This is a genomic window from Archangium minus (genome assembly GCF_044360475.1).
Classification (GTDB): domain Bacteria; phylum Myxococcota; class Myxococcia; order Myxococcales; family Myxococcaceae; genus Archangium; species Archangium minus.
This window is the reverse complement of record NZ_CP043494.1, coordinates 1,143,137-1,200,807: the sequence shown is the minus strand read 5'-3', so window position 1 is coordinate 1,200,807 and position 57,671 is coordinate 1,143,137. Positions and strand designations below refer to the sequence as shown.

43 protein-coding genes (2 of these 43 running past the window's edge) are annotated in these 57,671 nt (G+C 67.8%); 21 read left to right on the top strand and 22 right to left on the bottom strand.

The features are described from left to right. From F0U60_RS05080 to F0U60_RS05065, 4 genes are all read right to left on the bottom strand, one after another. Positions 1-328 carry the 5' portion of a hypothetical protein gene (locus tag F0U60_RS05080; protein WP_395804454.1) on the bottom strand. Its footprint begins 179 nt before the window's first position, so 328 of the gene's 507 nt are visible here — the first part of the coding sequence; it begins with the start codon at positions 326-328; its stop codon lies off the left edge, out of view. After that, on the bottom strand, positions 310-1,242 hold the full coding sequence (locus F0U60_RS05075) for a hypothetical protein (protein WP_395814710.1): 933 nt from the start codon (positions 1,240-1,242) through the stop codon (positions 310-312). Before F0U60_RS05075 ends, F0U60_RS05080 begins: the two co-directional genes overlap by 19 nt. A 160-nt stretch (positions 1,243-1,402) precedes the next feature. Then, positions 1,403-3,082: an energy-dependent translational throttle protein EttA gene (gene ettA, locus F0U60_RS05070; RefSeq protein WP_395814707.1), complete on the bottom strand. Its 1,680-nt coding sequence runs from the start codon at positions 3,080-3,082 to the stop codon at positions 1,403-1,405. A gap of 858 nt (positions 3,083-3,940) precedes the next feature. After that, positions 3,941-5,074 carry an AAA family ATPase gene (locus F0U60_RS05065; protein ID WP_395814703.1) on the bottom strand — a complete coding sequence of 378 codons (1,134 nt, stop codon included), beginning with the start codon at positions 5,072-5,074 and terminating at the stop codon, positions 3,941-3,943. A 361-nt stretch (positions 5,075-5,435) separates the two neighbouring features. Here F0U60_RS05065 and F0U60_RS05060 point away from each other — a divergent pair, with 361 nt between their 5' ends. The 4 genes from F0U60_RS05060 (at position 5,436) to F0U60_RS05045 (ending at position 10,049) form a co-directional block, all read left to right on the top strand. Next, entirely contained in the window at positions 5,436-6,380 is a 945-nt protein-coding gene (locus F0U60_RS05060; RefSeq protein WP_395814701.1) for an ABC transporter ATP-binding protein, read from the top strand. A gap of 44 nt (positions 6,381-6,424) precedes the next feature. After that, positions 6,425-7,171: an ABC transporter permease gene (locus tag F0U60_RS05055; RefSeq protein ID WP_395814698.1), complete on the top strand. Its 747-nt coding sequence runs from the start codon at positions 6,425-6,427 to the stop codon at positions 7,169-7,171. A gap of 93 nt (positions 7,172-7,264) precedes the next feature. Then, entirely contained in the window at positions 7,265-8,854 is a 1,590-nt protein-coding gene (locus F0U60_RS05050) for a serine/threonine protein kinase (RefSeq protein ID WP_395814696.1), read from the top strand. A gap of 25 nt (positions 8,855-8,879) precedes the next feature. Beyond that, positions 8,880-10,049: a serine hydrolase domain-containing protein gene (locus F0U60_RS05045; RefSeq protein WP_395814693.1), complete on the top strand. Its 1,170-nt coding sequence runs from the start codon at positions 8,880-8,882 to the stop codon at positions 10,047-10,049. Between the two features lie 105 nt (positions 10,050-10,154). Here the strand turns inward: F0U60_RS05045 and F0U60_RS05040 are convergent, their stop codons facing one another. The 3 genes from F0U60_RS05040 to F0U60_RS05030 form a co-directional block, all read right to left on the bottom strand. Further along, on the bottom strand, positions 10,155-10,553 hold the full coding sequence (locus F0U60_RS05040) for a hypothetical protein (protein WP_395814690.1): 399 nt from the start codon (positions 10,551-10,553) through the stop codon (positions 10,155-10,157). Between the two features lie 135 nt (positions 10,554-10,688). Beyond that, entirely contained in the window at positions 10,689-11,504 is an 816-nt protein-coding gene (locus F0U60_RS05035; RefSeq protein ID WP_395814687.1) for a TIGR02452 family protein, read from the bottom strand. Between the two features lie 117 nt (positions 11,505-11,621). After that, complete coding sequence (locus F0U60_RS05030) at positions 11,622-12,929, bottom strand: NCS2 family permease (RefSeq protein ID WP_395814684.1); 1,308 nt, start codon at positions 12,927-12,929, stop codon at positions 11,622-11,624. A gap of 171 nt (positions 12,930-13,100) precedes the next feature. Here F0U60_RS05030 and F0U60_RS05025 point away from each other — a divergent pair, with 171 nt between their 5' ends. Beyond that, positions 13,101-13,709 (top strand): outer membrane beta-barrel protein, encoded by a 609-nt coding sequence (locus F0U60_RS05025; protein WP_395814681.1) that lies wholly within the window; start codon positions 13,101-13,103, stop codon positions 13,707-13,709. A gap of 24 nt (positions 13,710-13,733) precedes the next feature. Here F0U60_RS05025 and treZ read toward each other — a convergent pair whose 3' ends face one another. Continuing rightward, positions 13,734-15,578 carry a malto-oligosyltrehalose trehalohydrolase gene (treZ, locus tag F0U60_RS05020; RefSeq protein ID WP_395814678.1) on the bottom strand — a complete coding sequence of 615 codons (1,845 nt, stop codon included), beginning with the start codon at positions 15,576-15,578 and terminating at the stop codon, positions 13,734-13,736. Positions 15,579-15,764: 186 nt separating this feature from the next. Here treZ and F0U60_RS05015 point away from each other — a divergent pair, with 186 nt between their 5' ends. The 3 genes from F0U60_RS05015 to F0U60_RS05005 all read left to right on the top strand — a co-directional run bounded on the left by F0U60_RS05015 (position 15,765) and on the right by F0U60_RS05005 (position 19,259). Then, a complete protein-coding gene (locus F0U60_RS05015; protein WP_395814675.1) occupies positions 15,765-16,907 on the top strand; it encodes an AAA family ATPase in 1,143 nt (380 codons plus the stop codon). A gap of 196 nt (positions 16,908-17,103) precedes the next feature. Continuing rightward, entirely contained in the window at positions 17,104-18,441 is a 1,338-nt protein-coding gene (locus tag F0U60_RS05010) for an AAA family ATPase (RefSeq protein WP_395814672.1), read from the top strand. Further along, positions 18,438-19,259, top strand: a complete 822-nt coding sequence (locus F0U60_RS05005) for an HNH endonuclease (protein ID WP_395814669.1) — start codon at positions 18,438-18,440, stop codon at positions 19,257-19,259. Before F0U60_RS05010 ends, F0U60_RS05005 begins: the two co-directional genes overlap by 4 nt. Positions 19,260-19,281: 22 nt before the next feature. On the opposite strand, the gene F0U60_RS05000 is transcribed toward F0U60_RS05005, so the two are convergent. Then, positions 19,282-20,430, bottom strand: coding sequence for a pyridoxal phosphate-dependent aminotransferase (locus tag F0U60_RS05000; protein ID WP_395814666.1), 1,149 nt, complete (start codon positions 20,428-20,430; stop codon positions 19,282-19,284). A 161-nt stretch (positions 20,431-20,591) separates the two neighbouring features. Here F0U60_RS05000 and F0U60_RS04995 point away from each other — a divergent pair, with 161 nt between their 5' ends. Both F0U60_RS04995 and F0U60_RS04990 read left to right on the top strand, forming a co-directional pair. After that, positions 20,592-21,047: a hypothetical protein gene (locus F0U60_RS04995; protein ID WP_395814663.1), complete on the top strand. Its 456-nt coding sequence runs from the start codon at positions 20,592-20,594 to the stop codon at positions 21,045-21,047. Between the two features lie 27 nt (positions 21,048-21,074). Beyond that, a complete protein-coding gene (locus F0U60_RS04990) occupies positions 21,075-21,455 on the top strand; it encodes a DUF5335 family protein (RefSeq protein WP_395814659.1) in 381 nt (126 codons plus the stop codon). 95 nt (positions 21,456-21,550) lie between these two features. Here the strand turns inward: F0U60_RS04990 and F0U60_RS04985 are convergent, their stop codons facing one another. The 3 genes from F0U60_RS04985 to F0U60_RS04975 all read right to left on the bottom strand — a co-directional run bounded on the left by F0U60_RS04985 (position 21,551) and on the right by F0U60_RS04975 (position 24,965). After that, positions 21,551-22,357, bottom strand: a complete 807-nt coding sequence (locus F0U60_RS04985) for a M57 family metalloprotease (RefSeq protein ID WP_395814656.1) — start codon at positions 22,355-22,357, stop codon at positions 21,551-21,553. Positions 22,358-22,800: 443 nt separating this feature from the next. Continuing rightward, positions 22,801-23,604, bottom strand: coding sequence for a M57 family metalloprotease (locus tag F0U60_RS04980; RefSeq protein WP_395814653.1), 804 nt, complete (start codon positions 23,602-23,604; stop codon positions 22,801-22,803). 320 nt (positions 23,605-23,924) lie between these two features. After that, positions 23,925-24,965, bottom strand: coding sequence for a Rieske 2Fe-2S domain-containing protein (locus F0U60_RS04975; RefSeq protein ID WP_395814650.1), 1,041 nt, complete (start codon positions 24,963-24,965; stop codon positions 23,925-23,927). A gap of 113 nt (positions 24,966-25,078) precedes the next feature. Here F0U60_RS04975 and F0U60_RS04970 point away from each other — a divergent pair, with 113 nt between their 5' ends. Continuing rightward, positions 25,079-26,536 (top strand): phospholipase D-like domain-containing protein, encoded by a 1,458-nt coding sequence (locus tag F0U60_RS04970; protein WP_395814647.1) that lies wholly within the window; start codon positions 25,079-25,081, stop codon positions 26,534-26,536. Positions 26,537-26,548: 12 nt separating this feature from the next. Here the strand turns inward: F0U60_RS04970 and F0U60_RS04965 are convergent, their stop codons facing one another. Both F0U60_RS04965 and F0U60_RS04960 read right to left on the bottom strand, forming a co-directional pair. Next, complete coding sequence (locus tag F0U60_RS04965) at positions 26,549-27,124, bottom strand: DUF2378 family protein (RefSeq protein WP_395814644.1); 576 nt, start codon at positions 27,122-27,124, stop codon at positions 26,549-26,551. Between the two features lie 156 nt (positions 27,125-27,280). Then, the gene (locus F0U60_RS04960; protein WP_395814641.1) at positions 27,281-31,699 is read right to left on the bottom strand and encodes a DNA topoisomerase 3; all 4,419 of its coding nucleotides are present in this window, start codon (positions 31,697-31,699) and stop codon (positions 27,281-27,283) included. 393 nt (positions 31,700-32,092) lie between these two features. On the opposite strand from F0U60_RS04960, the gene F0U60_RS04955 reads away from it, so the two are divergent. Then, positions 32,093-32,440, top strand: coding sequence for a hypothetical protein (locus F0U60_RS04955; RefSeq protein WP_395814638.1), 348 nt, complete (start codon positions 32,093-32,095; stop codon positions 32,438-32,440). 182 nt (positions 32,441-32,622) lie between these two features. On the opposite strand, the gene F0U60_RS04950 is transcribed toward F0U60_RS04955, so the two are convergent. From F0U60_RS04950 to F0U60_RS04940, 3 genes are all read right to left on the bottom strand, one after another. Further along, positions 32,623-33,786, bottom strand: coding sequence for an SDR family oxidoreductase (locus F0U60_RS04950; protein WP_395814634.1), 1,164 nt, complete (start codon positions 33,784-33,786; stop codon positions 32,623-32,625). A 61-nt stretch (positions 33,787-33,847) separates the two neighbouring features. After that, positions 33,848-35,134, bottom strand: coding sequence for an NTP/NDP exchange transporter (locus F0U60_RS04945; RefSeq protein WP_395814631.1), 1,287 nt, complete (start codon positions 35,132-35,134; stop codon positions 33,848-33,850). 147 nt (positions 35,135-35,281) lie between these two features. Continuing rightward, positions 35,282-36,574, bottom strand: a complete 1,293-nt coding sequence (locus F0U60_RS04940) for a pyridoxal phosphate-dependent aminotransferase (RefSeq protein WP_395814628.1) — start codon at positions 36,572-36,574, stop codon at positions 35,282-35,284. 305 nt (positions 36,575-36,879) lie between these two features. Between F0U60_RS04940 and F0U60_RS04935 the strand changes: the two genes are divergently transcribed. Beyond that, entirely contained in the window at positions 36,880-37,332 is a 453-nt protein-coding gene (locus F0U60_RS04935) for a CHRD domain-containing protein (protein ID WP_395814625.1), read from the top strand. 139 nt (positions 37,333-37,471) lie between these two features. Then, on the top strand, positions 37,472-38,155 hold the full coding sequence (locus F0U60_RS04930; protein ID WP_395814621.1) for a hypothetical protein: 684 nt from the start codon (positions 37,472-37,474) through the stop codon (positions 38,153-38,155). Between the two features lie 9 nt (positions 38,156-38,164). Here F0U60_RS04930 and F0U60_RS04925 read toward each other — a convergent pair whose 3' ends face one another. Then, positions 38,165-40,132, bottom strand: a complete 1,968-nt coding sequence (locus F0U60_RS04925; RefSeq protein WP_395814618.1) for a 4-alpha-glucanotransferase — start codon at positions 40,130-40,132, stop codon at positions 38,165-38,167. 554 nt (positions 40,133-40,686) lie between these two features. On the opposite strand from F0U60_RS04925, the gene F0U60_RS04920 reads away from it, so the two are divergent. From F0U60_RS04920 to F0U60_RS04895, 6 genes are all read left to right on the top strand, one after another. Next, a complete protein-coding gene (locus tag F0U60_RS04920) occupies positions 40,687-42,837 on the top strand; it encodes an ATP-binding protein (RefSeq protein ID WP_395814614.1) in 2,151 nt (716 codons plus the stop codon). Between the two features lie 145 nt (positions 42,838-42,982). After that, positions 42,983-45,703, top strand: a complete 2,721-nt coding sequence (locus F0U60_RS04915) for a hypothetical protein (protein ID WP_395814611.1) — start codon at positions 42,983-42,985, stop codon at positions 45,701-45,703. A 74-nt stretch (positions 45,704-45,777) separates the two neighbouring features. Then, entirely contained in the window at positions 45,778-46,344 is a 567-nt protein-coding gene (locus F0U60_RS04910) for a hypothetical protein (RefSeq protein ID WP_395814608.1), read from the top strand. Positions 46,345-46,525: 181 nt separating this feature from the next. Beyond that, positions 46,526-48,214: a hypothetical protein gene (locus tag F0U60_RS04905; protein WP_395814605.1), complete on the top strand. Its 1,689-nt coding sequence runs from the start codon at positions 46,526-46,528 to the stop codon at positions 48,212-48,214. A gap of 10 nt (positions 48,215-48,224) precedes the next feature. After that, a complete protein-coding gene (locus F0U60_RS04900; RefSeq protein WP_395814602.1) occupies positions 48,225-48,854 on the top strand; it encodes a hypothetical protein in 630 nt (209 codons plus the stop codon). A gap of 78 nt (positions 48,855-48,932) precedes the next feature. After that, on the top strand, positions 48,933-49,565 hold the full coding sequence (locus F0U60_RS04895; protein WP_395814599.1) for a hypothetical protein: 633 nt from the start codon (positions 48,933-48,935) through the stop codon (positions 49,563-49,565). A 47-nt stretch (positions 49,566-49,612) separates the two neighbouring features. Here the strand turns inward: F0U60_RS04895 and F0U60_RS04890 are convergent, their stop codons facing one another. The 4 genes from F0U60_RS04890 to F0U60_RS04875 all read right to left on the bottom strand — a co-directional run bounded on the left by F0U60_RS04890 (position 49,613) and on the right by F0U60_RS04875 (position 57,064). Continuing rightward, a complete protein-coding gene (locus F0U60_RS04890) occupies positions 49,613-50,752 on the bottom strand; it encodes an oxygenase MpaB family protein (RefSeq protein WP_395814596.1) in 1,140 nt (379 codons plus the stop codon). A 105-nt stretch (positions 50,753-50,857) separates the two neighbouring features. After that, the gene (locus F0U60_RS04885) at positions 50,858-52,582 is read right to left on the bottom strand and encodes an ATP-binding protein (RefSeq protein ID WP_395814593.1); all 1,725 of its coding nucleotides are present in this window, start codon (positions 52,580-52,582) and stop codon (positions 50,858-50,860) included. Between the two features lie 48 nt (positions 52,583-52,630). Next, entirely contained in the window at positions 52,631-55,801 is a 3,171-nt protein-coding gene (locus F0U60_RS04880; RefSeq protein WP_395814590.1) for an efflux RND transporter permease subunit, read from the bottom strand. A 15-nt stretch (positions 55,802-55,816) separates the two neighbouring features. Next, positions 55,817-57,064: an efflux RND transporter periplasmic adaptor subunit gene (locus tag F0U60_RS04875; RefSeq protein ID WP_395814587.1), complete on the bottom strand. Its 1,248-nt coding sequence runs from the start codon at positions 57,062-57,064 to the stop codon at positions 55,817-55,819. Positions 57,065-57,274: 210 nt separating this feature from the next. Between F0U60_RS04875 and F0U60_RS04870 the strand changes: the two genes are divergently transcribed. Then, positions 57,275-57,671, top strand: the 5' portion of a protein-coding gene (locus F0U60_RS04870; protein ID WP_395814584.1) for a response regulator transcription factor. It continues 275 nt past the right edge of the window; the window shows 397 of its 672 coding nt (coding positions 1-397); the start codon lies at positions 57,275-57,277; its stop codon lies beyond the right edge, outside the window.

The following is a 57,671-nucleotide window of genomic DNA, read 5'->3' as shown; positions in this document are numbered from 1 at the left end:
CTTGCAAGGGCATGCGTGGAGAGAGTTGGGGTGCCATGGCTTGGAGCACTTGCACCTCGGCCGGAGCCAGCACTGCGTCGGCGGGCTCATCCGGGAGGGTACGGCTCAGGGTGCGCAGGCGCAGCAACTTGACGGAGGTCAGCAGGGTGAGGGCGAGCAGGTTCTCCAGGTGCTCGCGTGCCTCGTGCTGACGCCCCTCCAGTCGGCAGCCCGTCTTCAGGGCCTTGTGCAATTCCTCAATGCCCCACCTCTTCTGGTAGGCCGTCACTGCGCCCCAGGCCGCCTCCTCACTTTCAATGGGCGCGTTGCTCAGCAGCAGCCACTCCACGGCTTTCTGTCCCTGTGGCGGCGCCTCTTCGCGCACCAGTACGCCCACACCCGCACCGGCTGCCCACCCTGGCGCCCGGGGGGCAGCAGCGTGAGGGGGGCATAGCGCAGCGACAGCGTGGCGTCGCGTGCCGTGCGCGCCACCCTGTCGGCCCGGGCTGGCTGGGCCGACACGTGCAACGGCCGGCTGCCCACCACGGGTAACCCTTCCAGGGTGGCCCACAGCTTCCCCCCTTCCCCCTCCACTCGCCTGTCCTGGCCGGCGCGCACCAGCAGCTGAAAGCCCTCGCCGGTCGCGCGGGAGAGCAACTCGAAAATGTCTCCTTCGGCGTCGATGATGTGCAGCAGCCGCCCTGGCTCTCCCACGCGCTCTTCGGCCTCCACCAGGGCCCGCCACCACAAGACGCTCTCCTTCTGCTCGAAGGGCCGCTGCTTTCTGCTCTTGGCCTTGCCCCTTTGCGCGGCCGGGCGCTCCCAGGTGCACGCTCCCAGCACTCCAAAGGCGGCGCCGTCCGTCTGCACCACCAACGCCGTCTGCACGAAGAAGCCCTGACAGACGGGGTTGCCCACCTGTCCTACCCCGCTCATGGACAGGTGACTGAGTTCCACCTCGGTCCGGTCGTGCACGCACAGCGCCACTTCTCCCGCCAGCCCTTGTGCCACCGCCTTGCCCACTGTCTGGGCCGCCGGCTCCAGCAGCCTCTGGAAGCTGACGTCTTCATTCTCCACCATCCGGTAGGCCCCCATTCGCTCCGCCCGGCTGGTGCCCAATCGATTGAGGGTGACCCCAGGCTGCCCCTCCATCAGGTGAAGGGTGTGCAGCAGCCTGTCCCTCAGCCACACCTCGTCCTGGGGACCGAAACTCCCGGCCGGATAGAGAACCTCGTACGTCAGATACAATGCGGCAGCGTCCATGGGCTGCCTCCCTATCGGACCCTACCGCTCAAGTCATGCGCCTTCCTGCTTGCCCACCCCTTGCTCCCTCTCTCCCTCTGCGTGTGCATTCTTCAGCCCGGAGGGAGAGGGAGGGGTTCTCGGGTTTACCGCTTCACTGCTACTGCGTCACTGCTCCGCCTCAGCTCTTCGTGAGCGGACGGTAGCGGATGCGGTGCGGCTCCAAGGCCTCGGGGCCCAGCCGCTTCTTCTTGTCCGCCTCGTAGTCCTGGAAGTTGCCCTCGAAGAAGAACGCTCGGCTGTCTCCCTCGAACGCCAGGATGTGCGTCGCGATGCGATCCAGGAACCAGCGATCGTGGCTGATCACCACCGCGCACCCCGCGAAGTTCAGCAGCGCCTCCTCCAGGCTCCGCAGCGTCTCCACGTCCAGGTCGTTCGTCGGCTCGTCCAGCAGCAGCAGGTTGCCGCCGCTGCGCAGCATCTTCGCCAGGTGCACCCGGTTGCGCTCGCCTCCCGACAGGTCCTTCACCCGCTTCTGCTGGTCCTGTCCCTTGAACGCGAAGCCCGCCAGGTAGGCGCGGCTCGGCATCTGCCCCGCTCGGCCCAGGTCGATGTAGTCCAGTCCGTCGCTCACCTCCTGGAAGACGGTCTTCTCGCCATCCAGCGCGTCACGGCTCTGGTCCACGTACGCCATCTTCACCGACTCGCCAATGCGCAGCTCGCCCGCGTCCGGCTTCTCCTGGCCCGTCAGCATCCGGAACAGCGTCGTCTTACCTGCACCGTTGGGGCCAATCACTCCCACGATGCCACCCGGCGGCAGCTTGAAGTTCAGGTCGTCGATGAGCAGCCGCTCCCCGTACGCCTTGCGCAGGCCCTTGGCCTCCACCACCAGCCCCCGGAGCTGAGGCCCAGGCGGAATCGTCACCTCGCCCGTCGGGTCTCGCTTCTCCTGCGTCTGGTTGAGCAGCTCCTCGTACGCCGTGATGCGGGCCTTGCTCTTGGCCTGGCGCGCCTTCGGCGACGCGCGCACCCACTCCAGCTCGCGCTTGAGCGTCTTCTGCCGCGCGCTCTCCGCCTTCTCCTCCAACTCCAGCCGCTTCTGCTTCTGCTCCAGCCAGCTCGAGTAGTTGCCCTTCCAGGGCACCCCCTCGCCGCGGTCCAGCTCCAGAATCCACTCCGCCGCGTTGTCCAGGAAGTAGCGGTCGTGGGTGATGCAGACGATGGTGCCCTTGTACTCCTTGAGCGCCTGCTCCAGCCACGCCACGCTCTCGGCGTCCAGGTGGTTGGTGGGCTCGTCGAGCAGCAGCAGGTCCGGCTTCTCCAGGAGGATCCGGCACAGCGCCACGCGGCGCTTCTCACCGCCCGACAGCTTCGTCACATCCGCGTCCCCCGGCGGCAGGCGCAGCGCGTCCATCGCCATCTCCAGGGTCCGGTCCAGCTCCCAGCCGTTGCACGCGTCGATGGCGTCCTGCAGCTTGCCCTGCTCGGCCAGCAGCTTCTCCATGGCCGCGTCATCCATGGGCTCGGCGAACTTCGCGCTCACCTCATTGAAGCGGTCCAGCAGCGTGCGGATGGGCTTGAGGCCCAGCTCCACGTTGCCCCTCACGTCCAGCGAGGAATCAAGCTGCGGCTCCTGTGCCAGGTAGCCCACGCGCGCGCCCGGGTCCGGCTTGGCCACGCCGAAGAACTCGGTGTCCACGCCCGCCATGATGCGCAGCAGCGTCGACTTACCCGACCCGTTCGGGCCGATGACGCCAATCTTCGCGCCCGGGAAGAAGGACAGGTAGATGCCCTTGAGGATCTCCTTGCCTCCCTTGACCTTGCGCAGGTCCTGCATGGTGAAGATGAAGTTCTGGGCCATCGTGCTCTTTCTGCCTCCGACTCGGTGACGTGGACGCAGGCGGATACCAAGGAGCGCAAGCCGGCTCAAGGCGCTCGGCTGCTCGCTCGCGCTTCCCGGACACAGGTGTTCCGGGCTTCCGCCTCTTCCGGCAGAGAACAGTGCGTGTCCTACGCCACGTCCACCCCCCTGCGCACATTTCCTCGGAGCCCTGCCGCTCCCCTGCTCCCCAGGCGGACTCCGCATCCCCGCCTCCCCATCCCGCCCAAAGAGGAACCGCGCTCCCTCAACTCCACCGCTGCAGTGCCCGCATGCACCGCTCCAAACTCTCGCTCCGCTTCGCTGCCAGTAGGGGTTGCCACTGAGTACCGGCGAATTCGATGATGCGGCCCGTGTAACCTGGACCCACATGAGCTCCTGAACCCAGCGCAGGAACCATGTCTTGCCGGATAGCACGCGACCGGGAATGCTTCGCGAGTTCGATTAAGAATTGCTTTGGGTGGGGCAATGTCTCCGGCTCAGCCGGAACGCGTGAAGGAGTCACCTGAAGGAAGCGGCTCATTCCGTCTCGGTCCGCCATCAGCCACGACTCTATTGAACGTACGACCACCCTCATGCACATTTGTGCGGCAGGCTCTGGAATGAGCCGCTCCACCAACTTTGGAGCGCAGGGAGCGTCATGGTCCAGATCCCGCAGAATGAGCCATGGCCCATGTTTGGCGGCATGATTGTAGCCAGGCAGGGCCTTGTCCAAGGCACCTTTCCCTCGTGCCCCATAGACCGCCCCCATTCCGAGACCCACGGATTCCAGCAGGCGCCGAGCCACAACGGCATCATGATCCCCCTCCACCGCCACCGTGACGATCTTCGCCCGCATTCTCACTCCCCAAAAAGGGCAAGCTGGTCAGCATCGCGTGGAGCCGTGTGAGGCAGAACCACCTCACCCATAGGCAGTCCACCTTCGAGGAGAGGGCGAATTTCCTTTACCTTCCTCGCCTCCCGTATCTTCGTCCCCTCCTTCATCGGGAAGAGCAACAAGACTTCGTTCATTCCGATCCCCGGATCCATCAGCAGATCTGCCGAGTGAGTACTCACGAGCATCTGACGACCCTGCTTACGGTTGATACGGGCCATGATGCGCGGCAGATAGCGAGCTACAGAGACATGGAGCGACAGTTCAGGCTCTTCAAGCAACAGCGGTCCGGACCCATCCAGCATCGCCCACAACAGTCCCAGCAGACGCAGCGTCCCGTCGGAGAATTGGTCCTCCGTCTGCCAACCTGCATTGGGTCTCCAATGCCTGTAGAGCCCCTTCAAGTGGGGTACCCCCTTCTGGTCCCGCTCCATCTTCAAATCCTCGAGCTGAGGGACCGCCACTTTAAGAGCGTCTTTGATACGCCGGAGACGGGAATCCAGTGTCTTCTGCGGTGTCGTCGCAAGCTGCTCGAGGAAATCCCCTCCGTAAGGATCGCGCTTGTGCCCTACGGAGCGCTCCGGCTCTCGCACCAATTGCGGAACGATGTGCAAGTAACGTATCTGCGAAAAGAACTCCGCGAGCGCGCGGAAACGTTTATTGGCATTCACCTGCTCCAGGTGGGTCTGGGTCAGGCGACTCCGATCCGAACGATCCTCCTTGTCCGGTCTCTCGAGCACGACCTCATCCCCTCGCCGGACAATTTCCCTGCGGACAATGGGTCGTCGCTGTGTGTCCTGGTTGAATTCCAACAGATAGGACCACGACTCCCCCTCTGCCGAGAGCATGTCGACCTCAATGAGGACGTTGGGGTCGACACGCGCGGCAAGTGAGCGGATTCGCGATACCCCCTGCCGCTCCGAAACGGCCCGCTGGAAGCCGCCTTGAGACTCGGCAATGTCGCGCAAGAAGCGGAAGGCATCGAGAAAATTCGACTTACCCGAGGCGTTCGGCCCGACGAGGAACATGCGCTCCTGCAAGTCGACGTCCACGTCCACGAAGTTCCGCCAGTTCTTGAGCCGGATACGGGTGAACCGCATGCAAGGACTCCTCCGCTCACCCATCGCCATGAACAGCGTATCGCGAGGGCTCGTGCCACCTGGGTGTCGTGTAGCTCAAGCCGGATACTAAGGACCCATGGCTGGCGCAAGGCGCTCGATTGCCTGTCCGTACTGAAGGGACGACCGCTCAGCCACACAACGGGGCCGCCGCGCAGCAGCTAGGCGTGGAGCGGCTTCGCCGGGACAGTTCCCCTTCCCGCGCGGATGCCAGCAGCTGGTCATCAAGGAAAGTGCCGAGGCGAGACTGCGAGTGCGCTGGCTTCACCCCCAGCATTCCAGCTCCATTGGAATGCTCTCGGGCCTTTTCGGGAGCCGTGGTGGTGGTAAAGGCCTCCCCACTATGTCCTCCCCCCCCGCGCTCGAGCTGCAGGGTCTCACGAAGTCCTACGGCGGCAAGCTCACGGCCCTCTCCGACGTCAACCTCAGCATCCGTCCCGGGGAGATCTTCGCCCTGCTCGGCCCCAACGGCGCCGGCAAGACGACGCTGATCGGCTCGGTGTGCGGGCTGGTGAAGAAGACGAGCGGGAAGATCCTCGTCTTCGGGCACGACCTGGACGTGGACCCGGTGCGCCCGCGCTACGAGGTGGGGCTGGTGCCGCAGGAGATCAACTTCGATCCCTTCTTCACGGTGGCCGAGTCGCTCTACATCCAGCAGGGCTACTACGGGCAGCGCCGGGACGAGGCGCGGGTGATGGAGGTGCTCACCGCGCTCAACCTGCAGAACAAGGCGGACTCCATCACCCGGGCCTTGTCGGGCGGAATGAAGCGCCGGCTGCTCATCGCCAAGGCGCTGGTGCACAAGCCGCGGCTCGTCTTCCTGGACGAGCCCACCGCGGGCGTGGACGTGGAGCTGCGGCGCGACTTGTGGAACTACGTGCGCAAGCTGGCCGCGGAGGGCACCACCATCGTCCTCACCACGCACTACCTGGAAGAGGCCGAGGAGCTGGCTGACCGCGTGGGCGTCATCAACGAGGGCAAGCTGCTGCTGGTGGAGGAGAAGAAGGCCCTGCTGCGACGGCTGGGCGAAAAGCGCCTCATCGTCGCCTTCACCGAGCCGGTGAGCACGCTGCCCGAGTTCGTGCGCAAGGCCGGCGCCACGCTGTCCGCGGACGGCCGCACCCTCACCTATCCCGAGCGCGAGGGCTGCGCTCCCGCAGGCGACATCCTGCGCACCCTCTACACCCAAGGCCTCCCGGTGAGTGACGTGGAGACGCGACACTCGCGCCTGGAAGACATCCTCATCGACATCCTGCGCGGCAAGCCCGCCGCCACGCCCGCAGCCTGAGCGTCCCACTCCCTCCCCCGACACCCACCATGAACACCCTTGGGATGAAGACCCTGCTGGTGAAGGAGGTCCGGCGCTTCATGCGCGTGCCGGGCCAGACGGTCCTCTCACCGCTCATCAGCACCTCGCTCTACTTCCTCGTCTTCGGCTACTCCCTGTCCGGCCGCGTCCATCAGGTGGAGGGCGTGTCCTATCTGGAGTTCATTGTCCCGGGCCTCGTCTTCCTGGGCCTGGCCAACAACGCCTTCCTCAACAGCAGCTCCTCGCTGTTCATCAACAAGATGCAGGGCACCATCGTGGACCTGCTGGTGGTGCCGCTGGGGCCCCTGGAGCTGATGGCCGGCTTCATCGGTGGGGCCATGGTGCGCGGGCTCATGGTGGGCTTGCTCACCTGGGGGGTAGCCACCCTCTTCACCGGCTTCCGCCTGGAGCACGCGCCCGTCACGCTCCTCTTCCTGCTGCTGTCCTCGTACACCTTCAGCGTGCTGGGAATCCTGGCGGCGGTGTGGGCCGAGAAGTTCGAGCAGATCAACTTCTTCCCCACCTTCGTCATGCTGCCGCTCACCTTCCTGGGCGGCATTTTCTACTCAGTGCGTGAGCTGCCCTCGCCGTGGAATCACATCAGTCTCTTCAACCCCATGGTGTACATGGTGGAAGGACTGAGATACGGAATGCTGGGCCGTAGCGGCTTCCCGCCACTGTTGGGCTCTAGTATCCTGGTGGCGTTAGCACTGGTTGCAACCATCGTGGCGTGGGCCGCGTTGCGTTCTGGCTACAAACTGAAAGCCTGAGTGTGCGTCCCCCTGCTTGCCTGCCTGCCCAGCAAGGGATGTAGGGGACAGGACATTCGCGGATTCTTGGAAGCCGGGGTATTGTGACGCATCATGGCCGTCCCCTTTGGCAAGTACCTGTTGTTACGCAAGATTGCCTCCGGCGGGATGGGCCAGGTGTTCCTTGCGCTCGAGCGGGGCGCGGGTTTTGAGCGACTTGTTGTCCTCAAACTAATCCTGCCACACCTGGCCGAGGACGAAGAGTTCCTCACGATGTTCCTCGATGAGGCCCGGCTGGTGGCGCGGCTGGCGCACCCCAACCTCATCACCATCCTGGACCTCACGGAGATCAACGGCCGGCACTGCCTGGCCATGGAGTACGTGCAGGGCGATGACGTGCGACGGCTGGAGAAGTTCGCGCGCACGGAAGGCAAATCGCTGCCGGAGGGGCTGGGGCTGCGCATCATCGCTGAGGCGGCGGCGGGGTTGCACTACGCGCACCAGGCGAGGGATCAGCAGGGCCGGCCGCTGCAGCTGGTGCACCGAGACGTGTCGCCGCAGAACATCCTGGTGGGCTTCGACGGAGGCGTGAAGGTCATCGACTTCGGAGTGGCCAAGGCGGCGGGGAGTGTGTCGTACACGGCCACCGGGGTACTCAAGGGGAAGTACCCGTACATGTCGCCGGAGCAGGCCAATGGCCTCCCGGTGGACCCGCGCAGCGATCTGTTCTCCCTGGGTGTGGTGCTGTGGGAGCTGCTGACAGGCCGTCGCCTCTTCAAGGGCGAGTCGGATTTGATGACGCTGCGGCTGGTGCGCGACTGCCAGGTGCCGCTGCCTTCGCAGCTCAACCCGAAGCTGCCACCGGGGGTGGACGCGCTGGTACTCAGGGCGCTGGCGCCCACGCCCGAGGGCCGCTACCCGGACTGCAGCGCCTTCCGGCTGGCCATCGAGGACTACATCCTCCAGCACCAGCTCCCGGCCAGCAACGCGCACCTGTCCGCCTGGCTGCGAGAGGCGTACGCGGAGCGCATCGCTCGCGAGGCAGATCCGGCCAACCTGGATCAGCTGCCCGAGGACGCGGACCTGGACGCGAAGTCCAACCCGTCGCGCAGCAGCGTGCGCTCGCAGTCGCAGAAGCTTGAGCCCCCGGCCGCCGCGCTCGAGGGAACGCTGGTCGTCCCGCCTCCGAAGCCGCTGGAGGAGGTGAAGACGCGCCATACGCAGACGCTCCTGCCGGCGGTCACCGTGTCGCGGCGGCGCATCCCCTGGGTGCCGGTGGTGGCCTCCGTGGGCGCGCTGCTGGTCGCCGCGGGGGGCGCCATCATCTACCTGCGCCAGCACCCGACCGACAACCCGCCGGTAACCGTCCCCCAGCAGGGCCCGCAGCAGCAGGCACAGGCCGAGCCGCCCAAGCCCGAGCGTCCGGAGCCTCAGCCCGTGAAGTTGAAGGTGCTCTCGGAGCCGGCGGGCGCGCTGGTGGTCGTGGATGGGAAGCATTTCGGTGAGACGCCCATGGACCTGCCCCTCGCTCCGGATGCGCCTCCTGTGACGCTGGCGCTGAAGCTGGATGGCTACGAGCCGGTGTCGCAACGGGTGTCCGCCGGCAATGCGCCCGAGGTCTCGGTGAAGCTCACGCCGAAGCCCACGACCCAGAAGCCGCCACGCCGCACGGGCCCGCTGCTCGACATCAAGAAGGGCCGCTGAGCTCCCACGGCGTATCCTCGCCGTCATGCCGTGGCCCTTCCTTCCTCACCGCCCCCTCGCGACCGCCGCCCTCTTCGCCACCCTCGCCCTGCTCACGGGGTGTACGTCGGCGACGTGGAGCACCCGAAAGCACCCGGCCGTGGACGCGCTCTTCTCCGCCTATGACAACCCGGAGGTCCCCGGCGCCAGCGTCGTCGTGATCCACGAGGGACACGTCGTGCTCAGCCGAGCCTACGGACTGGCGGAGCTCGACTCGCGCACCCGCGCAACGCCGGAGAGCCAGTACCGCCTCGCCTCGCTCACCAAGCAGTTCACAGCCACGGCCGTCATGCGCCTGGTCGAGGAGGGCAAGCTCCGTTACGACGATCGCGTGGTCGACGTGCTCCCCGGCTTCCCCGCGTACCTGCGCGAGGTCCGCATCCGACACCTGCTCCACCACACGTCGGGCATCTGGGACTACGAGGCCTTCGTCCCCAAGCACCAGACCGTGCAGGTGAAGGATCGCGACGTCCTCGAGCTCCTCGCGCGCTCGGACCGCACGCACTTCCCGCCCGGGAGCGCGGTGCGCTACAGCAACTCCGGGTACGCAGTGCTTGCCCTCATCGTGGAGCACGTCGGAGGGATGCCCTTCGCGAGGTTTCTGCGCGAGCGCGTCTTCGCTCCGATCGGCATGAACTCGGCGGTCGCGTATGAGGCGGGCATCTCCACGGTGCCACGGCGGGCCTACGGCTATGTGGCCGAGGCTCAGGGCTTCCGCCCGCGCGACCAGAGCCCCACCAGCGCCGTGCTGGGAGATGGTGGCATCTACGCGTCCGTGGCGGAGCTGGTCGCGTGGGATGCGGCGCTGGACGCGAACACGCTCGTGGGTGCGGACACCCAGAAGCTCGCGTGGACCCCCGCGGTGCTGCCAGATGGCTCGTCCGCACGTTATGGGTTCGGGTGGTTCATCGACGAGGATGAGGGCCGGGTGCGCCTCTCGCACCATGGCGAGACGTGTGGCTTCACCAACGCCATTGTGAAGTACCCGGAGCAGCGGATCACGGTCATCGTCCTGACGAATCGCGCTGGCGGAGAGCCGTGGAGGCTCGCGCAACGGCTCGCGGACTTGTGGCTCCCACCTGCCTCGGCGGACGGACGACATGCACCTGTCGAGACGCGCGCGTGGCCCTTCGAGACAATGCCCAACGCGCGGTGAGCACAGGTGTACTCCAGGGGGGAAATACCCTCACCCTAGCCCTCTCCCAAAGGGAGAGGGGACATCCACGGGCTCTCGGATTCTGTCCAAGAACTTCGTGGACACTTAGCGCCGCTGGCCGTTGTCGGGCTCGAGCACTTCGATGGAGGTTACGACGCGGACGCCTCCCTCGTTGCGGAAGTGCGTGCGGATGGGCGTGCCCTCTCGCAGTTGGTCGAGCGCGAGCGGTTGTCGCCCCTCCTGACGGATGGGAACCCGGTCCTCGTCCTTCACGACGACCTGCACCAGGGGTTCCTTCCGGCCCACCTCGAGCGTGATGACGTTGCCAGTGGCGCCCCTCACCGTGCCGTTGATGAAGCCAGAGTCCTGCTCGGTGAAGTGGTCCCCGGGCGTGGCCTCCTCCTCGACAGCCTGAAGCTCCGGGGGCGTAGGGTCCTCGGCCGCCCACGCACCGAAGGCGAGCGTGGCCACGGTGAGCCCGGCGAGTACGGTCCGTGAGCGCATGACAGACCTCCTTGCGGCAAGGGTGCGTCTGGCATCAGGCCCCGCCAACTCGCGCCTGCCCTCCAGGACACCGGGCGACCCTCATGACTGCTTGGGCTTCGATGGTCAAACTTGACCATGCCCGAGTGGGCAAGCTCAGCCGAAGTGCTCGCGAAACGCGCGCAGGTTGGGGCCCTCTCCGTTGCGCTCGTACACGGCGAACACCACCCGCTCGAAGGCGCCCGGGAGCGCGGCCAGCCCCCTCGCGAAAGCCTCTGCCACCTCCCGTGGGTCGTTCCGGAAGACACCACAGCCCCACGCCCCGAGGACCAGGGTCCGGTGACCGTGATGTGCCGCGACCCGAAGGACATTCAAGGCCCGCGCCTCGAGCACCTCGCGGATGCGCGGGCGCGACCCGGGGTCACGCTTGAGCGCCTCGCCCGCATTGGGCGCCGGTGCGGTGATGATGGACACCCGGAACGGTCGCTCCAGCAACTCCAACTGCTCATCCCTGAAGAAGGGCACGTCCGGCGAGTAGATGAGGTGGTCCGTGTAGAGCATCGAGGGCTCTTCACGGTTGAGGGTGTAGTAGTCCGGCTGGGTGAGAAGGCAGTTGTAGAGCGCCGAGCAACGCGCGAGGTCCTCCTCCTGGGCCTTCGCCCCACCCAGAAAGCCGCCCCCCGGGTTCTTCGCCGAGGCGAAGTTGAGCGCGAGGACACGCGCTACGCCCTCCGCCTCGATGAGCCGGCGTGACGCCGCTCCCGTCTTCTCGGGCGTCACCTCGATGCGCGGAGCGCCTCCTCCCGAGGGAGTTGACGCCAGCGCCTCGAAGTCCCCAGGCCGATAGAGCACCGTGCCCCGCGCAGCCTGCGCCACCTCTTCCCGAAGGGAGACGGTCCGCCCCGAGGGCGTCACGTACTCCCCTTGCTCCACAATCCGAACCGTCTCCTTCGCAACTCCCGTGAGCGACATGACCCCGAGCTCCTCTTCCAGGTAACACCCCGCGAGGGATTCGTACGGGGTTCGTGTTCTCTACACACGAACATTACCGCGCAAGCCTGACAGGGATGGAGCCCCCACCCGCCCCGGTCAGGCTCCGCCGCCCGTGGCGTAGTGCAGCGCCAACAGCACCGCCAACACATACACCACCGGGTGCGCCTCGCGCGGGCGCCCCGACAGCAGCTTCAGCGCCGCGAACGACACGATGCCCGCGCTGATGCCATTCGCGATGGAGTACGTGAAGGGCATCAGGGCAATCGTCAGGAAGCCCGGCAGCGCCTCATCCATCCGGCTCCACTCCAGCTCGCGCGCCCCACCCATCATCAACGCGCCCACCACCACCAGCACCGGCGCCGTCGCCACCGGAGGAATCGCCGCCAGCGTCGGCACGAAGAAGAGCGACAGCAGGAAGAGCACCGACACCACCACCGCCGTCAGCCCCGTGCGCCCACCCTCCTCGACTCCTGCCGCCGACTCGATGTAGCAGGTCACCGTGCTGGTACCGAACGCCGCTCCGGCCACTGTGCCCACCGCGTCCGCCATGAAGCCCCGGCCTGCTCCCGGCAACTCCCCGTTCGGCTTCAGGAAACCACCCACACGCCCTACGCCCAGCAGCGTGCCCGCCGTGTCGAACACGTCCACGAAGAGGAACGCCAGCATCACCGTCAGGAACTTCCCCGTCAGCACCTGCGAGAAGTCGAACGCCCAGAACGTCTCCCGCGGGAGGCTCGGCACGCTCACCCACGCCTCCGGCGCCTTCGCCAGCCCCGTCACCCACGCCGCCACCGCTACCGTCGCAATGCCAATCAGCAGCGCGCCCTTCACCTTGCGCGACGACAGCACGCCGATGATGACCAGGCCCACCAGCGCCAGCAGCGGCACCGGCGCGTGCAACACCCCGAGCTGCACCAGCGTGGCCGGGCTGTCCACCACCAGCCCCGCGTTCCTCAACCCGATGAGCGCCAGGAACAGGCCAATGCCCGTGGTGGTCGCCAGCTTGATGGGCGCCGGAATGGCTCGGAGGATGAGGGTGCGGATGCCGCCGTAGGACAGCACGATGAACAGCAGGCCCTCGACGAACACCGCCGTCAGCGCGAAGCGCCAGTCCACGCCCAAGCCCTTCACCACGCCATAGGTGAAGTAGGCGTTGAGCCCCATGCCCGGCGCCAACGCGAAGGGGAAGTTGGCGTACACCCCCATGAGCAACGTGCCGAATGCCGCGCCCAGGGCCGTGGCCACCGTCACATCCGAGACCGGCATCCCCGCCTCGGAGAGAATCTGCGGGTTGACCAGCAGGATGTAGGCCATGGTCAAGAAGGTCACCAGGCCCGCGCGCAGCTCCGTCCCAATGGACGAGCCCCGCTCACGGATGAGGAAGAAACGCTCGAGAGCTTCCATGGGCGCCATATAGACGCCCGCCCGCTCGCCCCCAACCTTTATGTGGCTGGCTGCCTGGGGGGGTGCAGTGGCGGGGAGGGGCTTGGGCGCGTGCGCTTCCAGTCCCTGTTGCCCGCGCCCAGTTTTCGACAGACCCCCCGAACTAGCGGGGGGCTACAGGGAGGCAACATCATGAGCTTCAAGAAGAGCTGGGGTCTCGGCGCCATCGCCGCGGCCTCACTGCTGGCGGTGCCCGCGCTCGCCCAGGATCGCGACGAGCGCATCTTCGACGCGGATGAAGCGCGCCGGAGCCTCACCCAGGATCTGAACGTCAGCGTGAGTGGCGGCTTGAGCGCCTTCACGGGAGACCTGGGGGCGGAGACGGTCGCAGGTGGCTTCCTCGGTGTGCAGGCCAGCTCCCGCCCGCTGCCCCTGCTGGGCGTCGAGCTCGGCTACGAGGGCTCACGCAACGCGTTCGAGGACATCGACGGCGGCCTGTGGCGTCACAACGTCGGCGCGCTCGCCAAGGTGGGCCCGGAGCTCGGCGTCAACCGCAACCTGCGGCCCTTCGTCGGCGCGGGCGTCGGCGTGAGCTTGCTCAACCCGAGCGAAACCGGTGAGGTGCCCTTCGACAATGACGTCATCACCGAGGTGCCGTTCGCCGCGGGCGTCGAGTACGACCTCGGCGGCATCACGGCCGGTGCGCGCGCCTCCTACCGGTTGCTCGGTGGCGAGAACCTGGGCGCGGCCGAGAGCGGCAACATCGTCAACCTCGGCATCCAGGTGGGCGGCGCTTTCTAGGCACCGCCCTGGCTGCCTGGCGACCTAGCCCTTGATGCGGAACACCACGGCCGAGGGACCCTCGAGCCTCACCACCCCGCTTCGCAGCGGCTCCTGCGTCACGGTGCCGCCGAAGCGGGGCGACTCGGACCACAGCACCAGCTCGGCGTTGGCGGGCACCCGGTGCTCCAGCGTCCCCTTCACGTTGACGACGACGTGGAGAGCGTCCCCAGGGCCGCGGCGCTCCAGTACCAGCGAGTGCGTGCCCGTGGGCCGCGCGTCGAAGTGTCCCCGACGGTGCTCCTTCAGGGAGGGCTCGGTGGCGCGCAGTCGCAACAGCTCGCGATAGAGGGCGAGCACTCCAGCGTGCTCCGGCCGCCCGGCCTCGCTCCAGTCGAGCTTCGAGCGCGTGAAGGTCTCCACCGCCTGCGGATCCGGCACCGTGTCACCCGAGAAGCGCGCGAAGCCGGCGAACTCCTTGCGCCGGCCCTCCGTCACCAGCCTGCCCAGCTCCTCGTTGTGGTCGGTGAAGTACAGGAAGGGCGTGCTCGCGTTCCATTCCTGCCCCATGAAGAGCAGCGGCGTGTACGGCGCCAGCAGCAGCAGTGTGCTCATGGCCCGGAAGGCCGCTGGGGACACATCCGCCCCCAACCTCTCTCCATGAGCCCGGTTGCCCACCTGGTCATGGTTCTGGATGCAGAGCACGAGCTGCCAGGGCTCCGCGCCGCTCGCGGGTGTGCCCCGGACGCGGCCGTGCACCTGGGACTCCTGGCCCTCGTAGAACCAACCCTGACGCAATGTGCGCGCGATGTCCTCCGCGCTCCCGGTGTAGTCGCGGTAGTAGCCCTCGCTGTCCCCCGCGAAGGCCCGGCGCATCTGGTGGTGGAAGTCGTCCGCCCAGACGCCGTCCAACCCATGGCCGCCCTGGGCCCGCGGACGCACCAGGCGCGTGTCGTTGCGCTCGTCCTCGGCGATGACCACCACCCGCCGGCCGGGAGCCGCGGCGCGGGCCCGCTCGGCGATCTCCGTGAGCAGGTGCGGCGTGCCGTCGTCGAGGATGGCGTGCGCCGCGTCCAGGCGCAGCCCGTCCGCGTGGTAGTCGCGGATCCACATCTCCACATTGGAGAGCACCAGCGAGCGCACCACCGCGGAGCCCTCACCGTCGTAGTTCACGGCCTCGCCCCAGGGCGTGTGGTGGCGGCCGGTGAAGTAGTAGGGCGAGTAGCAGCGCAGGTAGTTCCCGTCCGGCCCATAGTGGTTGTAGACGGCGTCGATGAGCACCGCGAGCCCCTCGGCGTGGGCCGCGTTGATGAGGCGCCGCAGTCCCTCGGGGCCGCCATAGGCCGCGAGCGGGGCGAAGAGATCCACTCCGTCGTAGCCCCAGTTGCGCACACCCGGGAAGCTGGCCAGCGGCATCAGCTCCACCGTGGTGATGCCCAGCTCCTTGAGCGCGCGCAGACGGGGAATGAACGCCTCGAAGGTGCCCTCGGGCGTGGCCGTGCCCACGTGCACCTCGTAGATGACCTGCGCCTCCGGATCTGGCCCCTTCCACCCGGCGTCCGTCCAGGCGAAGTCCGGCACCACGACCTCGGAGGGGCCGTGCACACCGTCCGGTTGTGAACGGCTCCAGGGATCTGGGAAGGGGCCCTCTCCGTCCACCCGCAGCTTGTAGCGCACGCCCGCGCCTTCGCCGGCAAGCGTCGTGGAGAAGAAGCCTCCCCCTTCGTCCTGCATGGGCAGCGAGGTGCCCGGGCGGCCGTCCTTCCCGTGGAGCACCACCTCGACCTTCTTGTGCCCCGGAGCCCAGACCCGCCAGCGCACGCCCTCGCCCGGCTCCACCCAGGCCCCCAGGCGAGCCACCTGACTCCGCGTATCCTCTGCTCGTTCCATGACCACCTACTTATCCACCCTCACGCCATCCGCAGGTGTCCTTCAGGCCAACGAGGCGGGAAGATGTTCACTGGTGGCCCTGTCTCGCATGGTGGATGCCCCCTCCGAGAGCGGGCGGGCACTGGCGGTGTCGGCAGGCAACGCTTGTCGCGTGACCTTTCCCAACGGAAAGATGGCGCCCACTTCATGAGCCCACGTCCCGATCACCTGCAGGCCGTCTCCTTCGCACGCGGCGACTCCGTTCGCGAGCGCGTCGCAGCGTTGGAAGTGCTCTCACCCCGTGAGATTGACCAACGCCTCACCGAGCTCGGCTACAGGGGCCAGACGGAGGCCCGGCGTGCGGCGTCGGTGCTCGCCTACCGTCACGTGCGGCGGCTGCGGCGCATCCACCTGGAGGGCATCCTCCCCGAGCCCGGCACGCGCGAGAACTGTCTCTTCCTGGGCCCTACTGGCAGCGGGAAGACCTTCCTCGTGGAGCTGCTCTTCAAGGAGATTCTCGGTGTCCCCACCGTGCTCGTGGACGCCACCCAGTTCTCCGAGACGGGCTACGTGGGCGACGACGTGACCACCATGCTCTCGCGGCTGTACGAGGCGGCGGGTGGGGACGTGGCGTGGGCGGCCTGTGGGGCCATCTGCATGGACGAGTTCGACAAGCTCGCCACCAGCCGCTCTGATGCCCGCTTCGCCGGACAGCAGACCACCAAGGACGTGAGCGGCTTCGGTGTGCAGCGCAGCCTGCTCAACCTGCTGAGCGCGGCGAAGGCGGACTTCCCGCCGGACTTCGGCTTCACCAGCCGCACGCCGCCCATGCCGCTGGAGCTGTCCGCCATCACCTTCATCGCTTGTGGGGCCTTCAGCGGACTGAAGAGCACGGCGGAGGAGCTGGGCGGACAGAAGGAGCGGATGGGCTTCGGTCGCGACACGCGCAAGCGCGAGGCGGCCATCGCGGAGAAGGTGTCGGAGGATCAGATCGAACAGACGACGGCCTTCGCGCGCTACGGCTTCATCCCGGAGCTGATTGGCCGCTTCAGCCGCATCGTCTCCTTCTCGCCGCTGGACGCGGTCACGCTGGGCAACATCCTCGAGGACAACGTGCTGCGCACCTACGAGCGCGAGTTCGCCCACGAGGGGCTGAACCTGGAGGTGGATACAGCAGTGCGCGAGTGGGTGGTGCAGCGAGCCCTCAAGCGCGAGACGGGAGCGCGTGGTCTGCGCGCCGCCCTGGTGCCCCAGCTGGAGCGCGCCGCCTACGATCACTTCGGCGAGCCGGAGGTCTCCACCGTGCGCCTGGTGCTCGAGGGAGATCAGGTGAGCGTCGTCACCCGCTGAGCAGGCACGGGGTCGGACGAGCAAGGCGGAGGGGCAGGCGTCCCCTCTCCCTCTGGGAGAGGGAAAGGGTGAGGGTCGTCCCGACTCCATCCGTTCGTCCCATGTCTCGCCCGCGTCAGATATCGGCGCTCCGTGAGGAGGCCGTGGCTATGATGGGCCGAGAGCGTGCGGCCCTTCCAGCCCGACGCGGGATACCATGTACCTCCTCGACATCGACATCTCCGGACTCAAGTTGCTACGCGATTTCCGCCTTTCGCTGCGGGACGCGCAGGGACAGCCGAGGATGTGGACGGTCCTCATTGGTGAAAACGGGCTCTGCAAGACGAGCATCCTGCAGGCCATCGCGATGGCGGCGAGCGGCTACCTCCGCGCGAATCAGCTCGCGGATGTGCCCTCGTTACCGGACCGAAGGCTTACTGGAAGAGCCATGACTATCGACGCCGAATTCACCTTCGGCGCGAACCAACACACGCAGCGGAAATACCCTGGAATCCATCCGCGCCCGGAGTTTCCGCCGGTCATCTACTCGAATCTCTGGCTCTCGCTGGGGCATAGCGTCTTCGATGGAAAGTCGGACTACGGCGACCACCGCGAGAGCGTGAACGAACCTTCGTTGGATCCCATCGAGGAAGCCAGGGCGCTCAACCTTCCCCAATGGTTCGTGGCAGGTTACGGAACCACGCGTCTGTTACCGCGCCCCTTCGCGAGTGACAAAGTAGAAGATCCCATCCTGAGCAGGCTCAACTCCCTGTTCGACCGTGGTCGGATCATCGGAACAGGATTCGCGGACCTGCTCGAAGACTCTCTAGAGTTTGCTCAAGCACTACATCAAGCACTCGTGAGCAGCCAACTGCTGCCACGAACCACCAACGTCGAGTTGCAAGGACGAGGCGGAACGAAGACCCCGAGCGATCTCGTCGCAAAGCATAGCTTCGAGCTCAAGGTTGGCACCGAAACGTTGAAGCTTCCCGCGACCTGGCTCTCGCAGGGTTACCAGAGCACCATTGCCTGGATCGCCGACATCATCGGTCAGATGTTCTGGGAGAACGGTGGGCCCATCCCTCTTTCCGAGATGGAGGGTCTGATTCTCGTGGATGAGATCGACCTGCACCTCCACCCCAAGTGGCAGCTTGGCCTCATCCCCACCCTCAAGCGCGTCTTCCCGAAGCTCCAGTTCGTCGTGACGACGCACTCGCCCATGATCCTGCCAGGACTGTCTCGCGAGGAGGTCGTCATCCTGGGCACCGATGACAAGGGCAACGTCATCCCGCAGGAGAGCTCGGAGTCCCCGGCGCTACTCACGGGCAGCGAAATCTACCGAACCTTCTTTGGCATCGACCGGCTCCACCCGTCCGATCTCGGCAAGGATCTCCAGCGCTATAGCTTCCTCATCGCCGACCCGCTCCGAAGCGATGAGGAAGACAAGGAGATGCACGACATCTCGAAGCGCCTCGCCGAAGCTGGCGTCGATCCCGGCTGGGAGCCCGTCCCGCGCATCCAGGAGCCACCGGCCGGGAGCGAAAAGCCGTCATGATCCGTATCCATCGCGGTGCGGAACCCGCGGAACTCGCCGCCGCGAGGGCGACCGAACTCCCCAGAATCCAGGCCCTCGCCACCACACGTCGGCCAACCCAGGACGACCTCGGCAGGAAGTACGAGGTCGCCCGGGAAGCTCTCTGGAAGGCCCAGAGTTACAAGTGCTGCTACTGCGAGAGCCGGGAACAGTCGAAGCGCAACGATGTCGAGCACTTCCGGCCCAAGACACAGGCAGACCGGAGACCCGGCGCGCGCGAGGACCACGGCTATTGGTGGCTCGCCTGGAGTTGGGAGAATCTCCTCTTCTCCTGCCGCAACTGCAATCAAGCTCCCGCCAAGCTCGACAAGTTCCCGCTCGCCGAGGGGAGTGAGGCGTTACAGGCAGGTGAGCCTCCTCCGGGCAAGGAGCGGCCATTGCTCATCGACCCGGCAGAGGAATCCGGCATCGAGCACATCCAGTTCGTCCGGATGCCCCATGGCCCCGCGACGACGGGCAGGTGGTACCCCAGGCCTCGCAATGGAATCTACCGGGGAGCAATGACCATCAGGGTCTGCATGCTGGACCGGCCCGACCTGCTCGACTTGTACGGGCACCATGTCGAGCAGCACGTCATGCCCATTGTGGAAGACATCCGCGCGGCCATGCGGGGAGGCAGCACCGCCGACGTGCAGCGACAGTGGTCACGCGCACTGCTGCGACTGCTCAATCCAGCTCAGCTCTACATCGGGCTCTCGTACGACGTGCTCGACTTCTTCATCCCCTCCGTGCTCCGCAAGAAGCACCAACTCGAGCTCACCCTGCCCAACTCGCGGTAGCCGGGAGAATTGCCCATCCAGGCTACCGCCCCAGGATTCGCGCGAGCACGTCCACGCCGCGCAGCACCACGTCCGGGGGCGAGCAGGTGAAGCACAGCCGGATGTGGTGCGGGAACGGCCCGAAGCTCGGCCCTGGGGACACCAGCAGGTTGTGCTCGACACACCGCTCCAGCAGCCCCGGGAGTCCCCGCTCGTCCAGGTGCTTGGAGACCTCCAGGAAGAGGAAGGTGCTGCCCTCCGGCGCGGGGACGCCCAGGCGCGCGGCGGCCTTCGTCCCTGTGTCGCGGTAACTCGCCGAGGCCATGGCCACCCAGGCCTCCCCCGGGCCTCTCAACACCCGCTCGCCCGCGAGCTGCGCCGCCGTGGGCGCGCTGTAGAAGGAGTGCGTACTCACCTTGCGCAGCTGCGCCACTGCCTCCGCCGGCCCCACCACGTAGCCGCACCGGTTGCCCGCCATGCCATACCCCTTGCTGAAGGAGTACGAGGAGAGCGTCCGCTCCGGTGCCAGCGCTCGCGCGTACGTGTGCTCGCCCGCGTAGACATAGTCCTCGTACACCTCGTCCGAGAGCAGCCACAGCCCCTCACGGCGCGCCAGCTCCGCCAGGGCCTCCACCCACGCGCGCGGCAGCACCCGGCCCGAGGGGTTGTTGGGCGTGTTGAGGTAGAGCGCCACGCTGCGCTCCGTGAGGCGCTCGCGCACCGCCGCCACCAGCGCCTCCGGACTCTCGCAGTCCAGGAAGGGCACCGGCACCGGCTTGCCGTGGAACGCCGTGACGATTCCCGAGATGAGTGGCCAGTAGGGCGCGAGGATGAGCACCTCCTCGCCCGGTGACACCAGCCCGCCGATGATCGCCCCCAGCGCGCCCGTGGCCCCCGTGGTGATGAGCACCTGGGAGCGCTCGGTGGGCACGCCCGTCCTCGCTCGCACCCGCTCCACCACCGCGTCCAGCAGCCCTGGCAGCCCCTGCACCGGTGCGTAGCGGTGCATGCCGGGGTGCTCCTTCACCCGGAAGTCCTCCATGCGGCAGCCCTCGGGCGGCTCCATCCACGTGTCCCCCACGTGCAGCGGGTACACCTCTCCGGTCCTGCTCGACAGTCGCTCCGCGAGCCCGGAGTACAGCGTGCTCGACATGCCCGAGACCGAGGGCGCGTAGGCGGGATGGCGCGGCATGGAACTCCTCCTGGCTTTTGACGGAGGGCATGTTGCCCGGCCTTACGCCCGCTCACCAGGCAGGCGACGAATCCCCTGCTTCATGCTCGCCCGGTTGTGCCCGCTCGCTCCGGCTCCCACCTTGTTCCGATAGAGCCATTCAACGAACACGGTGGAGAACAATGACCCTGCACAAGTGGACGTGGAGCCTCACGGCGGTGGCACTGTTGGGTCTCGCCTCGGGCTGCAGCAAGGACCGCACGGACGCGGGACGCCTTGATCGCGAGAAGACGGTGCAACCAGGCACCGAGGGCGCCAACACCCCGCTGGCGGACTCGCGCCAACCCGAGCAGAACCCGGAAGTCACTGGCGGAGAGGACCTGGCGGACCAGGAAATCTACGGGACGGTGACCGGGGTGGCCGGCAACAGCCTCACCGTGCGCAACCCCAGTGGGAGCACCACCCTGACCCTCTCGCTGGATGACGACACCCGCTTCGTCCGCCAGGGCCAGCAGGCGGACCGGGGGCAACTCAAGGAAGGCATGCAGGTGCGCGCGTCCTATGACGAGGACGAGGGCAAGTACGAGGCCACCACGGTGGAGCTCCTCCAGGACGCCTCCGCGCCCCCGAAGCAGTGAGCCGCGCGGTACCCGGCGAGGTGAGCCATGCATCACACACGTGAGATTCCCCGCGAGGGGTGGGCCGACTACCTCTCATTGCTGAGCGCCATCGAGCGCGACCACCAGGTGCACATCCAGGCGGGGAGTCCGGAGCTCGGAGAGCAGACGGTGGCCGGGAGCCTGCCGCTGGTGGACATCGCCCTCGAGGAGAAGGGCAGCGAGGAGGGCGCCATCGAGGTGACGGTGGGCAACCCGGGCGAGGAGCTCACCCATCGCATCTCCCACCCGGAGCACCTGTGGGCCGAGGAGAGCGACAGCGGGGAGCTCGAGTGCCTCGACATCGAGGACGCGGACCACGTGAAGACGCTCATCTACTTCGAGCCGCAGGAGTTGCTCGACGAGGCCTCGCCGCCACCGCCAGCGTAGCGGCTCCGGAGGCCGAAAAATGAAGAGGCCGGAGACGCACCGCCCCTCGTGGAGGCGTGCATCCCCGGCCCTGTCAGCTCACGAGAGCGGACGGACTACGGGTAGAGCGCGCGGGCGCCGGACTTGTCCAGGCTGGTGAGCACGAGGTCACCGGTCTGGGTGCCGTTGCACTGGGGGTAGTGCATGACGGAGGCGCGGTCGTAGGTGGTGGTCAGCGCGCGCCAGTTGGCATCCTCGTAGCAGCCGGAGGAGGTGGAGCGGGTGTGCTCGTGACGGAAGCCGAGCGTGTGGCCCAGCTCGTGGCGCAGCACGCCCGTGAGGGTCCAGGCGCCCGTGCTGCTAAAGGCGCTGCTGTCGATGAGCACGTTGCGGGCCGAGCGGCTGGAGTTGGGGAAGAACGCGCGCGCCGTGTAGCCCGCGCCGCTCACCATGCGCACGTCGAAGACGACGGCGGACTGGGACGCGGTGCAGCTGGAGTCATAGCTGCTGCTGTGCACGAAGTTGACGTTGGCGGTGGCCTCCCAGGCCGCGGCCGCGTTGGCCATCGCCGTCACGACGGTGTTGTAGCGCGTGCCGAACGAGGTCTTGCTCACGCAGTAGGTGATGTTACGCGCGGCGGTAGCGCTCCACTTGATGTCGCGGCCACTGACGTAATACACGGCCAGGCCGCCCTCGGTGGTGCCCACGTCACCGTTGGCCACGTAGTTGTCGTAGTACGCCTTCAGACCCTCGATGCCCTCGATGGCCTCGTCGCCGTTGACGACATAGACGTCGCCCTCATCCTTGATGGCCTGCGCCTGAAACTCCTCGAACGTCGGAATCTGCTGCTGCTCAGCGGCCTCGGGACCACCGCAACCAACGAGCGCCACACCGGCCAGCAACGCCATCGAGATCTTACGCATGGGGGACTTCCTCTAGGGGGGACAACGGGGGTTTGACGTGGGCGCCTGGAAAACCAGCCGCGACCGCGCCCCCGAGCCATGAGCAACTCCCAGGCCAGGAAGACCGCTCGCCTGAAATCGAGGACTTAGCGGGGATACCTCGAATAGCCCTGGAGCAGGGTTGCTCCAGGCAGCTCCAGGTTTCTCGTAAAAGGGCCTGACAGTTCCCGAGCAAACCCTTGTCATCTCAGGGGGTTGCGCGTGACGACCCTCATCGTCCGAGAGTCGGACGGCGATGTTGTGCAATCGGACAGCGGGCACACGCCTCTCGCACCGGGAAGACTCACCGGGAGCGAGATCGGCCACAAACGTGTCGAAGGGCCGGGGAAGAGCCCTCACGAGAAGTGAGAACGCACATCCCCGGCCCGGACTTCACTCACGAGGCCCGGGCTTGGGCCGCCGGATTACGGGTAGAGGGCGCGGGCGCCGGTCTTGTCCTTGCTGGTGAGCACGAGGTCGCCCGTCTGGGTGCCGTTGCACTGGGGGTAGTGCATGACGGAGGACGAGTCGTAGGTCGTCAGCCCGCGCCACGCGGAGTCCTCGTAGCAGCCGGTGCTCTGCAGGCGGGTGTGCTCGTGACGGAAGCCGAGCGCGTGGCCCAGCTCGTGGCGCAGCACGCCCGTGAGGGTCCAGGCGCCCATGTTGCCGAAGGCGCTGCTGTCGATGAGGACGTTACGGGCCGAGCGGCTGGAGTTGGGGAAGAACGCGCGCGCCGTGTAGCCCGCGCCGCTCACCATGCGCACGTCGAAGACGACGGCGGACTGGGACGCGGTGCAGCTGGAGTCATAGCTGCTGCTGTGCACGAAGTTGACGTTGGCGGTGGCCTCCCAGGCCGCGGCCGCGTTGGCCATCGCCGTCACGGCGGTGTTGTAGCGCGTGCCGAACGAGGTCCTGCTCACGCAATAGGTGAGGTTGCGCGCCTGGGTGGTGCTCCACTTAATGTCGCGGCCACCGCTGTAGTACACGGCCAGGCCGCCCTCGGTGGTGCCCACGTCACCGTTGGCCACGTAGTTGTCGTAGTACGCCTTCAGACCCTCGATGCCCTCGATGGCCTCGTCGCCGTTGACGACATAGACGTCGCCCTCATCCTTGATGGCCTGCGCCTGAAACTCCTCGAACGTCGGAATCTGCTGCTGCTCAGCGAGCTCGGGACCACCGCAACCAACGAGCGCCACACCAGCCAGCAACGCCATCGAGACCTTACGCATGGGCTTTCCTCTAGGGGGACAACGGGGGTTGGCGGGTCGCCTGGAGGACCAGCCGCGACCGCGCGCCCCTGCCCTGAGCAACTCATGGGCCAGGAAGCTCCACTCTTGGAATATCAAGGACTTGGTGGGCCTCACCCGAGTTCAGTTGGAGCACCCACAATCCTCATGGCGCGGCAAGATTGCCAAGGAGCTTTACATATTTCAGCTCCAACATTCGGAGTTTCAAATATTTATGCTCAAACAACCACCCTGTCCGGAAGTCGGACACGTGCTGTCTTCCCATGAGGCACACGGCCAGGCACCAAGCCGCAGCACAGGACTCAGCCGTTGGCGGCCTCGGGCACCTTGAGGGGAGTGGGCGGGGCGCTCGTGTCGCCCTGGGCGAAGTAGATGCGCTCGAGCAGCTTGCGGTGGTGGATGAGGGGCTTGTCGTACTTGCCCAGGCGCATGCCCTTCATGCTGTAGGGGGTGTGCGCCACCAGGGGGATGAAGCGGGCGTCGTCACGAATCTCGTACCAGGACATGGCGAGCGAGGCCCGGCGCACCACCGGCAGCAACGGGCGCAGGCGCTTGTCGTGGAGCAGGCCGAAGGAGAAGGTGTGCAGGCGCGTGGTGTGCGCCGTCTCCGGCACGAAGAAGATGACGGCGCGGTTGGTGAAGGGGCGCTGCTCGCCGGTGGGGCTCGTCCAGGTGATGGTGTAGTCGGTGCGCACGGGGTCGAAGCGCGTCACCCAGTGGTTCTGGAAGAGGTCGCCGTTGCGCAGCAACAGCAGGGGAATCAGGTACGAGGGCCGCTGGGGCGCGCGGTAGAGCACCTCGGTGCGGTCCTCGAAGTTGTGGGCCTCGTACTGGATGTCCTTCGCCTGGGCGCGGTTCCACCCCAGGCGGGTGTGGACGAAGGGGGTGTGCTCGTCCTCGCTGAAGTTGTCGAGCGCCACGTGCAGCGGCGCGCGGAAGAGCATGGAGAAGGCGCCGTTGAAGTCGTAGCCCTGCGGGACGAAGTCGGGGAAGGCGGACAGGGGCGTGTCGCGCGCGGAGAGCCACAGGTAGCCGAAGCGCTCCACCACCTGGAAGGAGCGAGTGTCGCACTTCTTGAGGTCGGGCTGGCTGGGGCTGCGACCGCGGCCGTCGGCGTCGAAGAGCCAGCCATGGTAGGGGCACTCGAGCTGTCCCTCGCGCGTGACGCGGCCGGCGGACAGCGGTGCGAGGCGGTGCGGGCAGGCGTCAGCGAGCGCGGCGGGACGACCCTGGGCGTCGCGGAAGAGGGCGTAGGACCGACCGGCGAGCTCCACGCGAACGGGCTTGTCGCGCAGCTTCCGAGCGGAGAGCACGGGATGGAAGAAGCGGGTGACGTCGGGCATGGGCTCCATGGGCAGAAGTATACGCCTGCTCAGGAAGAGCCTCCTGCAGGGCCGGGAGCATGCGCATACTGTCCCACTGCCCCGGCCCCCAAGCCCGGCCGGGCGGAGGCTGGATGACGCTGGAATCGCTGCTCCTGGCGATATGGCCCCACGTGGCGGCGGCGTTCACGGTGGTGGCCAACCTGCTGGCCACCGGACACGCGGTACTGCGCAAGCGGGATGTGCGCGCGGCGGTGGCGTGGGTGGGTCTGGTGTGGCTGGTTCCCCTGATAGGGGTGGTGCTGTACCTGCTGCTGGGCATCAACCGCATCCGCCGCCGGGGTCGCTCGCTGGCGCTGCGCCAGGAGCATGGCCAGTTCCCCCCGAAGCCGAGCGTGGCCGCGTGCACCCCCGAGCAGTTGGTGGCGGCGGTCCCCCCTGCGACCCACCTGGCGCCGCTGGCCCGCCTGGTGGACGAGGTGGTTCATCACCGGCCGCTGCTGCCAGGCAACCGGCTCCTCCCGCTGGAGGCCGGCGCAGGTGCCTACCCAGCCATGCTGGACGCCATCGAGGAGGCGCGCACCTCCATCTCCCTGTGCAGCTACATCTTCGACAACGACGAGGCGGGGAGGCGCTTCGTGGACGCGCTCGGGCGCGCGGTGAAGCGAGGGGTGCAGGTGCGCGTGCTCATCGACGCACTGGGCGCGCGCTATGACTGGCCTCCCATCACCGGCCGTCTGCGCCGTGCCGGGGTGCGAGCGGCGCGCTTCCTCCCCACGTTGTGGATGCCGGCGCGCCTGCCCTTCATGAACCTGCGCAACCACCGCAAGCTGCTGGTGGTGGACGGGAAGGTGGGCTTCACCGGGGGGATGAACATCCGCGAGCACTTCCTGCCCGGCCACGGCGACGCGAGAGACCTGCACTTCCGCGTGGAAGGTCCGGTGGTGGGGCAGCTGCAAGAGACGTTCGCCGAGGACTGGGCCTTCACCACGAAGGAGCGTCTGGAAGGGGAGGCGTGGTTCCCTCCGCTGGAGCCCGTGGGGCCTGTAGTGGCGAGGGGGATTCCAGACGGCCCGGACGAGGACTTCGAGACCTTGCGCTGGACGCTGCTGGGAGCACTGGCCTGCGCGCGCAGCTCGGTGCGCATCGTCACGCCCTACTTCATTCCGGACTCGGCGCTCATCACCGCGCTGAACGTGGCGGCGCTGCGGGGCGTGCGGGTGGACATCGTGTTGCCCCAGAAGCTCAACCTCCCGGTGGTGCAGTGGGCCGCCACCGCGCAGCTGTGGCAGGTGATGCGCCCTCATTGCCGCGTCTTCCTCACCGCGCCGCCGTTCGACCACACCAAGCTGATGGTGGTGGACGGCGTGTGGTCGCTGGTGGGCTCAGCCAACTGGGATCCGCGCTCGCTGCGGCTCAACTTCGAGTTCGATGTGGAGTGCTACGACGCAGAGCTCGCCACGCGCCTGGACGCCCTCATTGAGGAGCGGGTGTCGCGGGCCCGGCTTCTCACCCTGGAGGAGCTCAACCAGCGGCCGCTGCCCATCCGCCTGCGCGACGGCGTGGCCCGGCTCATGTCGCCGTACCTGTAGGCCCGCGCCGCCTCAGCCGTTGGCCACCTGGGGGACAACGGCCTCCCTCCAGCGCACGAGGAAGGTGCAGGCCGTGCCGTCAGAGGACCACTCGTCCACGTGCACGTTGCGCGCGCCCGCCACCTGCTGCGCCCGGAGGATGAACCCCGCCACGAAAGAGGAGTAGTTGCCGAAGATGTCGTTCACCCACAGCTCCACGTGCCGAGGCGCGTCCTCCAACCGCACCTCGCTGAAGTTGTTGAAGCCGCGCAAGTCCCGCCCAATGCGCTCCAACATCCGCCGCGGACCGAGCACCGGCGCCAGCTCCGCCACCACGCGGCCCATGGACGTCTGGAGGTAGCCCTCCATGAAGTGGATGCCCATCCACCAATGCGCCTCAGAGGGAGGCAGGTGCGGGTAGAGCGCCTCGGCGCCGACGCGGACGAACATCCTCCACTGCTCCAACGGGTAGGAAACGTCGAGCGGATGCGCCAGGTCCAACCCGGCCTCCCGAAGCCATCTGCGGGCAAGGGGCGTCAGCGTCGCCCCCAGCTCCCGGACGAACAGCGCCTCAATGGCCGTCGCAAACACCAGCTTCTCTGGCGGCATGACGCTCCCTTGGCACCTCATCGGCGCCCCCCACAGGAAAGCCGCTCCGGTCACGAAGCGCTCCCCTCACCGAGAACGGATGCTCACTTTCTCATACTGGGGAACGTCTCCGCTACTCTCCCTCCGGGTGAGCTCACACGCGGGGTGCTGTGGGACTCAGGGCGACACGCGGCCGACGAGCGCGAGAATGGCCTCGCCGTAGCGCTCGGCCAGCTTGGGACCGACGCCGTGGATGCGCTGCAACGCCGCGCCGTCGCGGGGGCGAGCCGTGGCAATGGCCCCGAGCACCCTGTCCGTGAGGATGCGGAAGGCGGGCACGCGTCGACGGCGGGCCTCGGCGAGACGCCAAGCGCGCAGGGCCTCCGCGAGCTGAGGTGAGGCCGTGCTCACCCCAAGCGTCGCCCCGCTGCGCCTGGAGCGCTCCAACGCCTGAGCCAAGGCCTCCCGGCCCCGAGGCGCCCGCGGCGTCTCCACCGCCGTCTGGACCTCGTCGTCGTACTCAACCTCGGGCTCGGACCGCGCGGAGGCCGAGCGCTTGCGCCTACCACCCGAGGAGCCCGAGGAAGGGGCCCGCTTGCGACGCGAGGTACGGCGACCGCCACCTGCCGCAGTGCCCTTCACCCGAGAGCCGCGACGCTTGCGCGTGGGAGCCTCATCGGGAGGCAGCGGCAGTTGCACCTGACCCGGAGCGGGCTCGCGCGTCCGGCGGCCCTCGGCGGTGAGCGCCACGCGTTGGAAGGTGATGCTCTGGCCGTCCTTCTCGAAGGTGTCCTCGGACAGGCGCACGAGCCCGGCGCGCACGAGTCCTCCAAGCAGCCGCTCGAAGTCACGGCGTGGCAGGGACTCGCCGAACAGCTCGCGGTGGAGCCGTCCGGTGGCCTGGGCATCGCGCTCATGCAGTGCCCCGAGGATGCGCGCGAGCGCCTGGGCCTCCGCATACGAAGGCTCACCGAAGCGCAGGGTGGCACAGGACTCGGGCGCGCAGACGTCGCACAGGCCGCAGGCGGCGCCCGTGTCCTGCACGTCACCAAAGTGCGCCACGAGGTGCCGCATTCGACACCCGTGCGACTCGCCATAGCGGGCCATGTGCTCGAGCTGGGACTGCTTGTGCTCGCGCTGCGCCGAGTACGCGGCCATCCAGCCCGGACGTCCGCGGCGCACGGACTCGTCCGGAGTCATCTCCACGCCGCCGTGAATCCACAGTTGTTCGAGCGCCTTGTCGAAGACATCGGACTCCATGCGCACCCGGGCCGCGAGTGACTCCTTGGGCTCCGGCTCCTCGCGGGTGGCGCGGAAGAGCCGCTCGAGCACGGAGGGCTCGGGGTAATCGCGCTGGTGGAAGAACTCGTGCGTGCGCCGGTCGATGAAGGAGTGCAGCAGCACCGCGCGCGAGGGCTTCCCATCGCGGCCCGCGCGGCCCAGCTCCTGGTAGTAGCCCTCCAGGCTCGCCGGCAGCGCGGCGTGTACCACGGTGCGCACGTCCGCCTTGTCGATGCCCATGCCGAAGGCCGTCGTCGCCACGATGACCTCCAGCCGGCCTCCGAGGAACGCCGACTGCACCTCGTCTCGTTCGGAGGCGCTCATGCCCGCGTGGTAGGTGCCCGTCCGGAAGTCCGCGCCAAGCTCCTCCGCGTACCGCTCCGCGTGCTTGCGCGTGGCCGCGTAGACGATGGCCGGGCGGTGCGCGGGGTCAGCGAGTAACTCGCGGATGGCCTCGGAGCGCTGGCTCGGGTTGAGCTCGCGCACCTCGATGGCGATGTTGGTGCGCCGGAAGCCGTGGATGAAGGTCTGCGCGGGAGTGTTCGCCGAGCCCCGAAGCCCGAGCTGCTGGACGATGTCGCGCTGCACGTCCGGGGTGGCCGTGGCGGTAAGTGCGACGACGGGCGCGGGACGCAGCATCGGCAACCGAGCACCGAGCAGCCGGTAGTCCGGGCGGAAGTCGTGTCCCCACTGGGAGATGCAGTGGGCCTCGTCCACCGCCACCAGCGCGGGCGTGCGCCGGGCCAGCAGCTCCACGAAGCCCGGTACCCCGAGCCGCTCGGGTGCGATGAAGAGGAAGTCCAGCCGGCCCTCGAGGTACTCCGCGCACACCTGGCGCGATGTGGCGCGGTCCCTCCCCGAATGAATGCGCTCCGCCGCCAGCCCGAGCGACTGGAGCCGCGCCACCTGGTCCTCCATCAACGCGATGAGCGGGCTGATGACCAGCGTCGTCCCCGCGCGCGCGAGGCCCGGCAGTTGGTAGCACAGCGACTTGCCCGCTCCCGTCGGCATCACCAGCAGCAGGTCCTTGCCCTCCGTCGCCGCGCGGCACACCGCCTCTTGGTACGGCCGGAAGTCCGGGAAGCCGAACACCTCCTGGAGCAGTCCACGCAACTGGTGGGGCGGCGTGGGCGCCCGGGGCTTGCGCTCGGGCCGGACGGTGTTCGGACTTGTGAGGGTGAGCGTGGGGCGCGCGGTGTTTCTGCTGGAGGCGGTGGCCAGCTCGTTGGGGGTACGGATGCGCTCCGTTTTAAGCAGACCCTCACCCTGACCCTCTCCCAGAGGGAGAGGGGATGGACGCGGGGACAACCTGGGGCCCCTGGTACCCTCACCCCGTCCCTCTCCCGGTGGGAGAGGGGTGATTGTTGGCATCGGGATCGTCGGGGGAACCTTCCCCACCACCTCGATGACGTAGGCCTCGATTCCCTTCAGGAAGGAGTCCAGGTCTCCGCTGCCCTGCTCGATGCGCTGCAGCCACGCCTCCCACTGCCCCGTCATCGCTGGACTCTTCACGTCCGGATGCACCACCCGGATGAGGCCGATTCCCTTCTCCGTCGCCTCGAACGACTTGCCCCGCCGCACCAGGTAGCCCCGGTCCAACAGCGTCTCGATGATGGCCGCACGCGTGGCTGGCGTCCCCAGCCCCGACTCCCGCATCGCGTCCGCCAGCTCCTTGTCGTCCAGCGTCCGCCCCGCTGTCTCCATCGCCGTCAGCAGGCTCGCGTCCGTCAAGCGGGGCGGTGGCCGCGTCCGCTTCGTCACGGGCTTCACCTCCCGCACCGCGCGCGCCTGCCCCTTCGCCAACCCCGGTGGCAGCTCCTGCTCGTCCTCCGGCTCCTCCGCCTCGGCCTCACTTCCCTTCTTCCCCGCCTCGCGCGGCTTCGGCGCCCGCTGCCCGCCCCCCACGTCCAGCACCTTCCAGCCCTCGCGCTCCACCATCGTGCCCGTGCTGTGGAAGCGGTCCACCCGCGGCGCGTCTCCGCTCGCGGCCTGCGCGCTCACCGCGGTGATGACGGTCGTCACCGACCAGACGAAGTCCTCGTGCCACGCCGCCAGCAGCCGGCGACAGACGAGCTCATAGATGTGTCGCTCGTCCGGGGACAGCCGCGCGCCCTCCGGCGACGTCGTCGTGGGGATGATGGCGTGGTGGTCCGTCACCTTCGCGTCGTCCACGAAGCGGCGTCCCAACGGGCGCTGCCCCGTGCCGGGGGCGAGCAACGCCTCCCAGGGCCCGCGGATGGCGCGCACCACCTCCGGCAACGTCTCCGCTATCTGCTTGGAGAGGTGCCGGCTGGAGGTACGTGGATAGCTCAGCAGCTTGTGCTTCTCGTACAGCGCCTGCGCCAACTCCAGGGTGCGCTGCGCGCTGAAGCCATACAGGCGGTTGGCGTGGCGCTGCAGCTCCGTCAAATCGTAGAGCAGCGGCGCCGCCATGCGCTTCGTCTCGGAGGTGACGGACTCCACGGCCGCGCGTCCCGTCTTCACGCGCTCCACGACCCGCTTGGCCTCCTCGCCATCCGCGGGTAGGCGCCGCGCCTCACGCGCGTCCCACTCCTTCTCCTTGCCCGGCTCCGCGGGGCGGAACCAGGTGCCCTGGTAGCTGCCCTGGGGACCCTCGGGGCCCGCCGGGCCGAAGGTGGCGACAATCTCCAAATAGTCCTTCGGGACGAAGTCGCGGATGGCCAGCTCGCGCTCCACCACCATCGCCAGCGTGGGCGTCTGCACCCGCCCCACCGAGAACGTGTCCCCGCACGCCAGCGTGTACAGGCGCGACAGGTTCATCCCCACCAGCCAGTCCGCCCGGCTGCGCCCCTTCGCCGCGTCCGCCAGTGGCTCGTAGTCGCGCCCGGGCTTCAGCGAGCGGAAGCCCTCGCGGATGGCCCCCTCCGTCAGCGAGGACACCCACAGCCGCTTCACCGGCTTGCGGCACCCGGCGGCCTCGTAGATGTAGCGGAAGATGAGCTCGCCCTCGCGCCCGGCGTCCGTGGCGCACACCACGGTATCCACCTCGGGCGCGGTCATCACCCGGCGCACCACCTTGAACTGGCTCGCCGTCTTCTCCTCCACCACCAGCGGCCAGTCCCCGGGCAACATGGGCAGCAGCTCCCGCTGCCACCTCTTCCACTCGGGCCTCATCTCGTGCGGCTGCGCCAGCCCCACCAGGTGGCCAATCGCCCACGTCACCACGTAGCCGTTGCCGCGGTAGCACCCCTCGCCCTGCTCGCGAGCCCCCAGCGCCCGCGCGATGTCGCGCGCCATGGCGGGCTTCTCCGCCACCACGGCCAACACGCCCCGTCCTCCGTCACCCATCATCATCCCACCTCATCGCGTCCTACCCGATTCCATACCGCGCCTGCCCCTCCCACCTGCAAGGCCGTTCAGCCAGAACGGCTGTCCACTTGAAGAGCAAGCAAGCAGACACGGAGTATGACCTCCGATCGGCCGCCTGCCCTCCGGAAGCGCTCGTTTCCCGGGTTGGCGTGCTTACGCAAGCGGTTGGCGTCGGAGCGGAAAACTCCGGGGCGCACTTTGGCCAATATCCCGCCTGTCACCAACGCGCACACGGGCGTGCCACGGGGGGAGGTGCCCATGCAGCTCACGGTGGAGAGGAACGGGATGAAGGCGTCGCGGCATCAGGTCCAGGGGAAGGGTTTCGGGGGGGGGACGGCGGGAGGGATCCTGAATGCGGGGGGAGAGTTGCATGCGGCGGTGACAAAGACTCTGGCCCGGTTGTCCTGGACAGCCGGGCAGTCCGAGCGCGATGGGGGTAACCGACTGGAAGTACCGTTGCTGGCGTCCTTCGCGGGGGCGAAACGGACCCAGTTGGCGGTGCTGACAGAGGCCGCGGTGATGGTCGAGCTGCGCCAGGTGGTCACGGGGGTGACGTGCCTGGCATCGGTTCGGCCGCTATCGCCGCGGCTGGCGGTGGCCCCCATCGTGCTCGCCAGAGGTCAGGACTTCAGCCCGGGCCGGTCCAACCGGCGCCCGTGGGTGGAGTCGGCCCACAGCCATGACCTCGACGGGGTCGTGGATGAGGGCGGTATCTACAGCTGGTAGGACTTTTGCTTCAGCCCCCCTGGTGCACCGGGGGGCCAGTCTGGGAGTCCCGTGGGGGCGGGGCTCCAGAGCTGACGACCCAACGACTCCTGCTCGCCTGAGGGGGAGAGCAGACGAGGTCGAGGTCGGAGTGATGAGGGGTGCCTCGCTTTCAAACGAGGCATCCCTCATTTTTTTTGCCCTCAGCGCGCCTGGGCTGACCCGGCCCGCTGCCTGTGCCAGGCAGCGAGCACCTCGCGCTCGCGCTCCGGGGAGAGGCCGGCCCGCTTCTGCAATTCCGCCTGCCGCTCCGGGGGCAGCCCGTTGAACCAGGCCAGCGTGTCGCGCGCCGTGTCCACCGTGGGGCGGAACTTCAACCCGCGCGCCATCGCCCGGGCGTTGCTGACGGCGCTCATCCCCGCCAGCTCTCCTCCAGGCGTCACCCACACTGGCATGTCCGTCCACGCCGCCACGTTCTGCGTCTCCAGGAAGGCGGCGTCAGCCCAGGTGAAGGTGGCGTCGCTCTGGCTGGCCTGTTTGCAGGCCTCCAGCAGCCCCTTCATGGAGAGCGGCTTGTCCGGGCCAGTGGCGTTGAAGATGCCCACATCCCGGTTCTCCACGGTGAGGAGGGTCCACTCAGCCAGGTCGCGCACGTCGATGAACTGGATTGGGTCCGAGCCGTCGCCGGGTGCGAGCACCTCGCCCCCTCGGGCCACGCGCACCGGCCAGTAGGAGAAACGCTGGGTGGGGTCATCCGGGCCCACGATGAGGCCGGGGCGGATGTTGGTGGTGCGCCCGGGGAAGACCGCCTCGGCTGCCTTCTCGCAAAGCGCCTTGAGGGCGCCGTAGTTGTCGCGGACGTTCTCGTTGGTGGGGTCGTCCACGGTGGCCAGCGGCGCGTCCTCGTCCATGCCTGGCCGGGGCAGCTCCTTGTAGACGGAGATGGTGGAGATGAAGACGTAGTGGCCCACGTTGGGCGCCAGCAGCTCCGCCGAGGCGCGCACGATGCGGGGCACATACCCAGAGGTGTCGATGACGGCATCCCAGCTCCGCCCCTCGAGCGCCTTCAGGCCCTCTCCATTCTTGGGATCCCTATCCCCGTGCAGCTTCTCCACATCCGGAAAGAGGTGGGGCCGCGTCTTGCCGCGGTTGAAGAGGGTGACAGTGTGGCCGCGTGCGCGCGCCGCCTCCACCAGCTGGGGACCGAGGAACCCCGTCCCTCCGAGGATGAGGATGCGCTTGCTTCCTCCGCGTGGCGTGGAAGCCCCGGCCGCCCCACCTCGCTCCCGGGTGGCGGAGCACCCCACGGCCCAGAGCGAACCGAGCGCGGCCGCTCCCTGCAACACCCCTCTGCGCGTCAGCTTCATGCGGACTACCCCCTCTTTGAGTGGAACGGATGAAGAACCGCCCTGTCACATGCCGCGCGCCTCAGCGGGTCGCGTCGGCGGTGGGCCCCAACGGAGGAGCCTGAGCGGGCGTGACTGCGCGCTGATGCCGGGCGAGCCACAGGGACACCGCGAGCCACAGGCCCGCGAAGGGCACCGCCGCCAGCGCCAGCCCCGACGTGCCCAGCCCCAGCTTGTCGAGGCCCGAGTACATCCAGGCGCTCACCGAGTCGCTGCCCCGGTACACCACCGTGTCGATGAAGCCCTTGGACTTGTACTTCGTCTCGCGGTCCACGCCAGTGAAGAGGATTTCGCGGCCGGGCCGCTCGAAGGCGTAGTGCGAGGCACCGCGCAGCGACTTGAAGCCGATGAGCATCCCCAGCGTGGGCACCGCCGCCAGCCCAACAAACCCGAGCGCGGTGAGCAGCGGTGCCACCGCCAGCGCCACGCCCAGGCCGAAGCGCGGGATGAGGTGCCCCGTCACCACCGTCTGCAGCACGAGCGTGAGCACCTGCACCCAGAAGTCGATATCGGCGAAGGCAGCCGCGCGCGCGTTGGCGCCTGAAGCCACCTTGTCCACGATGTGAGCCTGCTGGTTGTAGAGGAAGGTGGAGGTGGAGGCGTAGAGGAGCATCTGCAGCCCCAGCCCCAGCAGCAGGGGTGAGGAGAACAGCAGCCGCAACCCAGCGAAGACTCCACCGCCCACTGGGGCCTCGGCGACGACGGCCCGGGCCGGCACGACAGGCGTCCGGCGCGACAACAGCCGCACGCACTGGGCGCTGCCCTCCAGCAGCACCGCGGTGAAGAGCATCAGGTTCGTGGCCCCCAGCGGCTCGGCCAGGTGTTTGACCAGGAAGGGACCCACCAACATCCCCGCCGTCCCTCCCGCGGCGATGAAGCCGAAGAGGCGCTTGCCCTGCTCGCTCACGAACAGGTCCGCCATGAAGCTCCAGAACACGGAGACGACGAAGAGGTTGTAGACGCTCACCCAGACGAAGAAGGCGCGCGCTACGCCATCGCGACCTACGCCCAGCTTCAGCACCACGAAGAAGGCCAGCAGGTTGAGCAGGAAGAAGCGGTAGACGAGCGGAATCACCCGCTGCCTCGGCCAGCGCGACACCAGCGCCGAGAAGGCCGGCACCGCCACCAACATCACCCCGAACGTCGCCGTGAAGAGCCACGGGACATTCTTCACACCTCCCGCCGTCGCCATCTCGTCCCGCAGCGGCTTGAGGATGGCGTAACCGCACATCAGCGTGAAGAAGTAGACGAAGGACAGCAGGACCGGGCCCGCCTCCTCGTCCTTCACGTTCACAAATCTCTTGAGCATGGGTGCAAGCCGCCGTCCGTGCCGCCACCAACCGCGACACACCGGGACTATTCCCAAGCCTGATGGGACACACCAGCGGGGCACCTGGAGCCAGGACGCGCCGTGACTTCGCGTGAAGCGCCCCAGCCCCCAGGTGGGTACGTCTGACTACCGGCCGGTTGCCTCGCGCAACACCGCCTCCACCCTCGGCAGCGCCGCGCGGATCTCCTCCAGCGACACCGCCCCCACCGACAGGCGGAACCAACCCGTCTCGTCCTTCAAGCCGAACGCCTGGAAGGGCACGAGCGCGAAGCCCGCCTTGTCGAGCAGCAGCTTGCGGATGTCGTCATTCGTCCGCAGCCCCGCCTTGCCAACCAGGTCGAACTGCGCCGACAGGTAGATGGCACCCTGCGGCGCGATGGAGCGCACCGGCAACCCCGCCGCCCGCATCGCCTCGAAGCCCTGGTGCAGCGCCACCAGCCGCTCGTCCACCCGCCGCCGCATCGTCTCCAGGAAGGCCGTCATCGCCGGCACGTCGTCCATGAAGCGCGCCACCGCCACCTGCTCGGCCTTGGGAGCCCACGCGCCCACGTGTCCCAGCACGTCCTTCATCCGCGAGATGATGGACGGCGCCCCCACCGCCCAGCCCACGCGCACGCCCGTGGCCGCGAACGCCTTCGAGATGCCATCCACGAACACCGTGTACGGCGCCATCTCCGGCACCAGCTCCACCGGCGTTACGTGCTTCGTCTGCCCAAACGTGAGCGTCCAGTAAATCTGGTCGTACATCACGATGAGCGGCTTGCGCCCCTGCGACTCGCGCTTGCGGTTCTCCTCCACCACACGCTGGCTGATGTCCCGCAGGGCCTCGGGGGAGATCATCGTGCCCGTGGGGTTGAGCGGGCTGCATAGGCACAACAGCCGCGCCTCCGAGAGGTGCGGCGCAAGTTGCTCCACCGTGGGCATGAAGCCGTGCTCGGGGTCCGTCACCACCGTCACGTGCTTCGCCCCCACCATGTGCGCATAGTGGTTGTTGTTCCACGAGGGCACCGGGTAGACGACCGTGTCTCCTGGATCCATCACCGCGCGGAACACGCCGTAGATGACCGGCCGTGCTCCACCCGTGATGAGCACACCGTCCATTGGATACTTCAGGCCCAGCGTGCGCTCGTAGAAGCGCTGCACCGTCTGCCGAAGCTGCAGCACGCCGTCCGAGGGCGGGTAGTTCGTCTCACCCGCCTTCAACGCCGAGGCAATGGCCTCGCCCAGTCCAGAGGGGATGGGGAACTCGCGGGGGCTGAAGTCCCCCACGGTGAGGTTGCACACCTGTTTCCCCTGGGCCACCAGCTCGCGGATCTCCGCCGCGATGCGGAGAATTTCGCTGCCAACGAGACCACGCACCATCGTGCCAACGGTGTCGTCCCGGCGGGGGCCAAACAGGGGAGTGAGGTCGAGAGCCATGGGGGCGTTACTCCAGGGTCGGATACGAGTCCGGGCGAACGATATACGCGGCGGAAAGCCCGGGCCCAAGCGGTCCGTGGGATTTTCCGCTCCCCTTGCTTCCCCAGCGCCCGAACACCCCCTCCCCTCCCCTGTCCTGGGGCGCCCGCCAACGCCTGGAGCACGAACTGCCCTTTACCGGGCACTTCTTTGCAGCTCGAATCGATGAGGGCACGGAAGTCTTCTAGACACGTTGCCCGACCGCCGCGACTCCAGGGCCCACCCCGGGTTCTCCACGAGTCCTGGCGAACAGACAGGAGACACCAATGCACACGCGTGACATGAAGCGCTGGGGAGTGCTGACCTTGCTCGGAGCCGGGCTGCTGGGGCTGGTCGGCTGCGGAGAGTCGTACGTGTCGACCACCCAGCTCTCGGGTGCCAATGAGGTTCCCCCTGTGACGACGTCCGCCTCCGGCACGGCCAGCGCCACGCTCGACGGGGATGAGCTCTCCGTCAGTGGCACCTTCAGCGGGCTGTCGAGCCCCCTGCATGAGGAGTCTGGCAGCTCGGCCCATGTCCACCAGGCGCCCCCGGGTGAAAATGGCGGCATCGTCTTCAACCTCTCCGTCACCAGCGATGGGAACTTCAGTGGCACCAAGAAGCTCACCGACGCCGAGAAGGAGGCCTTCAAGGCCGGGCGCTTCTACGTGAACGTCCACAGCGAGAATCACAAGACAGGCGAAATCCGCGGCCAGTTCGCCTCCATCATCGGCAACTGACGGACGCACCCGGGCGGAGCCGCCCTCGTCCTGGCTCCGCCCCCCCTCCTCACCGGCAATCGTGCTGGCACTCGAGCGCCGCTCGTGCCACATGGGGCCCCGCCCGGCCCGGTCCATGAGGGCCGTCAGGAGGATGCTGATGAAGGTGATTGGATACTGGATGCCGACGCTCGGGCTCGCCGCCTGCCTCGCGACCACTGGGTGCAAGAAGGAGGAGCCCGCTGCTCCCGCCGTCCCCGCTGCTCCCGTGGAACAGCCCGCCGCGGTCGACGCGGGTACGCCCGTCGATGCCGGTGCCGCACCCACGCCCGCGCCCACTCCTGAAACCCAGACGCCTCCCTCCGCTCCCACCCCGGGCCCCCAGGCCGCCCGGCCCGAGGACCCGAAGAACCGCGAGTGGACCGCGGGCCGTGTGAGCATCCCCCGCCCCAGCATGAAGCCGGTGACGCTGCTCGAGGTGCGCGAGGGTCGCAACGAGGGCTTCGACCGCGTCGTGTTCCAGTTCGAAGGCGATCAGGTGCCCGGCTACCACCTCGAGTACATCGACAAGCCTGTCATCAAGTGCGGCTCCGGCGATCCCACGGACGTCGCTGGCCAGGGCTGGCTCCAGGTGCGCATCACGCCCGCGCAGGCGCACGCGGACGGCAAGGTCACTGTCGCCTCACGCGAACGCAAGCCCAAGCTGCCCGTCCTCGAGGAGCTGGAGCTCACGTGCGACTTCGAGGGCGAGGTCACCTGGGTGCTCGGTGTGAAGCACCCCAACAAGTACCGGGTGATGGAGCTGCGCGAACCCACTCGCCTCGTGGTGGACGTGCAGCACTGAGCACCTCCCTCACCCCCGCTGCAGCGCTCCGGCCAGCCGCTCCAGGTCCGCGATGAGCTGCCCGTGCCGCGCGCGAGCCGCCTCACCGCCCGCGCGCAACGCCATTGCCAGCGCCTTCGGCAGGTTCAGCGCCCCGTCGCTCGCGAGCTTCTCCGCGTACCCGCTCCGGTAGTCGTTGGGCACGCGGAGGCTCCAGTTCTCCTCGCTCACCGTGCCCGGCGCGTTGTACGTCTCCTTCATTCCCAGCAGGTCCGCGAAGAACACCATCACGTTCTCCGCTCGGCTGGCGAAGAGGTCCGCGAACTTCGCCTGCACCAGCATCCCCGGTTCCTCCACCAGCCGACGCGCGAAGTCCTCGCGCCCCTCCTCCTCCGGGTGCAGCCTCCACGCCAGGTAGTCCGCCTGCGCTCGCGCCTCGCCCGCCTGCCGCCACCGGTCCGCCAGCGCCCAGATGGGCTTCGTGTCGTGGTTGCCCACCATGATCCAATCCTGGGGCGCGGCGTTCTCGCTCCGGTACACGTCTCGCGGATTGTTCAGGTCCGCCTTCTGCGTCACGCGGAAGCGCCCCAGCCCGTACTGCTCCATCACCCGCTGCAACGGGTACGGCATCGTGCTCAGCACCTCGCACAGCAGGTCCGACACCTTGCGCCCGTGCGCGTGCGCCGACGCGATGATGGCGTCGAAGAGGGCGCTGTAGCAGCTCACCTGCTCCGGGTTCAGCTCGCGCACCCAGCCGTCCGCGTGGCGCGGCACCGAGCGATCCAACTGCTCCGGCTTCACGAGCGCCCAGCGCGCCAGCTCCGGATGGTCCGGAAGATCCGGCGAGGAGAAGAGCCGCGCCCCACTCTGTACCGCACGCAGCGCGTTCAACTCTCCCGCCCGGTACACCCACGGGCACACCAGCCCGTGCGGATGATCGATGCGCAGCCCGTCGTACTCGGTCAGCATCTTGTTCACCCGCGAGCCCATGAACCACAACACCGGACCGGGCTGCCTCACCCCCGGGTACGGCCCCGTAGGGTTAGGAGGCGCGTGGTACTGCGAGGGGTCCAACACCGGGTAGTTCCACGGCTGGCCCTCGGGGTTGGTACGGCTGGGCGGCGCTCCCATCAGGTACGAGCCCACGAAGAGCCCCTGGTACGCCCAGGCATCCCTCGGCGAGTAACCAATCTGAAGGTCGCCGAACAGCTTCAGGCCCCACGCCGCCGTCCGCTCCCGCAGCGCCGCGTGCTGCGAGTGCACCAGGAACTGCCGGAAGGCATACGCCTCCACCTGCCCGGCGTACTTCGTCAACAGCACCTGCCGGCGATTGCTGAACGTCGCCTCCTCGCCCGGCCGCGGGTTCCACAGCCGCCGATCCCACTCGCTCGGCCACTCCTTCCAATAGGCGCGCCCGTGCTCCGTGCAGAGCACATCGTAGAGCGCGTCACGCTCCAGCCACTCGCGGTGATCGCGCCGGAAGGTGTCGAAGTGCTCAGCCAGCCAGGCGATGGCGCTGCCCGGCGTCGCCTGGGCCCGCTTGTGCTGGAAGTTCGTCCAGGCCTCCTCCAGCGCCTCGCTCTGGGCGTTGAAGACGTAGCGGTGCTTCACCCGCCCGTCACCGCCGGGACGCGCCGCGACGAGGGCCTGCACACGCTCGGGCCGCAGCAGGCCCCCCCAGGACTCCTCATTCGTCAGGGACGCGAGCGCCACGTTCAGCACGTTGCGCGAGAAGAGCGTCCCGTCATACGGCGAGGGGTTGTCCTCCGACGTCTGCCCCTGCGGGCCGAGCTGGATGCCGTTGAAGCCCAGCTCCCGCGCGAACTCGAGAAAGCGCAGGCCTCCCTCCGAGTAGGGCGAGCCCCGGCCAGGGTCCTCGCCCGGGGCGCTCGGGAAGCTCGGGTCATGAATGCTCAACACCAGGTTGCGGACGTTCAGCGCGGCCAGGGCCGCCGTCACGTGTCGCTGGTAGTCTTCGGGCAGGTTTCCGCGGGGCATCAGCACGGCTCAGGGGGAGAGGCTCACCCCCACCCTAGGAGATCATCGCAGGGCCGTGAACCCTTTCCCGACCCGCGCCATCGAGTTCCCTCGCGGCTGCCAACAAGAGGACGGACAACTCAGCCTCATCACGCGTGCGCCCGCCCTCCTGGCTCCCCTCACCCGCGCCTGGATGGGCTCAGTAGGCACCGGCGACTCCGCGCCAGCTCACACCGGGAGCGACACGACCCGGACGAGGAGAATGGGGACCAGGCGCAGGATGCCATGCACGACGGCACAGCTTCCGGCCCTCTCCCAGCCTGGCTGAGTGCTGTCCCGACGACCTCGGAACCGACTCGCCCCGCTTGGGTGTTGCCCTCCATCACGCCCCGGCACCCACCAGTGAACACTGCCAGACGTGGATGGGTGGACGTACCCGCCTCGCATTGGAAGGGTTCGGGCTCCGCGGGAGATCGTCTTCTTCGATTCTGGAGTTCTTGATGAGCATGGTGGCCCCTCCCCCCTCACCCGCTTTCCCTCAGACCCCCCGAAGCGGCGAAGGTCTGGGTGCGGAGATGCTGGCGCAACTCTTCGAGCACGCCCGACCGCTGGTGGAGGCGCTCTTCGCGCAGGTGAACGACGGCGTCACCGTGCAGGGCCCGGACTTTCTGCTGTGCTTCGCCAACCCCGCGGCGGCACGCCTGCTGGGTGCCAACTCCCCTGAGGAGCTGCTGGGCCGACGCGGTGTGCCGCTGCTCGAGTGCTTCCAGGTGCTCGACGCCTCGGGCAAGCCGATGAGCTCCGACGTCCTCCCCGGCCGACAGGTCCTCGCGGGCCAGCGTGGCACCGAGCGCGTGCTGCGCTTCCGCCACTCACGTACGGGCCAGGAGCAATGGTGCCGGCTGTCCGCGGCGCCGGTGCGCGATGCCCAGGGCAAGGTGGTGTACGCCGTCAACGTCTTCCAGGACGTCACCGAGATGGTACGCACCCAGGAGCGGTTGAGCCTGCTGGCCGAGGCCAGTGAGCTGCTCTCCGCCTCGCTCGACCTGGACAGCACGTTGACCGCCACCGCTCGCCTGCTCGTCCCCCGGCTCGGGGACTGGTGTGCGGTGGACCTGGCGGACGATGCCTCCGCCGCACGGCGCGTGGCCGTCATCCACGCGGACCCGGCCAAGCTGGAGCTGGCACGGAAGATGAGCGAGCGCTACCCCGACAGCGCCCAGAGCATCGGCACCATCGCCCACGTGATGAAGACGGGTCAGCCCCATCTGACGTCCCACATCACGGACGAGATGTTCGTGGCGACGGCCCAGGATGCGGAGCACCTGCAGCTGCTGCGCGAGCTGAGCCTGCGCTCCATCATCGTGGTGCCCCTCAAGGCCCGGGAGCGGACGCTGGGAACCCTCACGGTGGCCACCGCGGAGTCCTCGCGCCACCTGAGGACGGAGGAGCTGCGGCTCGTGGAGGAGCTGGCCCGCAGGGTGGGGCTCGCGGTGGACAACGCCCGCCTCTATGCGGAGGCAAAACGCGCCCAGGCTCGGCACGAGGTGGCGCTCGAGGCAGGCCGCATGGGCGCTTGGGAGTGGGACATCCCAGCCGGACGCGTGACCTGGGCCCCCACGCTGGAGCGCATCCACGGCATCCCCGAGGGCAGCTTCGGCGGCACCTTCCAGGACTACCAGAGCGACATGCACCCGGAGGATCGGCAGCAGGTGCTCGCGAGCATCCAGCACGTGGTGGCCCAGCGCGAACCGGAGCACCACATTCAATACCGCATCATCCTCCCGGACGGACAGGTGCGCTGGGTGGAGGCACACGGCCGGCTCACGCTGGACGAGCAGGGCCAGCCCTCGCGCCTGACAGGCGTGTGCACCGACATCACCCAACGGCTCGCCTTGGAGGAAGACGCGCGGCGACTGGTCCGCGAGCAGGCCGCGCGTGCCGAGGCCGAGCGCGCCCGCCAGCACACCACCGAGCTCCTGGAGAGCCTGCGCAAGACCCAGGCCGAGCTCGCCCAACGCGCCCAGGAGCTCGCCCGCTCCAACGCGGACCTGGAGCAGTTCGCCTACGTGGCCTCGCATGACCTGCAGGAGCCGCTGCGCATGGTGGCCAGCTACGTGCAACTCCTGTCACGGCGCTACAAGGGCAAACTGGATGCAGACGCGGACGAGTTCATCCGCTACGCGGTGGACGGCGCCACTCGCATGCAGGCCCTCATCAATGATCTGCTGGCCTACTCGCGCGTGGGCACGCGAGGCAAGGAGCTGGTGCCCGTGCCGCTGGAGAAGAGCCTCGAGCGCGCCCTGTCCCACCTGCGCCTCACCCTGCAGGAGTCCGGCGCGGAGCTAAAGGTGGAGCCGCTCCCCTGGGTGATGGGCGACGAGACACAGCTCGTCCAGCTCCTGCAGAATTTGGTGGGCAACGCGATCAAGTTCCGCGGCGAGCACTCCCCGCGCATCCGCGTATCCACCACGCGTGAAGCAGACACCGTCACCGTCGCCGTGGAAGACAACGGCATCGGCATCGAGCCCCAGTACTACGAGCGAATCTTCGCCATCTTCCAGCGGCTGCACGCCAAGGAGGAGTACCCGGGCACGGGCATCGGGCTTTCTATTTGTAAGAAAATCGTTGAGCGCCACGGGGGGCGCATCTGGGTGGAGTCCACCCCAGGCCAGGGCAGCACGTTCCGCTTCACGCTCACCGCGGCCGAGCCCCAGCCCGCGTAACGCAGCCGGAACACAGCCTCCGCTGTGCGAACCACCCGGTTCGTATATCCTCGAACAACACGGCGACGGTTCCGGCGCTCCTGACCGGTTCTTCGGGAGCACGTCCTGAGCACCGCCTGCCGTGACAAAGAGGGGATCAATCGACATGCGTAAGGTTGTGCAGATGTTGGGGGGCGCGCTATTGGCGCTGGGTCTCACGGCTTGTCCTGGTGATGATGATGACGACAAGAAGCCTCAGGACACCGACACCATCAGTGGCACGGTAACGGCACCTGCCGGAGGCAGCATCATCGGCACGGAGCTCGCAGCCTGCTTCGTCGTCGACGGCCAGTGCGACACCGAGTCGCCCAAGACTCGCCTGCAGCTCCTGCAGGGCTCGGGCACGAGCGCCACGTACAAGTTCGACAACATGGCCGCGGGTCAGTACCTGCTCATCGCCATCAAAGACACCAACAAGAACAACGAGCTTGATTCGGGTGACTACGTAGGCTTCTACGGCAACTCCTTGGGTGCGTTGCCCGTCAAGCCGCCGGCAAAGAACATCAGCATCAGCATGACGGTGTACACCGGGGGCTCCAGCACCGGCCTCAGCGGTACGGTGACCGCACCCGCGGGCGGCTCCATCAGCGGCACCCAGGTGGTGGCGTGCTTCGTCAGCAACGGTGCGTGCGTCGCCAACCACACCAACACCCGGCAGGTGACGCTCAGCGGCGCCGGCTCTAACGCGACCTACAGCTTCGACACCTTGGCCGCCGGCGAGTACACGCTCGTTGCGTACAAGGACATCAACTCCAACGGCCAGGTCGACAACGGCGACTACGAGGGCTTCTACACGACGAACGGGACCAGCGCGACGCCCGTCAGCTCGCCAGCGCAGGGTGCCAACATCTTCATGAAGGTCAGGGGCAGCGGCGGCTCCACCACTCCTCCCGCGGGCGTGACGTTCCTGCGCCCCTCGGACTTCAGCGGCGGCTCGGCGACCGTCACCCTCCAGGGCCTCTCCTCCACCGAGCGCGTGGCGGTCATCCCCGTGCACGCCAGCCAGTCCCTGACGGTGGATGGCCTGCGCTATACCCTCAACACCTCCGGCGTGGTGTCGCAGTCCGTGACGGACGCCGACGCGGTGGCGCTGCCGCGCGCGGACCTCGCGCCTTCCGTACCCCACACGGGCGATGAGAAGACGGCCCACCACGACGCCCACCTGGCCCAGCTGAGCAAGGGCCTTCGGGATGTGGAGACACTGCGGCGCGCCGGAGCCCAGACGCTGGGCGCCAAGGGCACCGTTCGTTCTCAGGCCCTCGACAACTGCGCGGCGCCCTACACCGTGGGCTCCAAGACCTGCTCCTTCTGGATCAACAACAACGGCTCGCAGACGCGCATCACCGCCACGCTCAGGCACTCGAGCGCCAACGCCTACTGGTTCGTGCAGAACGAGGACGCGAGCGAGTTCAGCAGCAGCGAGCTGCAGGGCCTGGCCAACGACTTCGAGAGCAAGGTCGTCCCGGTCGACAACCGCTACTTCGGCAACTTCGCCGACGTGGACAACAACCAGAAGATCCTCATCGTCTTCAGCCGCCTGCTCGGCCCGCAGGGGCTGCTCGGCTACGTGATGCCGTTGGATCTCTTCGATGACTCCGAGGCGTACCCGGCCACGGGCACGCACAGCAACGAGGGCGACATCTTCTACGCCGCCACGCCCAGCACCCTCGGGTCCGCGTACCCCCGCACCAGCTACTTCAGCACGGTGATGCCCTCCACCATGGTGCACGAGCTCAAGCACCTCATCGCCACGGGCCGCCGGCTCACCGCCGACAACCTGCCGGAGGAGCTGTGGATTGAGGAAGGTAGCGCCATGGCCGCCCAGCAGCTGGCGGGCCTGGGGACCCAGGTGGGAGAGATCCAGCCCTACACGCGCTACGCCATGGCCGCCCCGCAGAACTACCGGGTGGTGCACGAGTCGCGGCCGAGCAGCCAGGATGAGGGCCTGGGCATCTACGGCTACAACTACCTGTTCATCTGGCGTGCGGCGCAGGCCGTGGGCCACGACACCTTCTGGAAGAACTGGACGGGCGGCCCCGGCAAGGGCATCTCGAACCTCGAGGTCCATACCGGCAAGCCCTTCTCCGAGCTGATGCTGGACTGGGCGGCCGCGCTCGCGCTGGACCACTCCAACCTCATCGCCGGCTACGACTACGACACCTTCAGCCTGCGTGACAGCAGCTTTGTGAAGCTGGGGTACAGCACGCTGCAGAGTGGTGTGAGCGGCACGGCGCGCTCCATGGCCTACCACGTGGGTCGCGGCACCGGCTCCAACGCGAGCATCAACATCCAGGTCTCCAACGGCGCCAATCCCTACGCGGTGGTGCTGCGTCTGCCAGGAGCGCTGCCCTGGTCCCCGAGCGGCGGTGGCGGAACCACGACCCCCACCAGCGTGAGCGGAACCGTCCGGGCGCCCACGGGCGGCTCGCTGGCCAACACCATCGTGCGGGCCTGCCATGTGGTGGCTGGCGCGTGTGACTCGGCTTCGTCCTTCTCCACCGGCGGGCAGTTCCCCTCGACCACCACCAGCTCGAGCAGCCCGTACTCGCTGACGGTGCAGCCCGCGTCCTACATCTTCACGGCCGCGAAGGACGTGAACGGAGACGGCGTGCTGAACGCGGGCGACTATGTCGGCTGCTACGGCGCGAGCATCTCGGCGTGCAACGTGGTGAACGTCAGCTCGGCCCGCACCGGCATCGACATCACCATGACGTCCTACACCGGCCTGAGCGGCCTCATCACCCAGGTGCTCCCGCCGGAGCAGATGAAGCTGCGGCTCCTGGGCGCACGGGCCCTGCTCCCGCAGCTGCTCGCCGAGACGCACTAAGCAGCGCGCATTGAATGGCGGGAGGGGCGCGCACGTCCCTCCCGCCAGAGACCTTCGCGAGACCCATCTCTCACATGCGCCTCATTCTTCCCCTCATCGCTCTGCTCGCCGCCGCCCCGGCCAACTCGCCCTACCGCTCGTTCAGCTGGGACGCGCTCGCCAAGGGACAGGCGGGCTCCGGGCTGGTGCGCGTCACCGGCCGATACATGCCCTATGCCGAGTACACCGACCTGGTGCGCGGCGTGCTCACCTACGGTCGCTTCGCCCTGCGCGTAGAGGGCTCCGCCTTCGACTGGACGCCCAAGCCCGGTGAGAACGTGGAGTTCTGGGGCTTGCTCGAGTCCGACGAGCAGGGCCCCCTGCTGCGCTTCCACAACGGCCGCCCCACCCGGGACACCCGCCGCGCGCCTAGCCCCATGCCTGAGCTGACTGCCGGCGCGCAGGTGCGGCTGAAGCTGCGGGTGAGCGAGGCCGGGAGCAATCCGCTCCCCGTCGCCACCGGCGTCACCGAGGACGGCCGCAGCGTGATGCTCCCCAAGGACTACGCGGGCCCCTTCGGCGTGGTGTGCCTCCAGGGAACCGTGGCCCCCCTGGGTAACAACTTCGCCTTGAGCGAGCCCACGCCCTGCGCGAAGCGTTAAACCCCGCGCACACGTAGCTTCGAGGGCGGGGCTGTCCCGCCCGCCCTCGGCAAGCCGTGAGGAGCTGGCGTGGAGCGCGGCTCGAAGCTGGAGACAGCCCAGCGGCTTGACGGGCGCACCCGCGTTTACGCGTCATTCCGGAGCGACAGCTTTCAAACCGCGTCGCTTCCGGAGGTGCGCCGTGTCCACCCGTCTTGTTGGCCCGCGCCCACCTGGCGCACGGCTGCGCCCTCTGCTGGGCGGCTGGTTTCTTCTCGTCCTCTTCCTCCAGTCCTCGTGTGGCATGGGCACCCCACACGGCAACCTCCTCGTGGGCTACCGCTACAATCCGCTCACGCCCCCACCGACACAGAAAGAGACTGTGGCCTTCACAGTGGAGCCCGGCCTCGAGTCCGCCACTGTGTACGTCGTGGACTTCCTGGAGCCCGGTGCCATCGCCACCCGGCCGGTCCCCATTCCCAGGGCCGAGTTCCAGCAGGCCTTCCAGCGACTCGCCCACGACGTGCGGCTGGGCGCGAAGACGCCACGGCAGGCGGCTCATGAATTGCTGAACCTCTCGCAACAGCAGCCCCAGGACGTCGAGACGGTCGCTAGCACGGGCGACTGGAACCTGGAGACGTACCGAGGCGAAGGCTACACCCTCGTGCCACAGAAACAGGACGGCCCGGTTCGCCTCATGCCCGAGGCGGATGAAGCCTTGAAGGCGAAGTACCTCCGGTGGTGTGCACACCAGGGCGGCGGCGACTGCCTCGGCCTGCTGGACGACGGGCCCTATTTGCGCACGGACGACAGGCGCACGCTCGCCCTGGCCCTCGCCTTCGGCACCGTGCTCGACGAGACGCGCGAGGCTCTTGGGCACGAGTTACTGAACGTGCAGGCGCTCGTCGCCCTGGTCGTCTGGACGGTAGCCCTCTACTGCATGATGTGGGTAGTGCCCGAGCCAACTACCAAGGCCCTGGCCGCTGGCCTGACCATCCTCCTCATGGGCTACCTGGGCCTTGAGACGGTGTACGGGCTCATGGACGGCTGGGCCCGCCTGGCCGACACAGCGCACCACGCCTCCACCTTCGAGGAGCTGCGCGCGGCGGGCGAGGACTTCGGCGAGGTGCTGGGCGAGGACGCGGCACGGGCCCTGATTCTCGCGGTGGCCCCCCTCAGCGGGCACACCCTGGGGCAGGTGCTGCCACGGGTGAAGTCGCTTCCGCGGTTCAACCTCGCGGAAGCGCAGTTCGAGGCGCAGGGCGGCGCCGCCGTCATGGCGCGCGTAGAAATCGTGGAGACGGCGCTCGCGGCGGAGGGGGCCCTGGCCAAGGCGGTGGCGGCGGTGGAAACGGTGGCCACCTCTCCGCGGGGCCCCATGGCCGTGGTCATGCTCAAGAAGGGGACGAGTTCAGGAGCCGGACAGGCTTCTGGGGGCCGCTCCGCCGAAACCATCATCCGTCACCGGGGCGGCAACCGGCAGGTGGAGTTGAGCGACGGCCAGCGCTGGCACTTGCCACGCGGCAAGTCGGCTGCGGACATTCCCGCCGAGGACAAGGTGGGCGACATGCTCCAGGAGGCCGTCACCCGGGCTGCGAAGGAGTGGGGGCCCCACAGGCTCAGCCGCCAAGAGCAAATCGCCATCGAAGAGGCCCAAAAGAAGGGCGAGTATTGGCTCGCACGACTGCTGGAGCGCGAGGCCCGGGGGCGCTTCGTGCAAAAAAGGGTGAGCGACAAGTTCAAGCATCTCTACGACTTCAGCCTCAGCGAAGGTATCGATGTGGCAGTCCCGGGAGGCTACAAGTACGAGATTCTCTCCGGCACTGAGTCGAACCTGGCGCGACATGGCAGGCGGATGGCCGGCGAGTTCTTCCGGATGCTCACCTTCTGAAAGGCGGCAGATGCTCTACAACAAGGTCTTCTTCGAGGACCGAGAAATCGAAAACGAGCGGCTGGAACTGACCGACAAGGGCTCGCTCTACTTCCTTGGCTCCAACCTGACGCTACGCAATTGTACCCTCGTTCTAAAAGTACCTACCCGGAACCTATCCATTGACGGAGTGCGGTTCATCGGCTGCACTTTCGAGGTGAAACAGGAACTGAAGAACCACCAGGATTGGATAAGGGCATCCCTGAAGGGCTGCCGCTTCAAGGGTCGGTTGACTGGGTGCGACTTCGGGTACTGGCCTGAATACGGGAGCGAGCCGGGATACCAATTCGGATCCATCGAGGACTGCGACTTCTCCGAGGCTCGCCTGGATGGCTGCCGCATCATGGGCTCAGACCCTGCCACCCTCCGCTTTCCCAAGTGGCCCTGCTTCACCATCCTCGACCCCATTGGCAGATGCCGTGAGCTCAACAGCGTCCAGTGGCCGGGGCGAGTCGGCCCTATTGTTATCGAGACGCTGCGCAAGCAGCCGCCCACCACAGTGGCATTGACCGAAGACGCCGTCACCATTGCAAAGCGGTTTGACACCACCCCGGAAGCACTCCGCGCCATCATCGAGAAGTTCGACTGCATCATCTACTGACCCGAACCTGGCGCGGCATGGCAGGCGGATGGCCGGCGAGTTCTTCCGGATGCTCACCTTCTAAAAGGGGTGGTGGCCATGGACCGGTTCGGTAACGTCCTCTTCGAGAACAAGGAGATTGAAAACGAGCGGCTGGAGTTGATGGAGAAGGAGGCGCACTACTTCCTGGGCCCCAACCTGACGATGAAGAACTGCACGCTCGTGCTGAAGGTGTCTGCCCGGCGTCTGTTCTTCGATGGAGCGCGCTTCATCAACTGCACCTTCGAGGTGAAGCAGGAGTTGAAGAACCACCAGCAATGGCTGGCTGCGTCCCTGAAGGGCTGTAGGTTCAAGGGGCGGCTGTCGGGGTGCGACTTCGGGCACTGGCCCGAGTACAGCAGCTTGCCGGGATATCAGCACGGATCCATTGAGGACTGCGACTTCTCCGAGGCCCGCTTGGACGGCTGCCGCATCATAGGGTGTGACCCCGCCACCCTTCGCTTTCCCAAGTGGCCCTGCTTCACCCTCCTCGACCCCATCGGACGAGCCACTGAATTACAAAGCGTCAAGTGGCCAGGAGCCTCTGGCGACATCATCCCAGACACGCTCCTCAAGAACCCACCGACTACTAAAGCCCTGACCTATTACGCTCCCGCTGCCGCCAAGCTACTCGAAACCACACCCGAAGCACTCCGCGCCGTCATCGAGAAGTTCGACTGCATCGTCTACTGACGGGCCCGTGCCGGGTTCAGCATCAGCTAAACCCGGCTCAAACGCCCTCAGAGCTGCTGCTCGCGACCGCGCACGTTCCAGGACTGGCGCAGTTCCTCGGGGATGCGGAAGGGCGGACGCTCGTGGCCGCGGCTCACCCAGACGATGCCCTCCAGCAGCTTGCGCCCGAACAGCTCGCTGAGCTTCGCGTTCACCACGTTCTGCTCGTCGCCCTCGTCCATCACCCAGCCCAAGAGCTGCAAGGGCTTCACCAGGGACTTCGTCCAGTCTGACGGAGGCACGGCAATCAGCTCCGCCGTGGAGTCCCCCACCAGGTGGCGGATGAGCGTGCGGCTCAGGCCATCAAAGACGTTGCCGGGGATGATGTGCTCCATCAGCTCGATGAGCGCACGCGTCATCGCCTGGCCCTCGGGGCTGGCGCAGAACACACGCTTGAAGATGGTGTCCGCCAGGAGCGCGCCGTCCTCGTACTTCTCCGGCAACAGGCGCTCGTCCACGCCCATGATGTAACCCACCACTCGCCACGCGTGGTAGTAGGCCTGCGCCTCGCGCTCCGAGAGCGTGTAGCCCAGCTTCGCCAGCGCGCGGATGGTCACCACCGAGAACGTCACCAGCGTGCCGGCCATGTCCTCCTGGTTGATGGGCTGACCCCATTTGGGATTCCAGTGGCCACTCTGGTGGATGAGGTAGCGCACGGCGGCGTGCATGAGGCGCACCTTCTGCGCGTCCCGAATGCCCCAGCCGTCCGGCTCCAGGCCTCCCGGCGACATCACGTCCACCACCATCTGCGCCGTCTCCACGATGCGGCGCTTGGTGTCCGTCTGCAGGCGCGCGGTGAGGTGCAGCACCTGCACGCCCTCGGCCCCCGCGTAGCACGTGGGCAGCGAGGCGCAGACGAGCGCCACCACCGACAGCGAGCCACACCGGCTGAACACCGCCTGGCCCTCGCGGATGAGCTCCGGATCCGCCCACGAAGGCATCCGAGCGCTCTGCTCGAAGTACCCACGCAACGGTGCGGGGAGTTGCTCCACCGACACCGACTCCTTGGCCACCAGCTGCTTCATCAGCTCGTTGGCCGACCCCACCAGTCCCTGCGCGAAGAGGCTCCGCACCGCCTCGTCGGCCGGCGCATCGCTCTGCTCGCGCATGGAATCCAGGAACTCGTTCGTCCAGCGCATGTCCGTCATTGGGCTTGTCCCCCGCTATGGCTCCGCCCCCCGCTACCGCGCGAAGGGCGGGCGCAGTGTGGCACACCCTCACGGACTGTTCGATATTGGATGCTTGCCTACCCCTCAATGGACCGGGGGCTCGGGGGCCCGTTCGCGATCCACCAGGAGTGAAGCCCGGGGCAGGGTGAAGCAAAAAGTGCTGCCCCGCCCCTCCTCGCTCTCCACCGCTAGGCGGCCCCCATGGGCCTCCACGAGCCCCCGGCTAATGGAGAGGCCAAGCCCGGTGCCCTTCTTTCCCGTTCCCTCGACTTGCCAGAAGGGCTCGAAGAGGTGGGGCAACGCCTCCGCGGGGATACCCGGGCCGGTGTCGCGCACCCGGAAGCGGACGAAGGACTCCTCAATGACCGCCTCCACCAACACCGCTCCTCCCTCGGGGGTGAACTTGAGCGCGTTACCCACCAGGTTGGAGAGCACTTGGAAGAAGCGGTCCCGGTCACAGTGCACCCAGCCACGCTCCCGGGGCAGCTGCGTGCGCAGGGTAATCCCCTTCTGGATGGCCAGCGGCTCGAGCAGCGCCAGGCCCTCGCGCAGCAGCTCGTCCACGGCATGGCGCCGCAGGTCCAGCTTCAACCGGCCTACCTGAAGGCTCGCCATGTCGAGCAGATCCTGGATGAGGCGATCCATCCGCTCCACCGAGCGCTCGATGGTATGGGTGTGTTTGAGCATCCGCTCGCCCTGCTCACCCGGAGGCAGAAGCCGCCGCAGCAGCTGGGTGCTCAGCGCGATGCCGCCCAGCGGGTTCTTCAGATCGTGGCTCACCACGGCCAGCACCTCCTCGCGGGTGCGGACGGCCTGCTGGGCCTCGCGCTCGGCGGCCTCGGCCCGCGAGCGCTCGCGTTGCTGGGCCTTGGCCTCGGCGCGCGCGGCCTGCTCCCGGGCCACGAGCTGTATCCGCTCCGCCTCACTGCTCAGACGCCGGGCCTCCGCGCGATTCAGCGCGAACGCGGCCACCCACACCAGCACGGTGAAGACGACGGCGTTGCCCGTGGCGATGAGCGCCAGGGCAAAGGGCAGCGCGTAGGCCTCGGAGCGGTAACCCACGAGCACCAGGCCGATCAGGAGGATGGGGAGGACGAGCGCCGGGGGCAGCAGCCAGCGCGCGAGCACGCCGCCCAGGCCCGATTGGGTGACGACGCTCATCAAGCCCCGGTCCGGGCGGCAGTGGAAGACGCCCAGGGACAGCAGCAGCACGCACACCGTGGTGTGCACCGCCATCTGCGCATAGCGGCTGATGCCGGTGAACTCCGCCAGCCCGTAGAGGTAGCCCACGAAGCCCACCAGCGCGATGACCGCCGAGAAGGCGGCGAGATACTGCGAGGGCCAGCCCACCACCCGCGTCTTCACCTCGAGGCACAGGAGCGCCACCCCGAGCAGCACGAGGCAGAGGGCCGTGTTGGGAGCCATCCGTCCCGGGTAGCCAAGCTCCACGCCCCGAACAGGGTCCCTCACGAGGAGCTGGTCGATGCCAAGGTCCACGTCGAAGAAGTATTGAGCGAGCGTCAGTCCACTGATGAGGGTCACCACCCCCGAGCACACCTGCGCGGCCCGCCGTTTGAGGGGACTGGAGTGGGGGATGCTCGCCAGCACCAGCGCGATGCCGGAGAGCATGAAGCACAGGGCCGTGTTGGCCTTCATCGTGGGCAGACCCGGCCGCAACCCCTTGAGCGAGTTGATGCCGAATACCCATGCGACGATGACCACCAGCCCCACCAGCAGGACGAGCACCCCCTCGATGGACGCGAGCCTCCGGAGGTTCCGGCACAACCGCTCATGGATGGTCACTTCCATGGCTTGCCCTCCCCCTCCCCTCCGGAGCCCTGCCGCCAGGGCTCGCCCTCAGACCTCAGAACGAGCCTGGGGCGAACCGTGCACGGGCTCGCGCCCCTCATGCCTCCCAATACGCCGCAACCGACTCGTGGCCCAGGTGCGGAAGTCGTGGAGAATTTCGTAGACGGTTGGAATCACCAACAGTGTCAACAACGTGGAGGTGATGACACCGCCGATGACGGCGCGACCCAGGGGGGCCCGGAAGTCACCGCCCTCGCCCGTACCCAGCGCGACCGGCACCATGCCCGCGATGAGGGCGAACGTCGTCATCATGATGGGCCGCAGGCGGGTGCGCCCCGCTTCAATGAGCGCCTCCCGCATGGGCTTGCCGTCCTTGTACGCCCACTTCGCGAAGTCGATGAGCAGGATGGCGTTCTTGGCGACGATTCCCATCAGCAGGATGACGCCGATGAGGCTCATGATGTTGAGCGTGTCCCCCGTCAGGAGCAGCGCCAGCACCACGCCGATGAGCGACAGCGGCAGCGAGACGAGGATGGCCAGCGGATCCAAGAACGAGCCAAACTGGATGACCAGGATGAGGTACATCAGCAGCACCGCCACCCCCAGCGCCAGGAAGACGCGGCCGAACACCTCGGCCTGATCTCGAGCCTCGCCGCCCTCATCCAACACGTAGCCCGGCGGCAGCCGCACCTTCTCCACCTGCGCCCGAATGTCCGTCATCACCTCCGACAGCGAGCGCCCCTGCACGTTCGCCTGGACGTTGATGACCTTCTCGCGGTTGAGGTGGTTGATTTGCGCGGGGCCCACCGTCTCGCGGATGCGCGCCACCTGCCCCAGCGGGACGAGCGCTGGAGTGCCCGTGCCGCCCGGTGCCGCGCCCGCCACCAGTGGGAGCTGCTCCAGGTCCCCCGGACGCGTGCGGGCCTCGGGGCTCAGCCGCACCATCACGTCCCGCGTCTCGCCCGAGGGGTCCACCCAGTCACCCGAGTCCACCCCCGCGAAGGCCGCGCGCAGCGACTGCGCCACCTGCGCCACCGTTACGTTGAGCCGGCCCGCCACGCCGCGGTCCACCTCGACCTCCACCTCCGGCTTCTCCCCGCGCGTGGACAGGCCCACGTCCACCGCGCCCGGCACCTTCGCCAGCTCCTGACGCACCTGCTCGGCCAACCGCGAGAGCTCCCGCGCGTCCGGCCCACGTAGCTCCAGCTGAATCTGCTTGGCGGCTCCGCCAAAGCCGCTGGTGAACACGGACACGCTCGCCCCAGCCACGCGTGACAGCTCCTGGCGCAGCGTGGTGCCGAGCGCCTCCTGGCTCACGTCGCGCTCGTGCTTGGGCTTGAGCCGCACGTACACCTGCGCCTGATCCACGCCCGGAGCACGCAACGGCTGAGGCGTGCCGATGGTGGAGAAGGTGTACGCCACCTCCGGGTGGCTGCGCGCGATGCGGGTCACCTCTTCCACCTTGCGCCGCGTGTAGTCGAGGCTGGAGCCCGCGGGCGTCTCCACCTGGAGCTCCAGCTCGGCGCGGTCGCTCACCGGAGCGAAGCCCGCGCCTCCGAAGAGGCCCTGCAGCGCCAGCGCGCCCACCAGCGAGCCCACCGCCACCAACACCATCGCCAGCCGGTGGTCCAGCGCCCAGGCGATGACGCCCTTGTAGCGGTCCGCCTGCCGGTCGAACCAGTGATTGAAGCGCGCGAGCACCCGCGAGATGGGACCCCTGCGCGCCCCCTTCTCCACCGCCGGATCCGGCCAGTACGCCGACAGCATCGGGTCCAACGAGAAGCTCACGAAGAGCGACACCAGCACCGAGCACGCGATGGTGAGGGCGAATGGCTTGAACCACTGCCCGGCCATTCCGTACATGAAGGCCACCGGCACGAACACCGCCACGATGGAGAACGTCGTCGCCGCCACCGCGAGGCCAATCTCGCTCGTGCCCTCGCGCGAGGCCGTGTAGTGGTCCTTCCCCATCTCGATGTGACGCACGATGTTCTCGCGCACCACGATGGCGTCGTCGATGAGGATGCCGATGGCCAGCGACAGGCCCATCAGCGACATGGTGTTGAGCGTGAAGCCAAACGCCCACACGCTGATGAAGGACGCCAGCACACTCACCGGCAGCGCCAGGCCCGTAATCACCGTGGAGCGCCACGAGTTGAGGAAGAGGAACACCACCAGCACGGTGAGCAGCGCGCCCTCCAGGAGCGTCGACTGCACGTTCTCCACGGCGCTCTCCACCCGGACGCCCGCGTCACGGACGATCTCCATCTTCACGCCCTGGGGCAGCCGGGACTGGAGCTCGGCGACACGCTCGCGGATGGCATCGGCCACCTGGGTGGTGCTGTACTCCTGGCTCTTGATGATGTCGATGCCCACCGCCTCACGGCCATCGTAGAGGGCCAGCGTGCGCGGGTCCTCGATACCGTCCACCACGTTGGCCACCTGGCCGAGCCGAATGGGCTGACCGCCCCGCTCGGCGATGACGACGCGGGCGAAGTCCTCGGGCGTCTCCAGCCGGCCCTTGAGGCGAATGGTGGTCTCCTCCAGCGGCCCGTCCAACCGGCCCACCGGGGCGGCGAGGTTCTGCTCCTGCAGCGCCTGCACCACCTGCGCGATGCTCAGCCCCGCGGCCTGCAACGCCTCCGGGCGCACGAACACCGTCATCTCCCGCTCAATGCCTCCCACTACCGTGGCCTGCGCCACGCCGGGAATGGAGCGCAACTCGCCCACGATGCCTGGGTCCGCCAGACGGGTGAGCTCCGTGGCCTTCATCGTGTCCGAGGTGATGGCCAGCGAGACAATGGGCAGGTCCGCTGGGTCGAAGCGCGTGAGGACCGGCTCCTCCATCTCCAGCGGCAGGTCCGCGCGCTTGCTGGAGATGGCGTCGCGCACGTCCTGCGAGGCCTGCTGCAGGTCCTTTTCGAAGTCGAAGAAGATGGTGAACTGCGCCAGGCCGTCGATGGCACTGGAGGTGGTCTGATCGGCGTCCACCCCGCTGATGCTGAAGATGGCGTCCTCGATGGGCTCAATCAGCTCGCGCTCGACCACGTCGGGCGAGGCTCCTGGGTAGGCGATGGTGACGTTGATGACGGGAGGCTGGACTTCCGGGAACTCGTCCGTCGGCAACACCGCCAGCGCCACCACGCCAAACACCACGAGCGCCAGCATGGCGGTAATGGTGACGATGGGCTTCTTGATGGCGAAATTGGAAATGAACACGGGAAGGCTCTCCCCTCAGCGAGGCGTGAGTTGCTGGGGCTCCTGCGCGGTGCCACCACCGCCCACGCCCGGCTCGGACTCCTGGGGCTGCTCGGGGACCCTCACCTGCACGGGCGTGCCCTCGGCCAGCTCCTGCGCCGAGCCCCTCAGCAGCACATCCCCCGCCTGCACGCCGGAGCGCAGCTCCACCATTCGCGCGAGCTCGTCCGTCATGCCGAGCGTCACCGGCACCTGCTCCACATGGCCGTCCTTCACGCGCATCACCGTGGGCGGCTCGGCGCGTAGGTTCACCGCGGACGTGGGCACGGCGGCCACCTGGCGCTGCACCGCCGCGACCCGCCCCTCGGCGAAGAGCCCCGTGAGCAGCGCCTGCTCGGTGTTGGGGAGCGCGACATAGAGGCGCACCTGGCCGGTGGCTGGATCCACCGCGGGGTTGATGCGTTCAATCTCTCCCGCGAAGGTGCGGTCCCCGAAGCCTCCGACATTGAAGTCCACCCGCGCGCCAGGCTTCAGCATCTCCAGTTGCGAGGCGGGAACGGAGGCCTCCAGCCGCAGGCTGGTGGGGTCGATGACGGTATAGAGCGCCGTGCCCGGCTGGACGATGTCACCCGCGCTGGCTCGGCGCTCACTCACCACCCCGTCGAAGGGGGCGACGATGCGGGTGCGGCCCAGTTGCTGGCGCGCGAGCGCGAGCCGGGCTTCCGCCTCGGAGAGCTGCGCCTGGGCCTGGTTGCGAGCGAGCACCGCCTGCTCCAGATCACGCTGGGTGATGACTCCCTGGTTGGCCAGCGTGCGGTTGCGGGCCTCCTCGGATCGGGCCACCTGCACGCCGTTGCGCGCCACCCGCACCGCGGTGCGCGCGGCGAGGACCTGATCCCTCAGCGAGGTATCATCGATGCGCGCGAGGAGCTGGCCCTTCTTCACCTCCTGGCCCTGCTCGACGGCCATCTCCAAGATGGCGCCCTGGGCCTCAGCCCGCATGGTGGCAGCGCGCCGGGCCTGGAGTGTCCCGGAGAGGACGGGCCCGTTCTGCAGCTGCCGCTGCTCCACGCGCACCACGTCCTCCGGCCCAAGCACCATCGGAGCCTGTTGTCCCTGCGCCTGCTGTCCCTGTACTGGCTGTCCCTGGGCTGTGGGCACCTCCGGCCCGCCCCGGTTGCAGCCCGAAAACACCACCAGGCCCAGCAACACGAGGGCCCGGCACACGCCCGCCCCACTCCCGGGAACCCGTCCCTCGTCCCGGCGTACCGTGCTCTCGTTCACGCTGCTCCACCTCCTGAAACGCCGTGTGGAGATGTGCACGAAGTACCCCGGGTGCACTCGGAGTCACACCTCGCGCTCTTGACCGCCTGCCTGCTGGGGGCGACTCGCCCCCTCGTCCGCTCTCCCGGCGTCCGGGCCAGCACAGTCCTTAAGATTCTCTTACGACCCGTCCCGTACGACGCGACATGAACAAGGAGAGGACGGACACCCATGGCCGAGCGCATTCTGCTCATCGAAGACGACCCTCAATTGGGAGCTCAAATCGTCGACTGCCTCGGCCGTGCGGGCTTTGAACCCACGTGGTGGACCGAGGGCCGTCCCCTGCAACCCGGAGACGTGGCCGCCTACCGGCTCGTCATCTTGGACCTGATGCTCCCGGGAACTCATGGGATGGACATGCTGCGGCGAATGCGTGACGGCTCGGACGTGCCGGTGCTCATCCTCAGCGCGCGCAATGACACCGCGGACAAGGTGCGGGCGCTGAAGCTGGGAGCCGACGACTACATGACCAAGCCCTTCTGGCCCGAGGAGCTGGTCGAGCGCGTGCGCGCACGACTGCGTCGTCCGGTGATGCAGCGGCAGGGAGGCGTGGAGCTCGGAGGGCTCC

Coding starts and splice junctions, on each gene's coding strand:
- F0U60_RS04960 (WP_395814641.1), bottom strand. CDS start 31,699: ATGATGATGGGTGACGGAGGACGGGGCGTGTTGGCCGTGGTGGCGGAG.
- F0U60_RS04970 (WP_395814647.1), top strand. CDS start 25,079: ATGACGCTGGAATCGCTGCTCCTGGCGATATGGCCCCACGTGGCGGCG.
- F0U60_RS04995 (WP_395814663.1), top strand. CDS start 20,592: ATGACCCTGCACAAGTGGACGTGGAGCCTCACGGCGGTGGCACTGTTG.
- F0U60_RS04925 (WP_395814618.1), bottom strand. CDS start 40,132: ATGCCCCGCGGAAACCTGCCCGAAGACTACCAGCGACACGTGACGGCG.
- F0U60_RS05065 (WP_395814703.1), bottom strand. CDS start 5,074: ATGCGGTTCACCCGTATCCGGCTCAAGAACTGGCGGAACTTCGTGGAC.
- F0U60_RS04950 (WP_395814634.1), bottom strand. CDS start 33,786: ATGAAGCTGACGCGCAGAGGGGTGTTGCAGGGAGCGGCCGCGCTCGGT.
- F0U60_RS05060 (WP_395814701.1), top strand. CDS start 5,436: ATGTCCTCCCCCCCCGCGCTCGAGCTGCAGGGTCTCACGAAGTCCTAC.
- F0U60_RS04965 (WP_395814644.1), bottom strand. CDS start 27,124: ATGCCGCCAGAGAAGCTGGTGTTTGCGACGGCCATTGAGGCGCTGTTC.
- F0U60_RS05035 (WP_395814687.1), bottom strand. CDS start 11,504: ATGTCGCTCACGGGAGTTGCGAAGGAGACGGTTCGGATTGTGGAGCAA.
- F0U60_RS04885 (WP_395814593.1), bottom strand. CDS start 52,582: ATGGAAGTGACCATCCATGAGCGGTTGTGCCGGAACCTCCGGAGGCTC.
- F0U60_RS05040 (WP_395814690.1), bottom strand. CDS start 10,553: ATGCGCTCACGGACCGTACTCGCCGGGCTCACCGTGGCCACGCTCGCC.
- F0U60_RS05055 (WP_395814698.1), top strand. CDS start 6,425: ATGAAGACCCTGCTGGTGAAGGAGGTCCGGCGCTTCATGCGCGTGCCG.
- F0U60_RS04945 (WP_395814631.1), bottom strand. CDS start 35,134: ATGCTCAAGAGATTTGTGAACGTGAAGGACGAGGAGGCGGGCCCGGTC.
- treZ (WP_395814678.1), bottom strand. CDS start 15,578: ATGGAACGAGCAGAGGATACGCGGAGTCAGGTGGCTCGCCTGGGGGCC.
- F0U60_RS04920 (WP_395814614.1), top strand. CDS start 40,687: ATGCTGGCGCAACTCTTCGAGCACGCCCGACCGCTGGTGGAGGCGCTC.
- F0U60_RS04940 (WP_395814628.1), bottom strand. CDS start 36,574: ATGGCTCTCGACCTCACTCCCCTGTTTGGCCCCCGCCGGGACGACACC.
- F0U60_RS05005 (WP_395814669.1), top strand. CDS start 18,438: ATGATCCGTATCCATCGCGGTGCGGAACCCGCGGAACTCGCCGCCGCG.
- F0U60_RS04990 (WP_395814659.1), top strand. CDS start 21,075: ATGCATCACACACGTGAGATTCCCCGCGAGGGGTGGGCCGACTACCTC.
- F0U60_RS04895 (WP_395814599.1), top strand. CDS start 48,933: ATGGACCGGTTCGGTAACGTCCTCTTCGAGAACAAGGAGATTGAAAAC.
- F0U60_RS04980 (WP_395814653.1), bottom strand. CDS start 23,604: ATGCGTAAGGTCTCGATGGCGTTGCTGGCTGGTGTGGCGCTCGTTGGT.
- F0U60_RS04900 (WP_395814602.1), top strand. CDS start 48,225: ATGCTCTACAACAAGGTCTTCTTCGAGGACCGAGAAATCGAAAACGAG.
- F0U60_RS05075 (WP_395814710.1), bottom strand. CDS start 1,242: ATGGACGCTGCCGCATTGTATCTGACGTACGAGGTTCTCTATCCGGCC.
- F0U60_RS04935 (WP_395814625.1), top strand. CDS start 36,880: ATGCACACGCGTGACATGAAGCGCTGGGGAGTGCTGACCTTGCTCGGA.
- F0U60_RS05025 (WP_395814681.1), top strand. CDS start 13,101: ATGAGCTTCAAGAAGAGCTGGGGTCTCGGCGCCATCGCCGCGGCCTCA.
- F0U60_RS04985 (WP_395814656.1), bottom strand. CDS start 22,357: ATGCGTAAGATCTCGATGGCGTTGCTGGCCGGTGTGGCGCTCGTTGGT.
- ettA (WP_395814707.1), bottom strand. CDS start 3,082: ATGGCCCAGAACTTCATCTTCACCATGCAGGACCTGCGCAAGGTCAAG.
- F0U60_RS05045 (WP_395814693.1), top strand. CDS start 8,880: ATGCCGTGGCCCTTCCTTCCTCACCGCCCCCTCGCGACCGCCGCCCTC.
- F0U60_RS04915 (WP_395814611.1), top strand. CDS start 42,983: ATGCGTAAGGTTGTGCAGATGTTGGGGGGCGCGCTATTGGCGCTGGGT.
- F0U60_RS05000 (WP_395814666.1), bottom strand. CDS start 20,430: ATGCCGCGCCATCCCGCCTACGCGCCCTCGGTCTCGGGCATGTCGAGC.
- F0U60_RS04910 (WP_395814608.1), top strand. CDS start 45,778: ATGCGCCTCATTCTTCCCCTCATCGCTCTGCTCGCCGCCGCCCCGGCC.
- F0U60_RS05015 (WP_395814675.1), top strand. CDS start 15,765: ATGAGCCCACGTCCCGATCACCTGCAGGCCGTCTCCTTCGCACGCGGC.
- F0U60_RS04975 (WP_395814650.1), bottom strand. CDS start 24,965: ATGCCCGACGTCACCCGCTTCTTCCATCCCGTGCTCTCCGCTCGGAAG.
- F0U60_RS05050 (WP_395814696.1), top strand. CDS start 7,265: ATGGCCGTCCCCTTTGGCAAGTACCTGTTGTTACGCAAGATTGCCTCC.
- F0U60_RS05030 (WP_395814684.1), bottom strand. CDS start 12,929: ATGGAAGCTCTCGAGCGTTTCTTCCTCATCCGTGAGCGGGGCTCGTCC.
- F0U60_RS04890 (WP_395814596.1), bottom strand. CDS start 50,752: ATGACGGACATGCGCTGGACGAACGAGTTCCTGGATTCCATGCGCGAG.
- F0U60_RS04930 (WP_395814621.1), top strand. CDS start 37,472: ATGAAGGTGATTGGATACTGGATGCCGACGCTCGGGCTCGCCGCCTGC.
- F0U60_RS05010 (WP_395814672.1), top strand. CDS start 17,104: ATGTACCTCCTCGACATCGACATCTCCGGACTCAAGTTGCTACGCGAT.